This window comes from Paenibacillus sp. USHLN196 (genome assembly GCF_037144955.1).
GTDB lineage: Bacteria > Bacillota > Bacilli > Paenibacillales > Paenibacillaceae > Paenibacillus > Paenibacillus xylanexedens_C.
Genome location: NZ_JBBCYH010000023.1, coordinates 1 through 57,671, shown reverse-complemented (window position 1 = coordinate 57,671; position 57,671 = coordinate 1). Strand labels below are relative to the sequence as shown.

General features: G+C 38.7%; 44 protein-coding genes and 5 pseudogenes (1 of these 49 running past the window's edge). 42 read left to right on the top strand and 7 right to left on the bottom strand.

Annotation, left to right across the window (positions count from 1 at the left end; translation table 11 throughout):
• The 4 genes and pseudogenes from WFI24_RS31790 to WFI24_RS31775 all read left to right on the top strand — a co-directional run.
• On the top strand, nt 1–233 hold the 3' portion of the coding sequence (locus WFI24_RS31790) for a hypothetical protein (protein WP_336765804.1). The gene continues 19 nt to the left of window position 1, outside the view; only the last 233 of its 252 coding nucleotides appear in the window; its start codon lies beyond the left edge, outside the window; the stop codon is at nt 231–233.
• Between the two features lie 309 nt (nt 234–542).
• A pseudogene (locus WFI24_RS31785) lies at nt 543–1,661 on the top strand (IS3 family transposase).
• A gap of 659 nt (nt 1,662–2,320) precedes the next feature.
• Complete coding sequence (locus WFI24_RS31780) at nt 2,321–3,133, top strand: hypothetical protein (RefSeq protein WP_336765803.1); 813 nt, start codon at nt 2,321–2,323, stop codon at nt 3,131–3,133.
• Between the two features lie 224 nt (nt 3,134–3,357).
• Nucleotides 3,358–3,570 (top strand): hypothetical protein, encoded by a 213-nt coding sequence (locus tag WFI24_RS31775; protein WP_336765802.1) that lies wholly within the window; start codon nt 3,358–3,360, stop codon nt 3,568–3,570.
• A gap of 325 nt (nt 3,571–3,895) precedes the next feature.
• Here the strand turns inward: WFI24_RS31775 and WFI24_RS31770 are convergent.
• A pseudogene (locus WFI24_RS31770) lies at nt 3,896–5,037 on the bottom strand (IS3 family transposase).
• A gap of 61 nt (nt 5,038–5,098) precedes the next feature.
• The gene (locus WFI24_RS31765; RefSeq protein WP_336765801.1) at nt 5,099–5,455 is read right to left on the bottom strand and encodes an integrase core domain-containing protein; all 357 of its coding nucleotides are present in this window, start codon (nt 5,453–5,455) and stop codon (nt 5,099–5,101) included.
• A gap of 278 nt (nt 5,456–5,733) precedes the next feature.
• Here WFI24_RS31765 and WFI24_RS31760 point away from each other — a divergent pair, with 278 nt between their 5' ends.
• The 24 genes and pseudogenes from WFI24_RS31760 (at nt 5,734) to WFI24_RS31645 (ending at nt 32,436) form a co-directional block, all read left to right on the top strand.
• Nucleotides 5,734–6,018, top strand: coding sequence for a hypothetical protein (locus WFI24_RS31760; RefSeq protein WP_336765800.1), 285 nt, complete (start codon nt 5,734–5,736; stop codon nt 6,016–6,018).
• Nucleotides 6,019–6,413: 395 nt separating this feature from the next.
• Nucleotides 6,414–7,046 (top strand): annotated as a pseudogene (locus WFI24_RS31755) (IS3 family transposase); the annotation flags it as partial.
• Between the two features lie 396 nt (nt 7,047–7,442).
• Nucleotides 7,443–7,640, top strand: coding sequence for a carbon storage regulator (locus WFI24_RS31750; RefSeq protein WP_336765799.1), 198 nt, complete (start codon nt 7,443–7,445; stop codon nt 7,638–7,640).
• Between the two features lie 24 nt (nt 7,641–7,664).
• Nucleotides 7,665–9,410 (top strand): flagellin N-terminal helical domain-containing protein, encoded by a 1,746-nt coding sequence (locus tag WFI24_RS31745; RefSeq protein ID WP_336765798.1) that lies wholly within the window; start codon nt 7,665–7,667, stop codon nt 9,408–9,410.
• 477 nt (nt 9,411–9,887) lie between these two features.
• A complete protein-coding gene (locus WFI24_RS31740; RefSeq protein ID WP_336765797.1) occupies nt 9,888–10,250 on the top strand; it encodes a hypothetical protein in 363 nt (120 codons plus the stop codon).
• A gap of 63 nt (nt 10,251–10,313) precedes the next feature.
• Nucleotides 10,314–10,733 (top strand): VanZ family protein, encoded by a 420-nt coding sequence (locus WFI24_RS31735; protein ID WP_336765796.1) that lies wholly within the window; start codon nt 10,314–10,316, stop codon nt 10,731–10,733.
• A gap of 115 nt (nt 10,734–10,848) precedes the next feature.
• On the top strand, nt 10,849–11,631 hold the full coding sequence (locus WFI24_RS31730) for a tyrosine-protein phosphatase (RefSeq protein WP_336765794.1): 783 nt from the start codon (nt 10,849–10,851) through the stop codon (nt 11,629–11,631).
• Between the two features lie 74 nt (nt 11,632–11,705).
• A complete protein-coding gene (locus WFI24_RS31725) occupies nt 11,706–13,772 on the top strand; it encodes an S-layer homology domain-containing protein (protein WP_336765792.1) in 2,067 nt (688 codons plus the stop codon).
• 523 nt (nt 13,773–14,295) lie between these two features.
• On the top strand, nt 14,296–15,072 hold the full coding sequence (locus WFI24_RS31720; RefSeq protein WP_336765791.1) for a YveK family protein: 777 nt from the start codon (nt 14,296–14,298) through the stop codon (nt 15,070–15,072).
• A complete protein-coding gene (locus tag WFI24_RS31715; protein WP_175395138.1) occupies nt 15,053–15,748 on the top strand; it encodes a CpsD/CapB family tyrosine-protein kinase in 696 nt (231 codons plus the stop codon). Before WFI24_RS31720 ends, WFI24_RS31715 begins: the two co-directional genes overlap by 20 nt.
• Nucleotides 15,749–15,798: 50 nt before the next feature.
• Complete coding sequence (locus tag WFI24_RS31710) at nt 15,799–17,610, top strand: polysaccharide biosynthesis protein (RefSeq protein WP_336765789.1); 1,812 nt, start codon at nt 15,799–15,801, stop codon at nt 17,608–17,610.
• A 43-nt stretch (nt 17,611–17,653) separates the two neighbouring features.
• On the top strand, nt 17,654–18,640 hold the full coding sequence (locus WFI24_RS31705; protein ID WP_336765787.1) for a copper amine oxidase N-terminal domain-containing protein: 987 nt from the start codon (nt 17,654–17,656) through the stop codon (nt 18,638–18,640).
• A 30-nt stretch (nt 18,641–18,670) separates the two neighbouring features.
• Nucleotides 18,671–19,555, top strand: coding sequence for a UTP--glucose-1-phosphate uridylyltransferase GalU (gene galU / locus WFI24_RS31700; RefSeq protein ID WP_336765786.1), 885 nt, complete (start codon nt 18,671–18,673; stop codon nt 19,553–19,555).
• A gap of 104 nt (nt 19,556–19,659) precedes the next feature.
• The gene (locus tag WFI24_RS31695; protein WP_336765785.1) at nt 19,660–20,814 is read left to right on the top strand and encodes a DegT/DnrJ/EryC1/StrS family aminotransferase; all 1,155 of its coding nucleotides are present in this window, start codon (nt 19,660–19,662) and stop codon (nt 20,812–20,814) included.
• Nucleotides 20,811–21,491 (top strand): sugar transferase, encoded by a 681-nt coding sequence (locus WFI24_RS31690; protein ID WP_336765784.1) that lies wholly within the window; start codon nt 20,811–20,813, stop codon nt 21,489–21,491. Before WFI24_RS31695 ends, WFI24_RS31690 begins: the two co-directional genes overlap by 4 nt.
• Nucleotides 21,492–21,503: 12 nt before the next feature.
• On the top strand, nt 21,504–22,148 hold the full coding sequence (locus WFI24_RS31685) for an acetyltransferase (RefSeq protein WP_336765783.1): 645 nt from the start codon (nt 21,504–21,506) through the stop codon (nt 22,146–22,148).
• On the top strand, nt 22,123–23,214 hold the full coding sequence (locus WFI24_RS31680; RefSeq protein ID WP_336765781.1) for a glycosyltransferase family 4 protein: 1,092 nt from the start codon (nt 22,123–22,125) through the stop codon (nt 23,212–23,214). The genes WFI24_RS31685 and WFI24_RS31680 overlap by 26 nt, the downstream gene beginning before the upstream one ends.
• Before the next feature lie 22 nt (nt 23,215–23,236).
• Complete coding sequence (locus WFI24_RS31675) at nt 23,237–24,352, top strand: glycosyltransferase family 1 protein (protein ID WP_336765780.1); 1,116 nt, start codon at nt 23,237–23,239, stop codon at nt 24,350–24,352.
• Between the two features lie 58 nt (nt 24,353–24,410).
• Nucleotides 24,411–25,520: a glycosyltransferase family 1 protein gene (locus WFI24_RS31670; RefSeq protein WP_336765779.1), complete on the top strand. Its 1,110-nt coding sequence runs from the start codon at nt 24,411–24,413 to the stop codon at nt 25,518–25,520.
• Nucleotides 25,521–25,592: 72 nt separating this feature from the next.
• Nucleotides 25,593–27,020, top strand: coding sequence for a hypothetical protein (locus tag WFI24_RS31665; protein WP_336765777.1), 1,428 nt, complete (start codon nt 25,593–25,595; stop codon nt 27,018–27,020).
• Nucleotides 27,021–27,528: 508 nt separating this feature from the next.
• Nucleotides 27,529–29,058 (top strand): lipopolysaccharide biosynthesis protein, encoded by a 1,530-nt coding sequence (locus tag WFI24_RS31660; RefSeq protein ID WP_336765776.1) that lies wholly within the window; start codon nt 27,529–27,531, stop codon nt 29,056–29,058.
• An 85-nt stretch (nt 29,059–29,143) separates the two neighbouring features.
• Nucleotides 29,144–30,526 (top strand): UDP-glucose dehydrogenase family protein, encoded by a 1,383-nt coding sequence (locus WFI24_RS31655; RefSeq protein ID WP_336765775.1) that lies wholly within the window; start codon nt 29,144–29,146, stop codon nt 30,524–30,526.
• On the top strand, nt 30,501–31,532 hold the full coding sequence (locus WFI24_RS31650; protein WP_336765774.1) for a GDP-mannose 4,6-dehydratase: 1,032 nt from the start codon (nt 30,501–30,503) through the stop codon (nt 31,530–31,532). Before WFI24_RS31655 ends, WFI24_RS31650 begins: the two co-directional genes overlap by 26 nt.
• 202 nt (nt 31,533–31,734) lie before the next feature.
• On the top strand, nt 31,735–32,436 hold the full coding sequence (locus WFI24_RS31645) for a hypothetical protein (RefSeq protein WP_336765772.1): 702 nt from the start codon (nt 31,735–31,737) through the stop codon (nt 32,434–32,436).
• 898 nt (nt 32,437–33,334) lie between these two features.
• Here WFI24_RS31645 and WFI24_RS31640 read toward each other — a convergent pair.
• Nucleotides 33,335–33,529, bottom strand: a pseudogene (locus WFI24_RS31640) (helix-turn-helix domain-containing protein); the annotation flags it as partial.
• A gap of 419 nt (nt 33,530–33,948) precedes the next feature.
• On the opposite strand from WFI24_RS31640, the gene WFI24_RS31635 reads away from it, so the two are divergent.
• From WFI24_RS31635 to WFI24_RS31570, 14 genes are all read left to right on the top strand, one after another.
• Nucleotides 33,949–34,650, top strand: a complete 702-nt coding sequence (locus tag WFI24_RS31635) for a CpsD/CapB family tyrosine-protein kinase (protein ID WP_336765771.1) — start codon at nt 33,949–33,951, stop codon at nt 34,648–34,650.
• 1,851 nt (nt 34,651–36,501) lie between these two features.
• On the top strand, nt 36,502–37,248 hold the full coding sequence (locus WFI24_RS31630; RefSeq protein ID WP_336765770.1) for a YveK family protein: 747 nt from the start codon (nt 36,502–36,504) through the stop codon (nt 37,246–37,248).
• A 113-nt stretch (nt 37,249–37,361) separates the two neighbouring features.
• Nucleotides 37,362–38,267: a UTP--glucose-1-phosphate uridylyltransferase GalU gene (galU, locus tag WFI24_RS31625; RefSeq protein WP_442956287.1), complete on the top strand. Its 906-nt coding sequence runs from the start codon at nt 37,362–37,364 to the stop codon at nt 38,265–38,267.
• A gap of 10 nt (nt 38,268–38,277) precedes the next feature.
• On the top strand, nt 38,278–38,964 hold the full coding sequence (locus WFI24_RS31620) for a sugar transferase (RefSeq protein WP_336765768.1): 687 nt from the start codon (nt 38,278–38,280) through the stop codon (nt 38,962–38,964).
• A gap of 30 nt (nt 38,965–38,994) precedes the next feature.
• The gene (locus WFI24_RS31615) at nt 38,995–39,936 is read left to right on the top strand and encodes a GDP-L-fucose synthase family protein (RefSeq protein ID WP_336765767.1); all 942 of its coding nucleotides are present in this window, start codon (nt 38,995–38,997) and stop codon (nt 39,934–39,936) included.
• Between the two features lie 14 nt (nt 39,937–39,950).
• Entirely contained in the window at nt 39,951–40,949 is a 999-nt protein-coding gene (gene gmd / locus WFI24_RS31610) for a GDP-mannose 4,6-dehydratase (RefSeq protein ID WP_336765765.1), read from the top strand.
• 14 nt (nt 40,950–40,963) lie between these two features.
• Complete coding sequence (locus WFI24_RS31605) at nt 40,964–42,379, top strand: oligosaccharide flippase family protein (protein WP_336765763.1); 1,416 nt, start codon at nt 40,964–40,966, stop codon at nt 42,377–42,379.
• The gene (locus WFI24_RS31600; RefSeq protein WP_336765762.1) at nt 42,372–43,181 is read left to right on the top strand and encodes a glycosyltransferase family 2 protein; all 810 of its coding nucleotides are present in this window, start codon (nt 42,372–42,374) and stop codon (nt 43,179–43,181) included. Before WFI24_RS31605 ends, WFI24_RS31600 begins: the two co-directional genes overlap by 8 nt.
• Entirely contained in the window at nt 43,171–44,064 is an 894-nt protein-coding gene (locus WFI24_RS31595; protein WP_336765761.1) for a glycosyltransferase family 2 protein, read from the top strand. The genes WFI24_RS31600 and WFI24_RS31595 overlap by 11 nt, the downstream gene beginning before the upstream one ends.
• Nucleotides 44,061–45,329, top strand: a complete 1,269-nt coding sequence (locus tag WFI24_RS31590) for a hypothetical protein (protein WP_336765760.1) — start codon at nt 44,061–44,063, stop codon at nt 45,327–45,329. The genes WFI24_RS31595 and WFI24_RS31590 overlap by 4 nt, the downstream gene beginning before the upstream one ends.
• On the top strand, nt 45,326–46,609 hold the full coding sequence (locus WFI24_RS31585; RefSeq protein WP_336765759.1) for an O-antigen ligase family protein: 1,284 nt from the start codon (nt 45,326–45,328) through the stop codon (nt 46,607–46,609). The genes WFI24_RS31590 and WFI24_RS31585 overlap by 4 nt, the downstream gene beginning before the upstream one ends.
• Nucleotides 46,610–46,613: 4 nt before the next feature.
• Nucleotides 46,614–47,870 (top strand): glycosyltransferase family 4 protein, encoded by a 1,257-nt coding sequence (locus tag WFI24_RS31580; RefSeq protein ID WP_336765758.1) that lies wholly within the window; start codon nt 46,614–46,616, stop codon nt 47,868–47,870.
• 13 nt (nt 47,871–47,883) lie between these two features.
• Complete coding sequence (locus tag WFI24_RS31575; protein WP_336765757.1) at nt 47,884–49,254, top strand: sugar phosphate nucleotidyltransferase; 1,371 nt, start codon at nt 47,884–47,886, stop codon at nt 49,252–49,254.
• Nucleotides 49,255–49,266: 12 nt separating this feature from the next.
• Nucleotides 49,267–49,800: a VanZ family protein gene (locus WFI24_RS31570; protein WP_336765756.1), complete on the top strand. Its 534-nt coding sequence runs from the start codon at nt 49,267–49,269 to the stop codon at nt 49,798–49,800.
• Between the two features lie 18 nt (nt 49,801–49,818).
• Here WFI24_RS31570 and WFI24_RS31565 read toward each other — a convergent pair whose 3' ends face one another.
• The 4 genes and pseudogenes from WFI24_RS31565 to WFI24_RS31550 form a co-directional block, all read right to left on the bottom strand.
• Nucleotides 49,819–51,612: a glycosyl hydrolase family 28-related protein gene (locus tag WFI24_RS31565; RefSeq protein WP_336765755.1), complete on the bottom strand. Its 1,794-nt coding sequence runs from the start codon at nt 51,610–51,612 to the stop codon at nt 49,819–49,821.
• A gap of 475 nt (nt 51,613–52,087) precedes the next feature.
• On the bottom strand, nt 52,088–52,450 hold the full coding sequence (locus tag WFI24_RS31560; RefSeq protein ID WP_336765754.1) for a helix-turn-helix domain-containing protein: 363 nt from the start codon (nt 52,448–52,450) through the stop codon (nt 52,088–52,090).
• A 1,106-nt stretch (nt 52,451–53,556) separates the two neighbouring features.
• Nucleotides 53,557–54,670: pseudogene (locus WFI24_RS31555) on the bottom strand (IS3 family transposase).
• A gap of 93 nt (nt 54,671–54,763) precedes the next feature.
• Entirely contained in the window at nt 54,764–55,756 is a 993-nt protein-coding gene (locus WFI24_RS31550; RefSeq protein WP_336765753.1) for an LCP family protein, read from the bottom strand.
• Between the last annotated feature and the right edge of the window lie 1,915 nt (nt 55,757–57,671).

Sequence of the window (57,671 nt, the reverse complement as noted above, 5' to 3'; positions counted from 1 at the left end):
TTAAAGAAGCTAAAGGCAAGGTACTCGTTAGGGCTGATTTTCAAGTCTTTACAGATGTACAGGTATTTTCACATGAGTTCTGGAGCAGCAAGAAAGCTTTTCTAGAGAGCCAGCAAGAGGAAACTTTCGATACCGAACAGCAAACTAGTAATTCCAAAGTAAGGGTAGTTAATGAAATGACAGATGATGAAGCTATACAGAAATTTAATGAATTGCTCGGACTTGACGATTAGATAAAAGAAGGCTTTTGCCAGTATACAGCGGCAGAGCCTCTTCTCACATATAATATCGCACCTTCTGTCTCTGGATAGCGATCAGCAGGGAAGATGAGCTGTAATCGCCACATCCTCTATGTTGCAGCCTAGCCAGCTTCCAACAGTGCTTTGCGTGGAGTTTAAACAGAGGTGCATTTTTGTTAATTCAGACTTAATACAATAACCGTTTCTTCGCAACGGACCACAATGAATCGTCTACACTAAGTTGGACAGAAAAAATAAAGGCTTGTAGAATAAATCTATCATGCTAAGGAGCGGATCCCTACAATGCCAAAACAACAACGACGTACTTTTACAGCAGAATTCAAAAAACAAATGTTCAGCTCTATGAAAACGGAAAACCCAGAACCGCCATTGTCGAGGAATATAACCTCTCAGCCTCCCCGCTTTAGATCGTTGGATCAAGCAGTCCCAGACCTCAGGTTCTTCAAGGAAAAGGACAATCGTTCACCCGAAGAAAATGAGCTGAATGCTTTACGAAAAGAGAATCAGCGTTTGAAAATGGAGAATGACATTTTAAAGCAAGCCGCGCTGATCATGGGACGAAAGTAGCTATCATCCAGAATAACCGTGATAAATACTCGGTATCAGCAATGTGTGACGTCCTGCAGATCGCAAGAAGTACATTCTATTATGAACCAAAAGAACAGCCTAAAGAAGAGAATCTCATGGAAGCCATTTGGATATTTTTCACAAAAACCAAAAAGCCTACGGCACCCGTAAGATCAAAATCAAGCTTCAGGATCAAGGCTTCAGCATTTCTAGACGCAAGATTGGCCGGATCATGAAAGAACAAGGCCTGGTTTCCACGTACACCGTGGCTCAGTATAAACCTCATAAAACGACATGTAACGAAGCGAATACGGCAAATGTCCTACATCGGGAGTTCGGACAAAACGAGCTCAAACGTTTCGTGGTCAGTGATCTGACCTATGTGAAAGTCCAGAACAGGTGGCATTACATTTGTGTACTCATTGACCTGTTCAATTGAGAGATTATTGGTCATAGTACAGGTCCAAATAAGGACGCTGCGCTGGTTTCCCGTGCCTTTTCTACCGTGAAGGGGAATCTGCGTCACATTCAGTGGTTTCATACAGAACGAGGCAGCGAATTTAAAAATGAAAAGATGGATGAGCTTTTGGAGACCTTTGACACGGCCGATCTCTTAGCAAAAAGGGCTGCCCCTACGACAATGCGGTGGCAGAAGCAACCTACAAAGTCATGAAAGCAGAGTTTATTCACCAGGTGAACTTTTAGAGTTTTCGTCATCTGGAGTTGGAGTTGTATGACTATGTAAACTGGTTTAACCATCACCGAATTCACGGAACACTGGGATATCTGACACCAGTTCAGTATCGCCAAGAAGCCCTTAAAAAAGCTGTCTAATTTTCTGTTGACAATCCACAACTCTGTCATAAGAGCATGATAGGGGGTGACTAATTGAAGCCATTCTTAGTGTCTCTAAAAGAACGTGCTAGTATCTGGAGCATTGTATCCGTTATTTTTGCATCTTTCCATAAATGTATTACAGGGGAATATAAGTTAAGTTCCTAATCCCATACCGATCATTAAGAAGGTTATATTTTATTCGCCCGACGACCGTTTCAAAAACTTAAAACCTTCCATACCTCAATTGACCAAATAATTTATTTGAAAAAACCGATATAGTATATTTAGATGACCATCTATCTGTAATGGAACAGTAGGAAATGAATACAAAGGAGAATAAACATAATAGGTTCGGAGGGAAGAACCGTGAATAAGAAAGTTACAGCATTGCTTCTAAAGAATCAGTGGAACTTTCAGAGATGAGGTTAGATAATTAAAAATACGTTTGAAACTGTTTCTCTTGATATTAGGGGAATACGATAGCGAGTGCAACTGAACTCCGAACCGAGTGGAAAATCAATCTGTAATTGGATTGAATGGTTTCCCTATGATATGGTGTGAAACTAAATCGGTCGACAACAATACATTAACTAATCGTTTGACTACATAATATTCTATAAGTGTAGATATGAAATATACAGTAAAGGGAGATATTAATGGTAGTTATACTACAAAGAGTTATGAGAGATTTTACACAAGCAGCAGAAAGATTAAGCCTTACTGGTTTAGTTAGCTTCCAAGGTGGGTTAACTTTAGATACAGCATTACACAAATATAAGCAAACAACAACAGCAGCAACTTCATTCAAAGAAACCAATTACTATAAAGATGCAAGACGAACTTGGGAGAGACTGCTGAAAGAAGTACCTGATGCAGTTTCTATGTACTCTCAAGAAGGGATTGTTTTTGAAGTTCTATCCAGATCAGGATTTGACGAAGACCACCTAAGTGAAAGAGTTATTATTAAATCAGATACTAATCATCTATTTGAATGCGAGATGTTTGTAGACATTAAAACAGGTCGACAATCGATTTGCATTTATAAAGAGTCAGAGAAGTCAAGCTACATACTCAAACTAGCAACGCTAATATGTTCAGCTATTTCAGGAAGAGCTGCAAATAGGCCTAGAGAACTTTATGAATTATTTTTACTAACTCACTTAACCAACTATGACTATAACACTTTACATAATGTGTTACGGGAAAGAGCAAATAAACCAAGAGGTCTAATCTTTCCCTACCCGGAACTAAGCTTTAAAGAATGTCAAAGGTATTACAAAAGCGCAAAGAACTTGACAAGTCAGCCTAACTTCTCAGAATTATACTACGCTATTCATGTCTTCTTGTATCCTTTAATTAAGAACATAAGCGAAAACAATAGAGATCTAATTTGGGACTGTCAAAAGAAAATATGGGTAGGAGGTAATACAAATATTAAAACGAACAATCTCAATCTCTTTGTTGTATAGATTTGGACGAGTAATAGAAATTGAGCTGAAATATCATACTTAAATGATATGGAAACAGAATACAAGAACTTGTATAGGGATCTCGTCGGATCCCTTTCTTTGTATATTGACATCCACAATTACAAAGACAGATTATATCTATTCAAAATTAAATCGTCGAGACTAAGTATATAGTTCAATGTTATTGCTAATTGATTTCCAAATTATAGGGGGGTGAGATCTATATGTTTCAAAATGAATATTTCGCAACCGTTAAAATTCTCCACCAAGAAAACGGCACCTCAGTAGGAGAGGTAAAAGAAGTAGTGCTTAATAAGTATCCAATGAAAGGTCAAATAGTATATCTTAATAATAATTTTTATCAAATCACCAAGAGAGTGGATGGTTTATTTGAACTTAAAGAAGTAGAAGCTATACTAGGGCAAGAGGTAAACTAAATGACAAATTAAATCCTAGTTATTGGTTTTTTTTATCTCTTCGCAATATCAAATTATTATCCTAAGGGTGACCTGGAGGATTAAAGTTGGATTTGAACCAATAACAGGATATTTGCTATATTACGTGGGCAAAGATACGCTTGAGAAGCACAATATTAAAAGATGCGATATCCCTGAGGACAGGGACCACATTTGGTGAAGTCAAACAAGAAAACAAGTTGTACATGACCTAATATGTTCACTCAGAAATCAATGGATTTAAAAAAAGGATGGCGTAGGGGACTGCACCCCTTATGTGAGACAGGGATCAAAACACCTTGCAAGTTTAAGTAGCCAGTCTTCGGAAATTTATCGGAGACTGGTTATTTAGTTTCGCTTGAATTCGAATTAAGTTATAGTAGTTGATGTATTCTCGAACGGTCTGTTCAACGATGGCCGTCGTTGTGCACCTAAGATCTTCGAGGTAGAACGTTTCAGACTTTAGTGTGGAATGAAACGACTCAATGGGAGCATTATCAGCGGGCGTTCCTTTACGGGACATGCTATGGTAATGCCTTTTCCCTTTACTACAGTCTGGTAAACTTGAGAAGTATACACGCTACCTTGGTCGCTGTGGAGCAGCATATTTGTCCGCTCTGGAAGTTGGTCCAGCGTATCCAAAACCAAGGATGTGTCCTGCTTGTCCGCTATACTGTAAGCGACAATCTCTCCATTGTACAGATCCAAAATACTTGAAAGGTATAACATTTTATTACCGAAAGGCAAGTAAGTAATGTCGGTCACCAGTTTTTGCAAAGGAGCTTCTGCATGAAATCTGCGCTTTAGCAGATGTTCCGCAGGTTCTGCTGGTTGCCCTGTGTTTTTTCGTTTTTTATCCTCACTCGGCACTGTAAGTCCTCGTACTGCATAATTCGCTGTATCCGTTTATGATTTATGGGACCTTCAATCCGAAGCAAGGCAGTGATTTTTTGATATCCATACCGGAACTTGTGCTGAGTACAAAGCTGAACTACTTTCTCGACCATCGGATCTGGATGCTTGCTCTCCCAGGTTGTCTTCCAGCGGTAGTAGGTCGCTCGAGCAATTCCAAGCCATGCACAAGCTTCAGTTATGGTCACTTCTTTGTGAATGGACTCGACCCAAGCGATAACGACTTCTGTTTCCACCTCTTTTCCAGTTCCTTGTACTTTTTTAGTAGATCCAGTTGTTGCTTCAAGAATCGGTTTTCTGCCTTAACTTTTTCGAGTTCTGTCGTGTGTTCTGGACCTCTTCCATAGCTATATTGCTTACCAACCTGTTGCTCTAAGCGATGTAATTCTCCTTTTCGATATCATCTCATCCACGTTTCTATCTGTGTCTTATTCCGTATTCCGAGCTGATCCATAACCTCTTTCACGGGTACCTCTGCCAATCTCATTTCTATGGCTTTCATCTTTAATTCCAGGGATAACTCACTCTGGTTGCCATTACCAAAACACCTCCAAGATGATTGGTCAAGACCCCATTTAATAGACATTGAAAAAAGACCCTAGGCTATAAACTGCTTCCGGAACTCTACCGGAGGCAGTTTATTTAGTTTTCGTTGTGGTCGATGTTGGTTGTAAAAATGGATATACGCTTCAATTCGCCTTTGTGCCTCGTCCATATTTCGGATATCATAAGGATAGAGTCCTTCCGTTTTGAGATGCGAGAAGAAGCTCTCCATCGAGGCATTGTCATAACAATTCCCTCGGCGAGACATGCTGATTTGGGCGCCAACCTTTGGCAGCATGTCGTGGTAGACATAAGACGTGTACTGGAATCCCTGATCGCTGTGAACGATCAGTCCCGTCACGTCTTTTGTCTTGTAACTTCTGACCTTTAACTGCTGGCATAAAAAATGCACCCCTTAGAATTTCATCGGATAAACCAGGGGTTTAATCCAATGTCTATTCTAAGGGGTGCACTTCAGATCTCCCTATCTTACGACAAGGTTTCATTCTCTTGAAGGTGTTTTGATTTGTCTCACGTTACGGGGTCAGTCCAGTATTATCCCTCAAGGTAGACAGTGAAAAAAGAGGTCATGTTAAAATGAGCTCAACACTGAAAAAACCGGAGGGGATTTTTTACTATGCTAGCGAAAAAAGTCCAAACCTTTAATCAATATAGTGAAGAAACAAGAAAGTGGCTGTTCGTCTGCGATTGAAGAAGACTGGACGTACAGGTCGGATCATGGAGAAGTTTGGGATTAAGAGTGAAAGCCAGATTATTACTTGGATACGGAAAAGCCAAAAAGGGGAGAGTTTTGAGGATTACCTGGGACGTTGGACGAAAAAGCATTTTAGTAGTGCAGAAGAAGAAAATGCGTATCTAAAAGCGCAGGTAGAATATCTAAAAAAGCTCAATCCGAACTTGCACGGAGAGCGAAGCTGGATTTCGAAGCCCGTTCCAGTCCACTCGAAGAAATAAGCACGTGGGATCCTGTGGTATGGCTGTGTAGAATTGCTGAAATTTCACGTGTAGGTTACTACAAATGGAAGAAAAATGCTAACCTCAGAGAGAAACGAGCAGATTGAGACGCGGATTTGAAAGAACACATTTTAGGCATTCATCGGCTTCGCCCTTATTTTGGCTATATAAATTGAACTAAAGAATATTTACACTGCACACTTCGATGACAGAATAACCTTCCGATCGCTGTTATCCCCAGATTTTTTTTGATTCCTTTTTATGAAGGGTAAATCCGGGGATAGCGTATGCTTCCGATGTAGCTTTCTTACAGAAAGCTTGTAGGCGCACGCTCCGCTTCTTCAGGTCCTTTCTGTCCTCTCCGTTTGTGTAAATGTTTAGTTCAATTTATATAGAAACGTATGCGAACCGCTTTAGGAAAAGAAGGCTTCGTGGTAAATCACAAGAAGTTACGCCGCTTAATGAGAGAACGCCAGATTCGTTCCGTGATTCGCAAGAAACGTCCATTTGCTGGTCGGAAACCGTCCGTTCTGTTCCGTAATGTCTTAAATCGAGAATTATCGACGACCGCTCCAGTACAGAAGCTCGTACGGATATTACGTATGTCCGGATTGGACCTCTCGGTGGTAATGGATCTGTACTACAACGAAACTGTAGCCTGGGAACTCTCCGATCGAAACGACCTAAAACTCGTGATGGACACGGTGAAGAAACTCGGATATGGACCATCCTTACTCCATTCGGACAAAGAATTTCAGTATACAACACAAAGCTATGCCAATTTGCTTGAAGAGAAAAAGCGGACGGGTAGCCATTCCCGGCGCGGGAACTGCTATGACAATGCCTGTATTGAGTCGCTCTTCTTCCATTTAAAGACGGTGAAGTTGTACTTGGAGAAGCCACAGCATCCATCTGGAGCAAGCAAGAAGCCAAATTATGGAGTATGTTTTTTTTACAACAAGGAACGTTTCCAAAACAAACTCGGCGACCTCTCCCCGATTGAATTCCGGGAAAAAGTCGCCACTTAATGATTTCTCTTTTTTTATTGTCTAATTGACGGGGCTATGGCCACCTGTACAATTCAGAAATCATCTTTTTCAGTAGTATAGTCTTGTTGGAACAGTCCTTTACATAGGGGGCAGTTTACCCTTTGGGTGCTTTTCATATTGCTTACGTGGTTCTGAGAGTAGTCTTACACCAGAGTGATCAATAATCAAGGGATTACTGACGGAAGTGCACAACCAAATGTGTATTAACTTTAGTTTTACTGCAAATAATCGATTCTACTTCTTGTATTATTCCGTACCTAGTAGGAGGTAAATTGATCATTTTCAAAAAAAAATAAAGAATTATCTCATCATCTATAAACTTCCTACAGACTACTGACGATATATACATTATCACAACAAGGAGGTTGGTAGTCCATGGGCAAACTATCTTTAACGCGACGACCAGGTGAAGGTATTATTATTGATAAAAAAATCAGAATTACGGTGATGGTAATCAATAACGTACCTAAACTTGTGATCGAAGCACCAAAAGATGTGAACATAGTCAGGGAAGAAGTGCTTACGGTCGAAGAAATTGAAATATGCAGGGAGAACGGACTCTCCCTAGCTTGAAAACCACATGGAGGTAGAATTTAAATGATTATCAACCACAATATTGCGGCGCTGAACACGCACCGCCAGCTGTCTGCTAACACAGCAAACACGAACAAAAACATCGAAAAATTGTCTTCTGGTCTTCGCATTAACCGTGCTGGCGATGACGCCGCTGGTCTGGCGATTTCTGAAAAAATGCGTGGTCAAATCCGCGGTTTGGATCAAGCTTCTCGTAACGCTCAAGATGGTATCTCTTTGATCCAAACAGCTGAGGGTGCTTTGAACGAAACTCACTCCATCCTGCAACGTCAACGCGAGATTGCTAACCAATCCGCTAACGGAACAAACACGGATTCCGATCGTCAAGCTCTGCAAGACGAAATGAACCAATTGACTTCCGAAATTAACCGTATCGGTAACACGACTGAGTTCAATACTCAAAAATTGTTGCAAGGTGATGGAAAAACAAATCTAGATAATACAGGAATTGCTAGTGCAACAGGCTCTATGGGTAGTGGTACTTCGGGGGCAACTAATCATTCGCAAGCTACACAAACGTTAAATGCTGCTGCCGCTCAAACTGGTACAACGTTAAATGGCACCTCAATGGAAGTGACGTTGAATGGCGAAAAACTAACTATTAATTTCAAGGATGATGCCTCACTAACGGGTGGCGATAATATTGCGGTAGATACTGCTGGTGTAACTGGTAATAGTATTACAATTAATGTTAAAGGTGCAATAACTACTGGTGGTACTGATTCAGATAATGCACTAGGAAATGCAATAAGAAGTGCTTTGACGTCAATGATTGGTAAAAATGATGTTTTAGCTGGAAACTTCTCGATTACAGGTAATGATGATGCTATTACTATTTCTGCAACAACAGAAGCATTGGGTGGGAAATTTGACGGATCTAAAGGTAATATAGCTGCATTCTCTGACGTAGCTGCAACAACTGCAACAGGTGCTGCTGCTGTAGGTACTACAACATACACACAAGCAACCCATGTAGTTGATTTCGCCTCAGTAACTAATGCTGCTGCTGCTGATGCTTTAGTTGGCAAAGGCTTCTCTGTTAATGACAATCAATATGAGTTTTATAATGCAGATAAAGGTGCGTACACTGGAAATGGGATTGGGGTAAATATCAGTGGAGTTACTTCTGCCGCTACAATGGCTGCAGCAGTAGCTGCACAAGTTAAAGGTGAAGGTTTTACAGGTGCGGTAACTGGTGATACGGTTGTCTTCACAGCAACAGCTTTAGGGAAAGACGGAAATAATAGTGTCGCTTTTAAAGATGGTGGTGTACAGGAAAGTTTCAAAACATCTTTCCAAATCGGTGCGAATACTGGCCAATCTATGAGTTTAGAAATAAACGATATGCGTGCTAATGCTCTTGGTATCACAGGTAAAGCTGGGGATTCAGGTTTTACAAAAACTAACTCCGTTACAAATGGTACAAATGATGTTAAAGGCGAAGCTGCTCTTAATATCGCCACAAAAGATGGAGCTTCTGCTGCGATTGAAGTCCTTGATAAAGCAATCGCTTCAGTTTCCAGCGAACGTTCCAAACTTGGCGCTGTTCAAAACCGTCTTGAACACACAATTAACAATTTAGGTACATCTTCTGAAAACCTAACTGCAGCTGAATCTCGTATTCGCGATGTGGATATGGCTAAAGAAATGATGTCGCAAACGAAGAACAACATCCTAGCACAAGCTGCACAAGCTATGTTGGCTCAAGCAAACCAACAACCACAAGGTGTTCTGCAATTGCTTCGTTAATCCAAGTTATCACCAAAAGGATCCTAGGAAATCTAGGATCCTTTTTCGTTTTGCAAGTTACCGAAAATGCGATCAAGTAAAATGGCATTACAGAGATTAACTTCTTGTAACTTTCTTTATATGGAAAATAGATTATAATGGGATACAAAATGGAGCATTCTGTAACTATCATCTCTTTTAATTTTATAAAAAAATGAGGAGGTAATACCCATGCCATTAATCTATATGAAAAGGATCTGGACCCCTCTCGAACTTTTTGGATTATCAATATATCGAGGAGAGGGTGGGATTTGGTATTCTAAAAGAAGAAATAAACCCATGAAGAAGCTTTTTGATTCGAAATGAAATGGTTTTTGTTTTCATCTAGCGTAATAATACATCTTTTTTTCCTAGAATCATTAAGTTTTTCGCGCAACTTGCCGATAAATGGTATATAAACAATTTCTATTTTAACGTTACGGAGTGTTTACATTTTAAATGATGACCTCATTAAAAGGCAATGAATCATTAAAAGCCTATATGGACAGAATGGATTACATTATTTTTATGATTGAAAATGACTCTGATCAAGAGAAGATATCTACCTTTATATCTGACTTACGAAATGATTTGCAAAATGTGCTAATCAAAATACAACAAAAAAGATACATTAAGTATCGAACTCGATACTCGGAGCACGTGTATTTGCCAGCAATAAAAGAAGCGCAGCTGAATATTTACGTGCGCTCAGGAGTAAGTAATCAACATGCTAGATGGGTAAGGCAGCTCATACAAGTGAAAATGAAATTAGAATGGTACTTAAAACTGGGCGAAAATACGTATTATGCTGATGTTAATTAATACATACATGTAAAAAGTGAAAAGACCAACTACTTTATCAAGCTAAAGACAGGATGGTATGAAATGAGACGAACAGCAATCTTAGCTTGGTGCATCCTTCTATTTTTAGGGACTTGTGTAAAAGATGTTAGACATATTCTAACGGATTTTCAGTTTGTGATTAATTTGCATCCAGAATGGTCTGAGTTTTTGCATAAAGACAATTACCGATCCACCTCATATATTATTCAAAAGATAGGCCACTTTGGTGGCTTTTTTGTGCTTTCAGCGCTAGCTAGTAATCTTGGGCGGTATAAAAGTGGATTAATGTTCGCAATAGGGTATGGTATATTCACTGAGCTTATTCAGCCCTTTTTTAGTCGAGATGGGCGGATTCTCGATATCTTCATTGATGCTGCTGGTGCAGTACTAGCATTTATTATCGGAAGTAGGATTTTCAGGGATCATCATCTGATAAATGGTAAAAAAAGCACAAGAAATTAGGTGTTTTATATCGAAAATTGTACTTTTGTGTTACAATTTGGATAGGAAGGAAATACTATTATTCGTTCTTATGTTCTAATTGCATAAAGACACCCTTATTTTAGGAGTTTTTAAAATGATTGATATTCATAGTCATATCATCCCTTTTGTTGATGATGGACCAACCGATTGGGATATTGCTATCCAAATGGCAAAGCAAGCCTACGCGGATGGTATTCGGGGGATTGTAGCAACGCCTCACCATAAAAGTGGAAGATACATCAACCCTGGTCACGAAGTAGTGCAGTGGGTTGGATTATTAAATGAAAAAATCCAGGAAATGAACATGGATTTGGTTGTATTCACAGGCCAGGAAGTTCGAGTTCATGCTGATTTGCTTGCCAGCCTAAGAAATGGTGACTTATTAAATTTACATGAGTCCCGCTATATGTTGTTAGAGTTACCATCTTCCAACGTACCTAAATATGCTGAGGACATTGTGTATGAGCTTTCTTTGCTAGGTATCCAGGCAATTATCGCTCATCCAGAGCGCAATGCAGAAATTGCAAACAATCCAATGTTGTTAAGTCGTCTTATCGAAGCTGGGGCATTAAGTCAAATCACGGCTCAATCCATCACTGGACATTTTGGCCGGAAGCTTCAAAAGATTTCCCTGCAGCTATGTAAGTTGAATGCCGTTCACTTTGTAGCGACAGATGCACACGATCCAGTCAAAAGGGTGTTTTGTTTATCTGATTGCTACCAATACATTGAGAGGAAGCTAGGGATTGAGTGGGTTCGCTATTTTAAGGAAAATGCTGAGAGGGTTATCAATGATGAACCAATTCATCAACCAAGGGACCAAATAAAAGAAAAAAGATCACGACTTTACATTAATTTCCTTGGCAAATTCCGTTAATCGGTTTAAGATGCTTTAATGGAATATACTTAGGCCAAACTTTATATTCAAATACATATTCAGAGGTGGAAAACGTGACGATCAAGAAGAAAATTACAGTATCAACACTAGCTGTTAGTATGGCAGCTGCATCGATAGCCAGTTTGCCTTTAAGCAGCAAAGGGCTAGCAAATTACTTTGGTAGTACAGTAGTTTCAGCAGCATCTAGTTCGAACTTGGATAATGTGAAACAGAGATTGGACCGTGTTTACGGGGCACTAAGTGCCAGTGATAAACTGAAGTTGCAGGCATTACGAACAGAGATTAATACCAAGATTACTAAAGAAAAGTTTGAGCAGATCGTGGGTCCTGTACTTCCACAATTAAATGGTTCGGGAGTCTCGACGGATACATTGTTTGATTTCTTTAAAGCCGTTAGCATATTAACGTACGATCCTTCCTATGATAATTTAGTAGCGATTCGTAATAATCCTACATATATTACCGCGATTAAAAACATTGGACAAGCCGGTGGAATTGATAACTTAACCGTTGATGATTTGGTTCAAGTAATCATGGGCGGTAATGGTAATGTAGGTGTTGAAAAGAAATTGGTTGATTTGATAAAAAACAAATCATTGGTAGAACTAAATAACATACTTAACAATAGCCAAGCACGTCATGATTTGCTACGTGAGGCATTCCAAAGTGTTTCGAATACTTCTATTGGAAACACGACCGTCTCTAGTGTGCTTTCTAATCTAGGTATTACTGATGAACAATTAGCGACCAGTATCATAACTACAGAAAGTGCGCTCGATAAGGATATCGTAAAAAGTGCATCACTAGCCTTGGTTCTTGCTTATTTAAAAGCAGAGGGCATTGATCTTTCTTCTCCTGGAGGCGGCAGTGAGAACCCAGGTGGAGGGGGGAATCCTGGCGGTGGAGGAAGTGCCGGCGGCGGAGCCTCAGGAGGAGGTGCAGTTACACCAACACCAGGAGTAGGCGGATCCTTAGAATCTTTGCTAAGCGTAGATGCTTCCGAATTGCTTATTATTCAAGATGGCAAAGCAACGCTGCAATTGAATGATGCAGATATCCTTAAGGTGATCGAAGCGATTAAAGCTGTAGCTGGAGCCCAACAGGATCTCACACTATCCTTGGATCTTGGAAAGGTAGAAGCAAACACAATCTCGGCGCCGATTTCTAAAACGATCTTAAATGCTGCTAAATCTGCTGGAATTAAAAATATCGCTGTAACGGTTAATGGATTGACGATTACACTTCCTTTGGAACAGTTTGAAGGAACGTTGAATCTGTCCATTACAAAACAGGAGGATACAACAGTAACATCATTAACAAAGCTCCAATTGGCATCTGATGTCTATGAGTTTGGAGTTCAAGAAGATGGGAAGCAGATAACATCGTTCCAAAATCCAATTACGATACGAATTCCGCTTCGTGATATGAATGTGGATAAAGAATTACTCTCGGTTGCAAAGATTGTGAACGGCTCTCTAGAGTTCCAAGGTGGAGTTGTTGATGATCAGTTTATTGTTGAACCACGGGATACATTCTCGTCCTATGCAGTACTCGAGAACAAGGTTACTTTTAATGATATCAGCAGCGTTGAAGCTTGGGCTGGACGTCAAATCCAAGTGGTAGCAGCTAAAGGAGCTATCGAAGGTAAAGCAACTGGTGTCTTTGCACCCAAGGACGCGGTGACTAGAGCTGAATTTGCGAAAATGCTGATTCGTGCACTGAATCTCGAGAACAGCTCTGCATCAGAATCATTCAGTGATGTCAATGCATCGGATTGGTTTGCTCCATACGTTGCAGCAGCGGTTGAAAAGGGAATTATTCAAGGCCGTACATCGGAACGCTTTGCACCGCAGGATCAAATCAGCCGTGCAGAAATGGCCACAATGATTTCACGGGCATTGAAAACAACTGGAAACTTGGAGGAAGTCAAGGATGTTACTTCTGTGCTGAGTCAGTTTAGTGATGCGAATCAAATCAGTAATTCACTGAAAACTGATGTTGCACTGGCTGTATCGAATGGTTTAGTTATCGGAGCAAACGGAAAGTTTAACCCTAATATCAGTGCAACACGTGCAGAGGCAGCAGTGATGATCTACCGAACAATGAACTTTACAAAATAATAAACACCATTAATAAAGGATACCTCTTCTCACGTGGATGAGAGGAGGTATCTTTTGAATGGGCTGTAATAAGAAGTATGGGCACTAAGTGGGAATAATTAAAATGGGCTCATGGTCGGATCTGTGTAGAATGAAGTCACTGCAACTACCATTCACAAAAGAGAATCCACCATGAGCTACACACACATCTTTGCAATAATGGGATGCTGAAAGCTAGAGATCATTTATCAACTGGAGGGAAGTTCCAGAGACTAGCATCCTGCAATCTTCAAAGAAAAACTTTAGGCGACATGGTCTCCCGAGCATCATGGAGTGTTTTAAAGGCAAGCGGAAGAAACCTGTGTAGACTAGCGGTACATCTGCCGCAGCTATCCATCTCCCAACATTATAAAGAGGCAGGCACTGGTCGTGGAAATGCAATGGAGTCCTTTTCATAAGAAATGTCACTCTTGATTTGGAAATTCGTCTTGCAATGGCATTGAATAGTAACAGAAATTTATATCACAGCTTGGAGGAAAGGCATGTGTCGCAGGAATTAGATTTAAGGGATTATTTCCAGATTGTGCGTAAGAGGAGCTGGCTCATTGTATTAATTGTAGTCTTGGTATGTTTGTTGGCCGGCGTCTATAGTGCTTTTATTAAAAAGCCCGTTTATGAGGCCTCGACAAAAATCGTTGTCAATCAGAAATCAACTCAATCTGATGCGAACCAACTAGATTTGAACCAGATTAACACAAACATTCAATTGATCAATACGTACAAAGAGATTATTAAAACACCAGCCATCTTGGATCGGGTGGTTACGAATTACCCAGAGCTCAAATTGTCGGCTGAACAGTTGTCGGAAATGGTGAATGTAAGTTCGGTCAATCAAACACAAGTTATGACCGTTCAAGTTCAAGATACTTCATATGTGAGAGCAGCGGAGATCGCAAATGCAATCTCAGACGTGTTCCAAAAGGAAATCCCCACAATATTTAACGTTCAAAATGTATCCATTTTAAATAAGGCATCGATCGAGCCGTTAACCAGACCAGAGCCAGTGGCTCCAAATATTCCATTAAATATGGCTATTGGATTTATCATAGCTTTAATGATTGGTGTTGGGCTTTCAATTTTGCTGGAATACCTGGATGATACGATCAAAACCGAGGAGGATGTTAAACAAATTCTGGATATGCCGACACTTGCAATGATTATCAAGGTAGGTCAGGAAGAGAAAAAGACTGAAACCCCTCGTTCACAAGCAAGTACAATTCCAAAGAGAGGGGAGAAAAATCATGGCACGATCTCAAAATAATAGAAGGCATCTGATTGTTCTAACGGATCCGCGTTCTCCTATATCAGAATCATATCGAACATTACGAACAAATATTGACTTTTCATCCGTAGATCAAGTTACCCAAGTCATCATGGTAACTTCGTCTGGTCCTGAAGAAGGGAAATCTACCGTTGTTGGTAATTTAGCAGTAACATTTGCCCAAGACAACCGAAAGGTCTTATTAATCGATGCGGATATGCGTAAACCGACAGTTCACCGTACCTTCCAATTATCGAATATTGCAGGACTTTCCTCTGTATTATCACGTCAGTTTAGTCCAGATGTCGCAATACAATCAACGGAAGTTCCAAATCTCTATGTCATGACAGCAGGGGCCATTCCTCCAAACCCAGCCGAGATGCTGAATTCAAAGAGTATGGCACAGATGATGGACAAGCTTCGAGAGCAGTTTGACGCCATTCTTATTGATACTCCTCCTGTATTAGCAGTAACCGATGCACAACTGCTTGCTTCGCAAAGCGATGGTGTATTAATGGTTATTAATACAGGGAAAGTGAAAAAGGAAATAGCTTTAAAAGCCAAAGAAACATTACAAAGAGTAAATGCAAGGATGCTAGGTGTCGTATTAAATAATGTGAAACGAAAAGCCAGCGAAGATTATTATTACTATTATTATGCGTCCAATGACAACTAGACCCATGTCTCGCTTGCGTTAGATCATTTTATACTTCGGAGGCGCTGTAAATGAATACTCGCAAAACTCTTGCGATGCTAATAATCATAGACATGGTTGTCGTATGGTTTAGTATTATAACGTCTTATTGGTTTCGATTTGACAAGGGGATTTCATCTGATTATCTGCTTCAGATGCTCCTCTTCGCTGTCATATCGACAATAAGTTTAGGAGCCTGTTTATATTATTTCCGGCTATACCGACGGGCTTGGAAGTATGCCAGCATTGAAGAAATCCTAGCTATTTTTAAAGCTGTTATCTCGGCTAGCGTCATCTCATATCTACTTTCTCTGTTTATCTTCCCCGAGCGTGTACCGTTATCCATTGCGGTGCGTTCCATGCAAACCATTCTCTTACTTGTAGGTGGAATACGGTTTTTATGGAGAGTGACGGGACTGCGGAGTGAGGGGGAGATGGGGAGTAATACCTTAATTGTTGGTGCTGGAGATTGTGGAACCTTAGTTTCAAGAGAACTTCGCAATTCAAGTCTTGGTTTACAATTGGTCGGTTTTATTGATGATGATTTGAATAAATTGAAGTTGCAAATTCTTGGGCACCCCGTTTTGGGTACTCGTGAAAAGATACCTTCCATTGTTAAAGAAAAGCAGATCAAGGAAATCATCATCGCCATCCCTTCCGCAAGCAAAAAAGAAATATCGGATATTGTACAAATATGCAAAAATACAGGCGTTAAATTGAAAATGATACCACGGCTGAATGATCTTATATCCGGGAAGGTGTCATTAAGTAAGATAAGGGATGTAAGTGTAGAAGATTTGCTGGGAAGAGATCCAATTAAGACGGATCTTAATGGAATAATGAATTATGTACAGCATAAACGCGTGCTTGTGACGGGTGCGGGTGGGTCAATTGGCTCTGAATTATGTCGACAATTAGCGAAATTTAGCCCTGAAAAACTACTTTTGCTAGGCCATGGAGAGAATAGCATTTTTAATATTGAGATGGAACTCCGAAAAAAATTCCCTGAAGTGGGACTTGAGACACTTATTGCAGATATTCAAGATCGGGAACGAATGAAAAACGTTTTTGACGATTATCGTCCACAAGTCGTGTTCCATGCCGCAGCCCATAAACACGTTCCACTGATGGAACGGAATCCAACGGAGGCAGTCAAGAATAATGTGTTTGGAACACAAAATGTGGCAGATTGTGCAGACCAGTTCGGAGTAGAGAAATTTGTCTTAATCTCATCAGATAAGGCAGTGAATCCAACAAGTGTGATGGGGGCAACCAAGCGCATTGCAGAAATGTACATACAGACAATGAACGTATCCAGCAGTACGAAATTTGTTGCCGTGCGTTTTGGAAATGTATTAGGCAGCCGTGGCAGTGTGATTCCATTTTTCAAACAACAAATTGCAGACGGTGGGCCGGTAACGGTAACACACCCAGAAATGGTCCGTTATTTTATGACGATTCCTGAGGCCGTGCAACTAGTTCTGCAAGCAGGCTCCTTCGCCGAAGGAGGCGAAATTTTTGTGTTGGATATGGGTAGTCCTGTCAGGATTTTAAACCTGGCTGAGGATCTGATTAAATTGTCTGGTTATGAGCCATATGAAGATATTGATATTAAGTTTAGTGGTATACGTGAAGGTGAAAAACTTTATGAGGAACTTTTAACAGATGAGGAAAATATAACAGCAACTCAGCATAATCGGATCTTTATAGGAAAGCCTTCTGATTTAAATCGTCGTCACTTGGAACTTGAGATTTTACGACTGCAGCGGGTGATGGCAGATGGATCGAGTTCCATTAAGGATATCATTGATCAAATAGTTCCTATGTACGAGGGAGTCTCCTAAAATAAAGTTATACAACAATAAAAATAGATGGAGTGATACAACGATGAAGAAATTAAAAATATTCCCAGTTACAGCAGCTGTCATTGCCTTACTAATGTTCATTTTGCCTATGTCTGCATTTGCAACAGGTAACAACGTAAAAGTGCAACCTATTGGCACGCATTTTATTTTTGACGGGAATCAGGTTAAGCCACCAGCAGGGCAATTTTCATTTAGTTATCAAAACACAACATACGTTCCGCTTCGATTTGTTTCTTATGCACTTCAAAAAAATGTGAATTGGGATGGGAAGCTTAAAAAAGTAACTGTGTCAGATCCGACTCCGAATCAACTGGTGTCATTAAAGGAAAGTATTATGAATTCGCAAGCGATGAAAGATACATCTATTCCATCGAATAAAATTAGTATTGAACAAATGAAGATGAACTTTGTATTTAATGGAGTGAAGAAGGACCTTCCAGCCGGACAGCTCAGCTTCATATATAAAGGAACGTTGTACGTGCCTATTCGTTTTGTGGCCGAATCTACTGGATCTTCTGTCACCTGGGATCAGAAGACCAAGACCGTAATTGGGAAATCCAAAGCCTACTCAGATAATGAAAAAACTACCGGGACAACTACAAACGATAATACCAAACCTGGATCTGACAAACCTTCTACGTCTCCAGAATCTAAACCATCTACAGGGGGAGGAACTAACACTGGGGTAACCCCGGGTAAATCATCTTACGACAATATCACAGATGCAACGCAAGCAAAACTAGAGGCATTACGAGCAGAAAGCAAAGCTGTTTTGTTTGATCTAGCTAAAGATTATTTATCGGCAACAGATGATACAGCTAAGAAGAAACTTCTTGCTGAGGGACAAAATAAGCTGAACGGTTTTACTGCTACATTTGAGAGCATTGTAAAAGATACAGAAGCCCAGTTGAAAGCTAATGGCTACAGTACGGAAATCATCAATGAATATCGAAAAACATTTAACGATGAAATCGAAGCAGGAAAAAAATTAGCAGAAGAGCTTGCATAAAGCTCTTTTTTCTGAAAGGAACTTAATTTCATGAGAGTAAGGAAGGCGATTATTCCAGCAGCGGGTCTGGGCACCCGATTTCTTCCAGCGACAAAGGCAATGCCGAAGGAAATGTTGCCGATAGTAGACAAACCTACAATCCAATATATTGTTGAAGAGGCAATTGAATCAGGTATTGAGGATATTATTATTGTCACTGGTAAAGGAAAAAGAGCAATTGAAGATCACTTTGATAATTCGTTTGAGTTGGAGCAAGTTCTCTTAGAAAAGGGAAAGCTTGAGCTTTTGAATGAAGTTCAAAAATCATCCAAAATGGTTGATATTCATTACATTCGTCAAAAGGAAGCAAAGGGCTTGGGGCATGCGGTTTGGTGTGCTCGAAAATTTATTGGGGAAGAACCATTTGCTGTATTATTAGGTGATGATATTGTAAAAGCTAAAACACCTTGCTTAAGACAGATGATGGAACAATATGAACGATTCAAATCATCTATTATAGGAGTTCAAAATGTAGCAGATGACGAGGTCTCGAGATACGGAATTGTTGATGGTAAAGAAATTCATGATCGTTTTTATAGCGTTAACAATTTAATTGAGAAACCTAAACGTGAAGATGCACCATCCAATCTCGCGATCCTAGGGCGATATATACTAAGCCCTAGAATTTTTGAGATTCTTGATCATCAAAGGGCAGGGTTGGGAGGAGAAATTCAACTAACAGATGCTATAGCAGAGTTGAATCGTCATGAAGCTGTGTATGCATATAATTTTGAGGGTGTTCGGTATGATGTGGGTGAGAAATTGGGTTTTATTCAAACAAACATTGAGTTTGCTCTACAACGCGATGAACTGAGACCACAATTATTGGAATACTTGAATAGGCTTTTAACAGAAGAGGTTACTGGTAAAAAATAAGTACCCCTAAGCCTTGATTTAATTTAGTGATTTGAAATTCGCCGAGTTAAATAGACGTTATATGAGTTAACTTTGGTGAGATGATTTGAAGGGAGCAGCTAATAATGTCAGGTCAGACTATGAATGTGGTCCACAACAAGATTCACCTCGCATCACCTCATATGAGTGATGAAGGGTATGAGATGAAGTACATACGTGAGGCGTTTGATACGAATTGGATTGCTCCTCTTGGAAATAATGTAAATGAGTTTGAAAATGAATTAGCCGCTATGGTCAATAGTAAATCTGCTGCAGCCTTAACATCAGGTACGGCAGCAATACATTTGGCATTAAAAGCAGCAGGAGTTGCTGATGGGGATATAGTTCTCTGTTCCTCTTTAACGTTTTCCGCTTCAGCAAACCCAATCATTTACCAGAATGCAATACCTGTTTTTATCGACAGTGATATTGAGACGTGGAATCTTAGTCCGGTCGCCTTGGATAAGGCAATAAAGAAATACACTCGTATGGGGAAGAAACCTAAAGCTGTGTTAATTGTACATTTGTACGGTTTAACTGCAGACATGGATAAAGTTATAGAAATTTGTCGGAGATATAATATAACACTAATTGAAGATGCTGCGGAATCTTTAGGGGCTCTATATAAAGGAAAACATACTGGAGCACTTGGAGATTATGGGGTTTTCTCATTTAATGGTAACAAAATAATTACTACATCTGGCGGAGGCATGCTTGTTTCAAATAGTGAGGAAAGTATTGAGAAAGCAAGGTTCTGGGCCACCCAGAGCCGTGACCAAGCAATACACTATCAGCATAGTGAGCTCGGTTTTAACTATAGAATGAGTAATATTGTTGCGGGGATCGGTAGAGGGCAATTGAAGGTATTAGATCAAAGAATTAAGAGAAAAAGAGAGATTTTTGAATTTTATCGTAGGGAAATTGGCTGTTTTGATGGAGTTAAAATGATGCCTGTAAATGATTGGAACGATCCAAACTATTGGCTAAGTTGCATTACGCTTAGCGGAAAAGTCAGACCTTTGGATCTTATAATAGCCTTAGAAAAAGAGAACATCGAATGTAGACCAGTTTGGAAGCCGATGCATATGCAACCATTTTTTGCTGGATATGACTACATAGGCGAAGGTGTCGATGAAAAAATATTTGACGATGGTGTTTGTTTGCCAAGTGATACAAAGATGAGCGACAGTGATCTCGAAAGAATAGTGAGAGTTATTAAACGATTGTGGGAGAGAAGATGAAGACTGATTATAGATCTAAAATAACTACTAAGTTACAGTTGAAAATTCGATTTTTTTTATATAAAAAGTTTTTAAAACGTCCAATGGATTTTATCTTATCACTTTTCGCAATTATCATATTATCACCAATTTTTCTTGTTTTGATTATACTTGTTAGATTAAAACTCGGCAGCCCAGTAATTTTTAAGCAAGAAAGGCCAGGACTCAACCAGAAAATTTTCACGCTTTATAAATTTAGAACGATGACAGATAAAAAAGATGAAAGTGGACGGTTATTACCTGACAATATCCGACTCACAAAATTCGGAAAAGTGCTTCGTTCAACATCTTTGGATGAATTGCCGGAACTTTTTAACATTCTTAAAGGTGAAATGAGCTTAGTAGGCCCTAGACCACTCTTGGTTCAGTATTTAACGCTTTACAATGATCATCAGAGTCGTCGACACGCCGTAAGACCTGGTTTATCTGGATTGGCTCAAATTAGTGGCCGCAACGCCCTGAGTTGGGACGATAAGTTTGATCTTGATGTTGAATATGTAGATAATGTTACCTTCCTTTTAGATTGTAAAATTATATTTTTAACCTTTAAAAAGGTGTTTATACGTGAGGGGATTAATAGTGGAAATTCGGCGACGGTTGAAGTGTTTAAGGGATCAAAAACTGAAGAAGCTAGATAAAGTGATAGAGATATGAAAAGTAAACTTCTTATTATCGGTGCAGGTGGTCATGGTAAAGTAGTGGCTGAAATCGCCTTGAAAATGAATAAATGGTCACAAATAGCCTTTCTTGACAATAATGGAAGCGGAAGATCTGCATTGAAATTTGAAGTAATAGGGAAATCTGACGATGCCATTAGGTTCATTTGCGAATATGACCTTTTTGTTGCAATCGGTGACAATAGGATTAGAGAGGAACTACAAGAAAAACTTGAAAAAGCAGGTGCTAATATACCTGTATTAATTCATCCTCAGTCCATTATTGGTGACGATGTTAGTATAGGGATGGGAACCGTACTTATGGCAGGATCTATTATTAACTGCTGCAGTAAGGTTGGCAAGGGTTGCATAGTAAATACAGGAGCGACGATAGACCATGACAATGTAATAGAGGATTATGTACACTTATCTCCTGGTACTCATTTGGCCGGAAACGTAAGGATTGGTAAAGGTACATGGATTGGTATTGGTGGTGTGGTTAGTAATAATGTAAGCATTATTACTCGAAGCATAATTGGTGCAGGTGCTGTAGTGATTAAAGATATTAGTACTACCGGAACATATGTTGGAGTTCCAGCTAGAGAGGTGAATTATGGCAAGGATTTTAATATTAGCTAACAGCGATATCGGTTTATATAAATTCAGAAAAGAGTTAGTGGAAAAACTCGTAATGGAAAATGAAGTATATGTGTCATTACCTTATGGCGATTTTACGACTAAGCTGGAAGAGATAGGTTGTAAACTTATCAATACAGCTATTAGCAGGAGAGGAACTAATCCGATTACGGATTTAAAGTTGTTAACTAATTACATCAAAATTATTAGGAATATTAAACCCGATGTGGTTTTAACTTATACTATTAAACCTAATGTTTACGGTGGGTTGGCTTGTAGAATAAATGATATTCCCTTCTTGGCAAATATTACAGGACTAGGTTCCGCATTGGAAAACAGGGGGCTACTGCAAAAGGTTACTTTATTTTTGTATAGAGCATCATTAAAAAAAGCATCGTGTGTGTTTTTTCAAAACAAAGAAAATAAGGAGTTTTTACTCAAGAACATTTCTATTAGTAATTATAGATTGTTACCCGGATCTGGAGTGAATATTGAGGACTACTCATTATTAGAATATCCTCCTCAAGATAATATAAATTTTCTGTTTATTGCTCGAATAATGAAAGAGAAAGGTATCGATCAGTATTTAGAAGCAGCCGAATATATAAAAGGGAAATACCCAAATACTACTTTCCATATTTTAGGTCCCTGTGAAGACGCATATGAAGGTGAATTGGAAATGATGCAGGAAAAAGGGATCATTCAATATCACGGAATGCAAAGCGATGTTAAAAAATTTCAAAGGTTGTCTCACTGTACCATTCATCCTACCTATTATCCAGAAGGTATGTCTAATGTATTACTAGAAAGTGCTGCTAGTGGAAGACCTATAATAACAACCAATAGGAGTGGTTGCAGGGAGATCGTTGATGATGGAATTAATGGTTACATTGTAAAGCAAAAGAATGGTAAGGATCTTATTGAGAAAGTTGAAAAATTCCTAAATTTAGACTATGAAGCTAAAAGGAAAATGGGTTTGCAAGGTAGGGGGAAAGTAGAGAGAGACTTTAATAGACAAAATGTTGTAGATGCATATTCAAAAGAGATAAAAAAAATAACTAATAAATAAGATAGGATAGGAATCACTTATTATGAAAAAGCCTATTCGTATACTACATGTATTAGGTCGCCTCAATAGAGGTGGTGCTGAAACAATGGTTATGAATTTATATCGAAATATTGATCGGTCAAGAGTGCAATTCGATTTCATTATTCATACAAGCGATAAATGTGATTATGATGATGAAATATTGTCTTTGGGAGGGATCATTCATCATATTCCTCAATTTAATGGGAAAAATTATTTGCAATATAAGAAGGCGTGGCATCGTTTCTTTAAATCACATCCAGAATATAAAATAATACACGGACATGTTAGAAGTACAGCGTCAATCTATCTCTGGATCGCAAAAAAATATGAGTTGATTACAATAGCCCATAGTCACAGTACATCTTCTGGTAGGGGTATCTCAGCGTTTGTCAAAAACACTCTTCAATATCCAATTAGATATATTGCTGATTATCTATTTGCGTGTTCAAAATCTGCAGGACAATGGTTGTTTGGTGAAAATGTAATAAAAAAGAGTAACTTTATAATACTAAAAAATGCAATAGATTCACAAAAATATATTTACAATCAAAATAATAGGATGAAAATAAGAAAGGAACTTGAAATTGAAGATAAATTTGTAATAGGTCACGTTGGAAGATTCAATGTATCCAAAAATCACGAGTTACTCATTAACATTTTTAATGTAGTACATAAAAGAAATAATAATTCAATTTTATTAATGGTTGGTGATGGAGAGTTACGTCCGGATATCGAAAAAAAGGTTAATGATTTGGGTTTAATTGATGCTGTAATATTTTTAGGTGTTCGCTCAGATATTCCTGAATTGTTACAAGCAATGGATCTTTTCTTGTTCCCTTCCTTATTTGAGGGATTGGGCATCGCTGCAATTGAAGCACAGGCTGCTGGACTACAATGTTTAGTGTCAAGCTCAATTCCTGAAGAAGCATTCATTACAGATTTAATACTGTCGCTTCCTCTTACTAGTTCAATAGATGAGTGGGCAGAACGGACCATATCACATTCTAATAAGAGTAGTAGGGGAAGTATGACGGAAGAAGTTAAAAGCTCTGGGTACGATATACACTATACTGTACAATCAGCTCAGAAATTTTATATAGAGAAATGCGGAAAATAATGGTGCATTGTAGTTTATTTAAAATATTAACAATATTGGGTAATGGGGTATGACTGAGATGAAAAAGATACTTTATTTTGGAATGACTGGGAGTTTGGGCGGGACAGAAAGCTTTATTATTAATTTTTGGAAGTCATTTAATAAAGGTAATATTTCAGTTGACTTTATTAAAGTAGGAAACTCACTTTATTTTGAAGAAGAGATTTTGGAGGAGGGGAGTAGCGTTGTTGCTTTACCGGAGAGAAGAAGAAATCCTATTAAATATTTTCTTTCCATTTATAAGCTATTAAAAGGTAAATCAGAATACGAAATTATTCATGTTCATTTAAATTCTTGTAGTAGTATAGAGCCAATAATAGCTGCAAAATTATGTGGAAAAAAAGTTTTCGTTCACAGCCACAATGCAATGAATAGAATGAAAATAATTACAAGAATTCTTCATAATATAAATAAAAAAATTATGAATCGCATGGTTGATAAAAGGCTTGCATGCTCGAATAAAGCTGGTCAATGGATGTTCGGTAAACGCGATTTTATTGTAATAAATAATGCGATTCCTTTAAAAAACTATTTATATAATAAAAATAATCGTCAAGAAGTTAGACATCAGCTCGGATTAGAGAATAAGTTTGTAGTAGGGCATGTAGGTCGCTTTACAAGTCAAAAAAACCACGAATTCCTAATTGACATTTTTAAGAGTATCCGAGAAATAAATAAAGAGGCCATTCTTCTATTAGTTGGAGATGGTGAACTAAGATCTAAGATTGAAAATAAAATACTAGAGCTAGGATTGAAAGACCACGTCATAATAACCGGAGCACGCACGGATGTTTCTATCTTGTTACAAGCAATGGATGTATTTGTTTTTCCGTCAAATTTCGAAGGATTAGGAATCGTCGCTATCGAGGCACAAGCAGCAGGGTTGCCTTGTATAGTATCTGAATCTATTCCAACTGAAGCTTTTATTACAAATTTAATAAAAAGTGTTTCACTGAATGAGAGTTCTAATAAATGGTCAGAAATAACATTAGAGCACAGTAAGAGTTTTAAAAGGAGAAATACTTATGAAGAAATTAAATCAGCTGGTTATGACATTTCTGATGCTGCATTAATATTAGAAAAGTTATATTTGAATGATTTTAACACTAAACAGTTTGATAATAGTTGAAAATTTTATTCCTTGTATCAAAATTGAATAAAATTTTAGTATCCTATATAATATAATTGGGGATTGATAAATGTGAATTTGGTAAATAATAATCTAAATAAAATACCAAATGATATGATTAAAAAATTTATAGTAATGATTTTTATAATTATTATCGCAAGTACTATTTCAACTTTATTATTGGTCTTTGATAAAAAAGTGCCAAGTTATTATAGTTTATTACCTATTTTGCCTTGCTCCTTTGGTTTAATTTCATGCATCTTTGCAAACATATATAGCTTGTTTCTGAAAAGTATTAGTATAACAATAATAACAAGTACATATTTTATACGATTTGTTGTTATACCAATTTTTTTGAGTATTGGGGGTTACTCAACGAAAGTTATAAACATTGATGCTTATAGCTATATAGAGAGTGCAATTTTACTAATGGTGTTTGAACTTTTCATCGTATATGGTTATTTATCATTTAATGTCGGAAAATACTCATATATACGAAATGATTTAGTGGAAAATAATACAAAATCATCATTATCTTTTCGTTTTATTATAATTTCATTGTTTTTGTACGTTGTATTTGTATTGATAAAATACCCTGAAGAACTCTCATATTTAGGTTTATTCACTCAATTCTCTGAGGCAGATCGGATACTAAGTGCTAAGAATCGATTATATGCGGTGCAAATAGTTCCAGGTGTGATTGATACATTTTTCACTATATTTATTTCAATTTTACAAGTGTTTATTCCTATTTTATGTATTAAATTTATCCAAAAGATGTATAGTAAAAAAAACCAAAAGAAAGCTGCAAATTTGTCTATCATTGTTGTTTTATGCACTGCAGTAGTTATGACAACAGAAAAAGCACACTCAGTTACAATTGCAGTTTCTTTATTTTTAATTATTTATAAATTATATCCTTCTGTAATGAAGAAAAGAGCGCCGTATTTTATTATTATTATGATTTTATTCGTGTTCGGAGGTTTAATTTTTAAAGCAGGCGCTAATCAGAGTGAAAACTTTTTAGCTTCTGTCTCTACTATTTTAAATGCTTATTTTAGTGGACCAATCAATACAGCAGTATCATTTATTATGAGAAATGATATTACATTGAATATTGTTTTTTCTGATTTAGGAAATTCTATACCACTATTAAAATATTTATTTCAAGATCTGAATACGAGTCCCAAACTTTTTAATCTAGCTTTATATGGCAACACAGATAACAGTGATCAAATAATTCCCCTTTTAGGGCAAGGGTATTTTTATTTTGGATTTTTTATAGCACCTATTTTATCAATAATTGTTGTTAAGCTGGCATTATTTGTTGAGAGATTAGCCCATTTAGAAAAGAATCTTCTTAATAAATATATTTATATACATGCATTATTGGTTATTTCGCTAGTACCTGTACTATACAATTTAAACATTATGATAAATTTACTTTTCCTTCTAGCGATAAACATTTTCATAGCAAAATGCTCGAAAAAAAATATATAAAAAAATGTGGAATTCATGTCATTCTCTAATGAATTATAATGTTGACAAAATCTGAGGTTATGCTAATGCTTGAACTGAGATTTTGCCAATCAGTTGGCAGAAAGGCATGAAGGAAGTAGAGCCTGTGGAACTCCTTTTAACAAACGCATGACACTCTGAACACCGTGATTAGAGCTGTTCATACGGCGTTGTCTATTGGGGTCATTTGGAGGCAGCGCTTCTCGATACACCTTCGGAACATTTTAAACAGCTATTGCTGATAAAGGCAAAGATTTTACTATAATTAGTTTTAACCTGAGAGCAACCTGTTGTTTACAGGTGTATTTCGCTGAAACTCTGATAGAACTAGAAGAACGTTCTTTACCTTATCAACCATATCCAACAAAAATGTATAGGTTGAAAGAATGTCCTAAAATCCTGTCCAGAAGAACTGTCGCACTCGGCTTGCCAATCTGTTCAATAGAAAAATTATGACGAACTTTACTATAAGGGGCTAATTTGAGTTTAAATGTTAAGAACTAAAAAAGCATTAGTTAATATTATGGTGGCTTTAATTGGACAAGCTCTCGGATTGATTGTTAGTTTCATTGCTCGAATATACTTCGTTAAGTATCTTGGAGCAGAATATCTTGGACTGAATGGCTTGTTTACTAATATCATAAGCATATTATCACTTGTTGAATTGGGAATAGGTCCTGCTATTATATACAGTTTATACAAGCCACTGGCTGAAAATGACTTGCAAAAAGTGAAGTCACTAATGCATTTGTATAAAAAAGCATATACACTAATTGGCTTTATTATTTTTATAATCGGATTGCTTATCATACCTGTTTTGCCTTTTTTTGTAGCCGGAAACGCAAATATTCCCAAATTAAAACTTATTTTTGTATTATTTGTAATAAACGCTGCTATTTCGTATTTTTTCTCATACAAACGAAATCTAATAATAGCAGATCAATATCGTTATGTTGCAACTTTGTATCGATATTCCTTTTTTCTTCTTTTGAATGTCCTTCAAATTTTCATTCTCTTTTTGACAAAAGACTATGTGCTTTTCTTAATAATGATGATTTTATGTACTTTACTTGAAAATATTTTTGTTGCAAGAAAAGCAGATCGAATGTACCCCTTCTTAAAAGACAAAAAAGCTTCAAAGCTTGACAAACGTACCATACAAGAAATAAAAAGAAACACAAGCGCGTTGATTTATCATAAAATTGGCGGCGTGGTCATTAATTCCACTGACAATGTTTTAATCTCAATAAATCTTGGTGTAGTATGGGTTGGATTATACTCCAACTATCTACTAATAATAACAGCACTACATACAATGATCGGCCAAATCTTCACTGCAGTTACTGCTACCATTGGAAATTTAGTCGCTGTGGAAAGTAAGAAGAAATCACTCTTCATGTTTCAAGCAATATATCTTGCTAATTTTTGGATATATGGGTTAAGTGCTATATGTCTATTTCAATTGATCAACCCTTTTATAAATATTTGGTTAGGGAAGAAAATGTTGATATCAATGGATGTAGTGTCCTTTATTTTGATTAATTACTATATACAAGGTATGAGAAAAACAGTACTTACTTTTCGTGAAGCTTCGGGTCTTTATTGGAATGATCGATATAAACCCCTTTTTGAAGTAATAATTAACCTTGTAGTTTCTATTGTCCTAGTTCCTTATTATGGTGTATCAGGGATATTTATAGGTACAATAGTTAGTACCATGACAATATGTTTCTGGTTAGAGCCTTATGTTTTGTATAAACATGGTTTTGATTCTCCTTTAAAACCATATTTCCTAAAATATATATATTTTTTATTTGTAGTATTAGTAGCCGGATTTATAAATTATGAAGTTACATCGTTAATAGCTGGAGATTCAATTATTGCGTTTATATTTAGAGCTTTAATAAGTCTATCCGTACCTAATGTCATTTTTCTAATGTTTTTTTATCGCACGAAGGAGTTTCAATATTGGTGTAATTTATTCAAATCTATTTTGTCTAAAAGAATGCAAAAAAAGTGATTTATTAATCAGTTAGTTTCATAAAAAATAAAGTAGACAAGTTTTTTTGAACCTTTTTTTAATAATAAGTAAAGGAAGATTTGTAATGTATAAAATAGCAGTAGCAGGAACAGGATATGTCGGTTTGGTCGCAGGTGTTTGTTTTGCTGAAGTTGGCCATCATGTTACGTGCGTAGATATTGATCAAAGTAAATTGGAATTAATGAAATCCGGAGTTTCTCCAATCTATGAAGCAGATTTAGAAGAATTGATGCAGAAGAATTATTCTGCCGGAAGACTAAATTTCACAACCGACTATAAATCTGCATATAAAAATGCGCATGCTATCTTTATAGGAGTCGGAACACCTGAACAACCGGACGGATCAGCAAACCTTTCTTATATCGCAACTGTTGCAAGACAAATTGCTGAGTCAGTAGAAAAGAATTGCTTAGTTGTAGTCAAATCAACAGTTCCAGTCGGAACCAATGATAAAGTAGAACAATTTATCCAAGACTTCTTAACCAATGATGTGAGAGTAGAGGTTGCATCAAACCCAGAGTTCTTAGCACAAGGATCTGCAGTGCATGATACATTACATGCAGAAAGAATTATTATTGGAACGGAAAGTGAATGGGCTGAAAAAAATTTGCAGGATATTTATAAGCCATTTAATCTTCCAATTGTCTCAGTGAACAGAAGATCTGCTGAGATGATTAAATATGCTTCAAATGACTTTTTAGCATTAAAAATTTCTTATATGAATGATATTGCAAACCTGTGTGAGCTGGTCGGTGCGGATATCCAGGATGTTGCAAAAGGAATGAGTTTTGACGAGCGTATTGGTAGTAAATTTCTAAATGCAGGTATTGGATTTGGTGGATCATGCTTCCCTAAAGATACAAAAGCATTAGATTACCTTGCAAGGCAAAATGGTTATGAGCTAAAAACAGTACAAGCTGCTATTGATATAAATAAAGAACAAAAAACAATGCTTTATAAAAAAGCAAGTCGCCGACTTATTACATTTAACGGTTTAAAAGTTGCTGTACTAGGTTTAACATTCAAACCAGGAACAGACGATTTACGTGAAGCTGCTTCTCTGGAAAATATTCCTTTATTATTAGAACAAGGCGCAGACATTTATGCATATGACCCAGTTGGCTCCGAGAACTTTGCTAAGATTCATCCTGAAGGAAACAATGGAAATGGAACAATTACGTATGTATCGGACATTGAGCAAGCGTTAGCAGGAGCGAATGTATGCTTTATTTTTACGGAATGGGGCGAAGTGAAAGCTGTCGAACCTGAATCATATAAGAGACTGATGCGCACTCCTCTTGTGTATGATGGAAGGAATATTTACGGTGTGGAAGATATGCAAGTAGCGGGAGTTGAATATCATTCGGTTGGAAGAAGATCTGCTGTTCCAATTAGAGGCGAGTTGAAGGAGTTGAATAGCCTTGAATTACAAGCCGCTAGATTCTAGTAAAAACTATCTTGTCACCGGTGCGGCGGGGTTTATTGGCTATTACCTGTCCAGGAAACTATTGGAACAAGGCTGTGTCGTGATTGGCATCGACAACTTAAATGAATATTATGATGTTAATCTTAAGTACGCTCGCTTGAATCAGCTTAAGTCTTTTGAGAGATTCACGTTTATTGAAGGCGATATTGCTGACAAGATAGTGATCAAGTCGATCTTCGAAAACTATAAGCCGAATATAGTTGTGAATTTGGCTGCACAAGCTGGAGTGAGGTATTCAATCGAGAATCCGGACGTCTACATCCAAAGCAATATCATCGGATTTTACAATATACTCGAAGCTTGCAGGCACTATCCTGTAGAGCATCTCGTGTACGCATCCTCAAGTTCGGTGTACGGATCCAATAAGGAGGTACCCTTCAGAGAGAGCGATGTCGTGGATAGCCCGGTATCGCTGTATGCAGCTACAAAGAAATCCAATGAATTAATGGCCTATACATATAGCCATTTATACCACATTCCTGCTACAGGACTTCGTTTCTTTACGGTTTACGGCCCACTGGGACGGCCGGATATGGCTTATTTCGGCTTCGTAGATAAATATGTGGCGGGCGAGCCGATCAGGATCTTCAATAGTGGCGATTTTGAACATGATCTTTATCGCGATTTTACGTTCGTCGATGATATAGTGACAGGTATTGTACGCCTACTGAGCAATCCATCTATTGGAGAAGATGGTGTCCCCCACAATGTATTTAATATCGGTAATAATAATCCTGAAAAATTAATGATCTTTATTGAAACGCTCGAGAAGTGTTTGAGTAATGCTCTTGGTAAAGAAGTCGTATTCGAGAAGGTATATGAGCCTATAAAGCCAGGCGATGTGCCGGCCACATATGCATCGACTGACTTATTACAGCAAGCAGTAGGGTTCAAGCCAGAGACTCCGATTAAAGAAGGGTTGCAAAAGTTTGTGGATTGGTATGTTGATTTTTATAATGTGAAATAAGACGGTATGGAAACGACTTTAGTTTCAGAGAATTCTCTACAATACAACGATTATCTTCTTATGTCTTGATTGCGTTATGCCCAGCAATTCAGAATTGTAAAGAAAATGCAACTTTTTTAGTTGGTGACCTATATGTCCTTGAATGTTTTAGACTAAATGGAATCATATTTTAATTACTTTTAAAGTCTGCGAGGTAGAAATAATGACTGAAGTTAAAATTAGAAGGAAAAGAAGAAAAAAGAAGCGTAAAGCCCTATGGATTACCTTAATTACACTGCTCACTCTTGCTGGATGCGGCTGGGGTGGATTTCATTATCTTACCCATAAGGATGTTCAGGCTGAAGACGTTGGAGTAGATCAGGACTTCTTTGACTTCTCTGAATTTGAAGTTGGACCTGATAAACCATCAGTCTCCAACAGTGGAAAGGAAGAAGATAAATCTCCATCCAAAGTGGCTTCTGGAAATTCCAGCGATGAACCTGGTATTAATACGAACAATGTAAACGTAGATAATGTAACGAAACCAGCATCGGGGGACACGGAACAAGAGCAAAATAGAGATCCAAAGGATATTGCGCAGAAAATTGAAAATAAATATTCTGCTACTTTTAAGAACTTAGAGACTGTCGCTACGTCGAAACTTAACACATTAGCTGAAAATGCATTGAAAGACTATAAATCTGGTCGGTCACTAACGGATCTCTCCTCAACCTATATGAGTGCATCCAATAAATTACAGGATAAAGTGGATTCAACATTCTATAAGGTATTAGACGAAATGAAAGCAGAACTGAAAGCAAACGAACTCAATAATGACCTAGCAAAACAGGCCGAGTCTACTTACACACAAGCCATTGCAGCTAAGAAGTCAGAAATGCTGGATAAAGTGCTACAGTTTAAATAAAAGTGAGATAACAGGTTTTGTTTACATTTGGATTCTTCGTAACCGCTCCTATTTTTTTGAGAAGCGGTTGTTTGCTTACCTGAGATTACAAACCATTTCAAACCGCCAATTGGTACAATTTCATCTGATTAAAAGATGGAACTAAACGTAACGTTGTTTCAAGGAATGGAATGCAGAGTTAAACAAAGATTGACGAAAAATAAATCATATTAAGGAGGTGGATATATCGGATTAAATATAAATTGCTTGGTGATATATAATCAATTTATGGAATAATTAAATTAGAAAATAGGCAGGTGACTTTTTATGGTTTACTATTTATCTCAGAATAAAAAGAAGTGCTCTGAATGTAATAAGGACTTGATTGAAGGAAGAGATAAAGTAACATGGCTCTCTGAAGAAGGACAAGAGCCACTGGAACTTATCACAGACTTGTTACTGTGCACTACATGTAGACGTTTGCATATCAAAAGCAATCGAAAAAAAGTAAATGGAGAGGTATATTTCGTTCCTACGGTGAAAGTTACCCCCAAAAACAACAAAGGAGATAATCAGGCCAAAAGAAAAAAAAATTTAGGAATATGTGCTTCTACTAGCAACAGTAAAAGGTGTTCCACATGTGAATTTCATTCAAATCATGTATGTGCCATCCATTTGATCAAAACAAATACAAACGATCTATGTAATCAATATAAGAATCATTATAAACGAATAGTTTATGGTGGAAGCTTTTCTTCAAAATAGATAAGAGATTATGCTAGTGTACTTGGGGTTATGGTTTATGTAAGTTTGAGTTCATTATTTGAAATCTCTCCGTTGTTTAGCCAACCATAACACCATACACTCAATACTATTCCTTCTTTAGTAAAACGGATTAGGATAGGATGTATCATTAATCTGTTCTTCCAAGGATAAAATCAATTGAAACATGAAATACATCCGCGAGCTGCGATAGTATGTCAAGGTCTGGCTTCCTGCGATTCTTCTCATAGTGAGACAACGCAGCTCTGCTTATCCCAATTGTCGAAGACAATTCCTCTTGAGTCCATCCTTTCTTTTCCCTTAGTTCCGCAATCCGATTGCCATAATTCATTTATTTCCCCCCTACTGATTTGAACAATATTATACAGAGATTTACAACCCCTGCGTTACAGAATGTATCGTAAATGAGTTGCCACGTCAAGTACCAGGCATGATATTTTAATCTGTTATTCCATAAGTTAAACAGGGAATTGATAATTGAGTCATTGTCACTACCCTCAAGACAATCACTGCCTTATTCTACTTTTTTAATGTGGATTTATTGTTCTATAAGCTACAAGTAAGTATGGGAGAATATCAAGAAATTAATTGATTACTACATCAAAAAGGGGTTGACATGATACAAACTGTATCTTAAAGTAAAGTCGTTAACGATACTAATTGTATCATAATTGCTTAGGTACTTAAAGATGTATCAGGCAAAAATGGATTACTGGTTTTCCATTTGAAAAAATGAGAGGAGAAAAAATTATGGCAAGGACCTCGAACAAAAGTACATTGGTTACTGTAATGAATCCCCTGTCTCCTGCAGCGGAGGGGTATCGCACGCTTCGAACCAACATCCAATTTTCGATATTGGATAAACAAATCCAAGTGATAATGGCCGCGTCTGCTCAAATGAATGAAGGAAAAACAACAACGATTAGCAATTTGGCGGTAACGTATGCACAAGAAGGGAAAAAGGTCATGATTATAGATGGGGATCTCCGCAAACCATCTTTACATCATATATTTATGCAGCCAAACCATAATGGTTTAACAAGCGTCCTAAGCCGGCAGTATGACCTGGATGAAGTCATCAGGCAGACATACGTTGATAACTTGTATCTCATTCCTTCTGGGCCGATTCCACCTAATCCTACCGAGCTTTTAGGCTCGCAACAAATGAATGACCTTATGGAACAATTAAAACGAGATTATGATGTCATTTTATTTGATACCTCACCAATAATGGCCGTAACGGACGCATTAATCATTAGTTCTCTATGTGACGGGGTGGTCTTAGTTATTCATGGAGGCAAAGTTAAAAAGGAAATTGTTCATAAGGCAAAGGCACAACTTGACCATGCTAAAGCAAACATACTAGGCGTTGTACTCAATCAAGTATCTATCCGTGGAAATGATGCTGATTATATCTTTTATAATGATACAAAATCTAAAGACGGGGTTTAGCTCGTGTAACGTACGAAATTGTACCGTAGGCGAGTTCCCGGTAATTTGAGGGATTTGAAAAGGATCTGGTCTTCTTTTGCGATAGAGCCGCATATCTATAGCATGCTGCAGACTATGCTGTGTAGAAGACAATTCCACAATCTCTTCTAAACGAATTAATAGGCAAGGTTAACAGACAATTGCGACAGTTCTAAATATTTTGACTAAAAGTGAGCAGATAATTTTTCTTGATGCATATAATCAATTACATCTCAAAGTCATACCGCTCAACAGACGTATTTTGCAAGAAAAGTATTTTGGTAAGTTATCCCCGCGATGGTTAACAGAAGAACGTTCTGTGCTTTTAGGCATTACACCATTGTAACCAAGGATGCTCTTGGTAAGGAAATGAATAGATACGTTAAAGAAAGATAACTTTCGGATCTTAACTCTTCGGGAAATCGTTGGCGTGGCTGTCTGTCTATACAACATGCAGAGAAAGTGTTGAAATCACACATTTTTGAAGCTTCATATGTAGAGGTATATTGAAATGCCTTGCCGTAGTTGGAGCAATGCCTCCGCACCGCTCAGCCATTTTAGATGAAGAGAAAGACTGGAACTGCAGCAGCAGGCGAGTAGTCCTTCAAAGATCAGTCTGTGGGCCAAGGAAATGGCGTATTGCTTTTATCCATACCGGTGTTTGATGATGTGCACTGCTGCTTTCCTTAATCTTTCTGTTCTATTTAAAATGGTCCCTCCCTACATAACCAAACCCATATTTGATCAAATAGCTGCTCCTACTGAACGGACGTGGAATCTTCTTTGGATGACCGGTGGCTTTACAGTGCACTTATCGGAAACACCTGTTCTGGTGACCCGTGGATACATAAGTATTCATATTAGCGACACGCTTGTTGGTGATATTCGGCGAGATATATTTAATACGCTCATAGAGCAACCGTTACTTTTCTTTATTAAACCCCATATCGCAATTCATCGGAAGAATACATCATGATATACCGAAATGAAATCATTTTGATCGGAGACATTACATAAATTCTGGTTCGGATATTAACCGCTGAATGCAATTTTTGCATGTTATTCTACCTGAACTGGTGGTTATCATTAAAGGTTGTGGTTATGTTGCATATATTTTTTTGTGTGATGTGATTTTGACCAAAGATCCGCGTCCTTTGGCATGTCCATTGGCGATATGCAGTCCATATACAAGTAGGATCGGAGAAGTATTTTAGGGCAATTCGTGCCTTCTAGGCTTTTGGGCAGGAAAAAACATATAGAAGAATCATCTTCTATACAATTTTTGGCGTGCTTATCTGGTTTATAGGCGTGCGGAGTGTAATCTCTGTGAGATGACGATTGAAAACCTAAGCACGTATACGGTTTACTGAATGATTTTTTTGGTCCGATCCGATGGTTCTGCCCATCGATTAGTTGGGTGAGTCGAAGCGAAGCAAAATTATAGGATTACAAAGATTTTATTGGGCTTTTCACTTCGTGGCAAGTGGAGTCAGTGGGTTTGAAACGTCAACACAGATTATGGAGAAATAACTTTCTATACTGGAAAAGAAAAAATCAGATTAATGTCTTACAATGACAGATTGAGAAGGAAGCCGTTTTGAAATCCCCGATATTTTGCTTCTAGATGCTCACAGCGTAAAAGAATGGACAAAATTCAACTAATTCTCGGATAACTCTTCTTATTTATACATGTGTTAGCATGAAACTATTTGTAGCAACAAAGTTAAATAGAGAAAAATATGGCTTGACACGATACCGTATGTATCATATATTGAATTACGATACATATTGTATCGGTAGGAGGGGTCGTTAATACCAAAAGGGGGGGAAAACGTGGAATTAGAATTGAAAGAATACGCACAAATTGTCAGAAAAAAATTATGGCTCATTCTTTTTATCGTGATTTTGATTAGTTCGACAACAGGAATCTACAGCTATCTTTTCGTTCAACCTAAATACGAAGCGAGTAATAAACTAATCATCACCAGTGGCGAGAAAGATCAAAAAACAGGTATTCAAAAGAATGATGTAGATATGGGGATACTGTTGGTCGATACGTACAAAGAGATGCTTTCAACGACTGCTGTTCTTGAGAAAGTGGTTGATCGCTATCCTGATCTGAATCTGACTGTAGATGCCCTTCTGGAGAACATGAAGGTTGAAACGGTGGCAGATACTCCTGTACTGATTGTTTCTGTTAAAGAATACAGTTATTCTTCAGCATCGCAGGTAGCGGATGCCGTGTCTGATGTGTTTAAATCTGAGGTTCCCCGCATTATTCAAGCCGGCAGCTTAACCATTTTAAAAGAAAGGACTAATAATCCATCTCCAGTCACTCCCAGCCCTCTAATGTACACGATCATCGCAGTAGTAGTTTCCCTGATACTTGGCATCGGTCTAGCCTTTTTAATTGAACATCTGGATGATTCCATCAAGAGCGAGGAAGATGTAACAAAGCTTCTTGGGTTAACGACACTAGCTGTTATTCGGAATATGAAGGCATCAGATCTACGGGATAAAAAATCCGTCAGCTCAAAATTACAAAAATCACGGGAGACGGGCACGGTTATTCAGCAATAAGTTTCTCAGTACATTTCCTTCCTGTCGACTCAATCAGTCACACAATCACCTTGAATCTAGCCTATGTTGATTTCTAAATAAACGATTGAAATCAAAAAAATTATACTCGTTTGATGATAGGAGGAAGACTTGTGACAAAAATTAAGAAGGCCATAATTCCCGCAGCGGGTCTGGGCACAAGATTCTTGCCGGCAACGAAAGTGATGCCTAAAGAAATGTTGCCGATCGTTGATAAACCCACGATTCAGTATATCGTGGAAGAAGCTATCGAATCGGGGATTGAAGATATTATTATTGTTACGGGGATTGGAAAAAGAGCGATAGAAGATCACTTTGATCATGCATTTCAATTGGAGCAAAGGTTGTTTGAAGCTCAAAAAATGGATCTATTAAAGGAGGTTCAGCAATCTTCAAAGATGGCGGACATCCATTTCATTCGGCAAAAGGAACCGAAGGGCCTGGGACACGCCGTTTGGTGTGCTCGGAAATTTATCGGAAATGAGCCGTTTGCAGTTTTACTCGGGGATGACATTGTCAGAGCTAACACACCATGTTTACAGCAACTGATGCAACAATATGCCCATACCCAAAGTTCGATCGTTGGCGTGAAAGAAGTTGCGGATAAAGAGGTTAGCCGCTATGGAATAATCGCGCCTGGAGAAGAGCACTCCAATCTATACCATATCAATTATCTGGTAGAAAAGCCTTCACCAGAGCAAGCCCCTTCGAACTTGGCTATCATGGGCCGCTACATACTCACACCTAAGATATTTGACTTCTTAGACAAAATGGAAGTCGGAGTGGGTGGTGAGATCCAGTTAACTGATGCGATCCAGAAGCTGACTCAGGTCGAAAGAGTATACGCCTATCATTACGATGGCATCCGTTATGATGTCGGGGAAAAGTTAGGGTTTATTTTGACCACATTGGATTTTGCTATGATGAGGGAAGAGCTTCGTGGACCGCTGCTGAAAGCGATGGAACAAATACTTGATCAACAACACAATCCGGTAAGTTAGGTATATAGCCATGAATATGAACCTATTAGATAAAGCGTTGGTTGTAGACAAAGTCAATGAAGCGTATAACGTTCCTCTATCGAAGGAACAAGTCCAATATTTAATGTGCAAAAGATCTCTGGATGTGATTCTCTCTTTTTTAGGCCTAATCCTGCTGACCCCTCTATTTCTTCTCTTAGCCATACTGATAAAAGTAGAGGATCCGAAAGGACCAGTATTTTTTTCACAAACCCGAGTTGGTAAAAACGGGAAACTATTTAAAATGTACAAATTTCGTTCAATGGTACGTAATGCTGAGGAAAAATTAAGTGAACTCATTCATCAAAGTGATGTACAAGGTGCAATGTTTAAAATGAAGCATGACCCTCGGATTACGAAAGTTGGGAGAGTGATCCGTAAGTCCAGCTTAGATGAATTGCCGCAACTACTAAATGTATTACGGGGAAACATGAGCCTTGTTGGCCCCAGACCACCCCTGCCTCGAGAAGTTAGTGAATACACTTCCTATGATCTACAGAGGCTTCAAGTTGTCCCTGGGTGTACGGGGCTATGGCAGGTCAGTGGTAGAAATAGTATTGGATTTCAAGAAATGGTGGAATTGGACTTGAAGTATATTCGCGAGCGAACTTTTAAAAAGGATTTATATATTCTACTCAAGACCGTAAAGGTGCTCGTCGGTTCTGATGATGCCTATTAATATGCTAAACCTAAAGGAGAGGTTTTTGGAATGAATCTTGACTCTAAAATTTACATTGCTGGACATTCAGGGCTTGTGGGTTCTGCAATCGTGAGGGCACTCAAGGCACAAGGATATCGGAATTTGATTTTCAGGAGTAGTCAAGAACTGGATTTGCGCGACAAGGAACAGGTGGTTCGTTTCTTTAATGAGACTAATATTGATTTTGTATTTCTCGCTGCTGCTAAAGTAGGTGGGATCGTAGCGAACAACGATTATCCAGCAGACTTTATCCGTGAAAACCTCCAAATTCAAACGAATGTTATTGATACATCTTACCAGTACGGTGTAAAAAAGCTTTTATTTCTTGGCTCTACTTGTATTTATCCAAAGTTTGCTCCTCAACCGCTGCGGGAGGATTACTTGTTGACGGGTGAATTGGAAGAGACAAATGAGGCTTATGCAATTGCAAAAATTGCTGGCATTAAAATGTGTCAGGCCTATAATCGACAATACGGAACGAAGTATATTTCGGTTATGCCTACCAACTTGTATGGTCCGAGGGATAATTTTGATCTGGAAACCTCCCATGTACTACCTGCGCTGTTACGAAAAATACACGAGGCTAAACAGAATCACCTTGGCACGGTCGAAATTTGGGGGTCAGGGAGCCCCCGTAGGGAATTCCTCCACTCCGATGACTTGGCAGATGCTTGTCTATATTTAATGAATCACTATGAAGGAGAGGAAATCGTCAATATCGGCACGGGAGAGGATATTTCCATATATGAATTGGCCAATCACCTCAAATCTATTATTGGATTTGAGGGAGAGTTTGTATTTAACACGACAAGGCCTGACGGAACACCAAGAAAATGGGTAGATGTATCCAAATTAAAGGCGATGGGATGGGCCTCGCAGATCTCCCTTGTTGATGGCTTGAAAGCTACATATGAGTGGTATACCGAACAAGAAAAAATACTTAGTAATTGAGGGGGATCACGCGGATGAAAAGAGCGTTAATTACAGGTGTCACCGGACAAGATGGTTCTTACTTGGCTGAATTTTTGTTAGAAAAGGGTTATAAAGTCTACGGGGTTCGCCGTAGAACAAGCACGCCTAATTATGAGAATGTGCAAAAAATTAAGGATCAAATTGAATGGATATCTGGTGATCTTACGGACATGGCTTCACTGATGGAGGCTGTTCGGATTTCACAGCCTGACGAAGTTTACAATTTGGCAGCTCAGTCCTATGTAGCTGCTTCATGGCCACAACCCCTTGCAACGGCTCATATGACCGCCATTAGTGTGACGAATATGCTAGAAGCTGTTCGTTTAATGAAACCAGATGCGAAATATTATCAGGCATCAAGCAGCGAAATGTTTGGGAAAGTACAGGAAACCCCACAGCGAGAAACTACGCCATTTTATCCTCGCAGTCCATATGGTGTTGCCAAAGTGTATGGACACTGGATTACCGTTAATTATCGTGAAAGTTTTAATATGTTCGCTTGTTCCGGAATTTTGTTTAATCATGAGTCTCCCAGAAGAGGGTTGGAATTCGTAACCCGCAAAGTCACTGACGCTGTCGCACGTATCAAATTGGGGTTACAAACTGACCTTAAAATGGGTAACTTGGACGCTCTTCGTGATTGGGGATTTGCGGGAGATTATGTTAAGGCAATGTGGCTGATGCTGCAGCAGGAGGAGCCTGATGATTATGTCATCGCAACTGGTGAGATGCATTCAGTAAGAGAATTGCTTGAGACTGCTTTCTCCTATGTTGATCTTAATTACCGTGACTATGTGATCATTGATCCTCAGTTTGTTCGTCCTGCAGAAGTGGATCTACTTCTTGGGGAGTGTAACAAAGCCAAGGAACGGCTTGGTTGGGAAATTGAACTTAGTTTTAAACAGCTCATTCACATGATGGTAGACGAAGACTTAAGACGCGTTCAAGCTGAACAAAAATATAATGAGGAATTATCCCGGGTGATGATCTAAGGAGCTCTGTAAAGATGAAAACAAAGCTGAGATTGTTGAACAACCGGGTTATCAATGGTGGCATATGGACATTTATTGGAAGATCCGTGTTTGCTTTCTCAGCACTGGTCACAAATGGACTACTGTCAAGACTGCTAAATACTATGGATTTTGGGACGTATATGCTGGCTTTTAGTATTTCCTTTTTTGGAAATATCGTAGGTATTCTTGGAATTAATCAAAGCATTATTCGATTTACAACGGAGAACCTCCAGCGAAAACGCTATTTCCAAATGAAAAGAGCGGTTCATGCATCATTGTGTATCGCGTTGGCAGGAGCCATAGGAACTGTTATTTTGTACGTTCTGTTTCAGCATTTCGTCCTGAGCCGCTTTATGAATTCATCTCAGCTGGATAACATTGCGCTATTAACTGGACTCTGGATTTTAGCGAATGTAATACAGCAATTTATCGGAGAAACCTTCCGTGGGTTACATGAGATTAAGTATGCTTCCTTATTTGGTGGAGTACTTAGCAACATATTATACATCACATGTCTAATCACAATGATGATTATAGGATCCGGACAATTGGATCTATCTACAGTCATCCTTACGGTGAGCCTATCGCTATTATTAAACTGCATTTTAGGTGGGTGGATTCTTCGTAAGAAACTGAAGTCTTTCCCTAATCATGACCAAGGGACCGTTCTAACTACAGATAAGGTGAAATCTTCAGTTATATTCCGAGTTTCATATCCGATTATGCTTTCAAATGTGGCGATTTTTTTTCTTACTTCCACAGATCTATGGATCTTAGGTGTCTTTCAAAGTGAAGATCAGGTTGCGATCTATGGGGCGGCCGTACGTTTGATTGCGACAATCAATTTTTTTGGAGTTCTCCTCAATCTGGTTTTGTCGACACACATATCTGAGAAGTATGCTAGCGGACAGCTGAATGAACTAGAGAAAACGGGGAAATTAGTAACCTTCATTGTGACTCTTCCAGCCATTTTCCTGGTACTTGTTTTTATGTTTTTGGGCGAAGAGATTCTTGGTGTCTTCTTTGGTTCCTACTATTCCAAAGCAGAGCCAATACTCATTGTACTCAGCATCGGTCAAGTAATTAATTTGCTCGTAGGCCCCTCAGGTTTGATCCTTACGCTTACAGGCAATGAAAGAATGATGCTGAAAATCTCCTTGTTTACAAGCTGCATCACGATAACTGGAGCATGTATTGCAGCGAAATTAGCTGGTCCGGTTGAAGTTGCTATTGTTATGGTAGCTGGATTGGTATTGCAAAACGCAATATTGCTTTATGCGACTAAGAAGAAACTAGGCATCATGATATTTTTCAATCCTTTGCTTATGTGGAAGTATTCTCGTTCTGGTATACGTTTGGTCCGTTTCTGGTTCAAGAAAAAATCAAGGGAGACTATTTTAAATGAATAGAGCGGGAGTACAACCAAGATTAATATCTGGAGGAGTATTCATTTCAATCGTAACGGTTTGTAAAAACAATAAAGAAGGACTTATACGTACTTGGGAAAGCGTTTTGTTACAGGAAACGAATGATTGGGAATGGATTGTTATCGATGGAGTCTCCGTTGATGGAACACTCTCATTTTTGAATGAACTTTCCGATCCAAAGGTCACTTATATTAGTGAACCAGACAAAGGTCTTTATGACGCCATGAACAAAGGCATTGAAAGAAGCTCCGGTCAATATATATTATTTTTGAACTCGGGCGATCAGCTGCAAAATCCCGATGTAATCAATTTAATCAAACATTCAGCAAAGCAAAATAAATGTCCAGATTTCTTATATGGTGATTCGTATGAAATGACTCTACGAAAGGATCTCCTTTATAAACGTGCTAGAACTTATCGGACATTATGGTACGGCATGTTCACAAATCATCAGGCGATGGTGTACAAAAGGTCAAGTATCGGGGACATACGATATCGCCTTGAATATCCGATCGGTGCTGATTATGCATTTACAGCAGAAATACTTCGTACCAGCGCTACTTCCTACTATATTCCGAAATCCATATGTATTTTCGAGCAAGGCGGTCTTTCTTATACACACCAAAAGCGAGGAGAAGAGGATCAATGGTACATCCGCAGGGATATATTGCGATTGTCGTGGCTGCTTAGAGTCCTGATCAAATTACTCCATGTAACTATCTTTCGGTTTAAAAAAAGTTTCCCCAAATACTATGAGAAGGTGCGATTTACATATGGAAAATAAAATCCCGGTTTCTGTCATCATCATGACAAAAAATGAGGAGAAGAACATACGCAAGTGTATAACATCTGTCTCAGATTTTGCTGAAGTATTTGTTGTTGATTCAGGTAGTACGGATAGAACGACCGAGATTGCATCCAATATGGGAGCGAACGTCGTAGATTTCCGTTGGAACGGTCAATACCCTAAAAAGAAACAATGGTGTTTGGATTATCTCCCTTTTCAGCATGAATATGTACTCTATGTGGATGCTGATGAAGAAGTTACTTCTCAGCTTGCGCAGGAAATTAGAACAATTTTCCGAAAGGGCACACTAAATAATGGATACTTTGTAGGTTTTGATCTTGTGTTTATGAACAAAGTGCTCAAGTACGGGCACCGGATGTATAAGCTTGTTTTGTTAAACCGCCACAAAGGTAAATTTCTTGATTATAACGATTTAAATGCCTCAAATATGTGGGAGGTTGAGGGACATTATCAACCGCAAATTGAGGGAGACACAGCCGTTCTGAAAGGAAGCATGGTCCATTACGATCACGACTCGTTGTTTGATTATTTTGCCAAACATAACCGGTACTCGGATTGGGAGGCGGTTGTCCGTTCGAATGGTGCTATGAGCAATTTGAATGAATCCCAAATCTTTATCCGAACTTTCCAAAAACGCATTTTTAATCGAATTCCAATGAAGTGGATGGTGTCATTTCTCCATTCTTATATGATCAAGCTTGGATTCCTCGATGGATCTGCTGGATTCCATTACGCATTTGCTCGTTGTATGTACTACTGGCAAATAGGTATCAAAATGAAAGAAATTGAATTTCATCAGAATCAGCAACGGCGATTGAAACTGGAGTCTGAGCTTAGAAAGGCGCAGGAAGGGATATGAGTTCTAAAACGGCGGTGACGGTGGCAACGCCACGAATTGAGACTGTACTAGTGGGAGGGAAGGCGTGGACTAGTTATGCATTTATTTGCGGACTACTTATTTATGCAGTATACAGTACACCCTTTCCAGCCCAACCAGGTCTTATCGAAGGCATTATTGCCACACTCCTCATCGTTTTCGTTTCCGTTCCAACAGGCATTGTGGTTATGAGTGGTGGGTTTACAATCTACCAAAAATATAACCTTTTCCCGGTTGCGCTTCATATTGGATTCTTTACGATGCTGTGGTTAAGTCTGTTCAACGGAGCGATTGTATATTCTTGGAACGTTGTTGATATCATTCGAGATCTTATCCCATGTGTGTACATATTTGCTCCCTTTTTGCTGCTACCAGCGATGAAGCGATCTAAATTAGATTGGTTCAAGATACTACCTTGGATTTTGTCCATTAACGGAGTGGTATTCGCTATAAGATTTTATTATGAGGCAGGTATCTCTCCGTTAGATGTTGGGAAAATGTATTACTCCGATAATCTTCTATATTTGCCCTATGATCCGAGCGTAAGTTTTGCAAGTATATTTCTTCCCATTATGGCCGTACATACCTGGAAGGGAATTAGCCTATTACGTTGGAGCGGTAGTCTACTTATGCTCGTATCCGGCTTAGTCTCACTCGGTTCCTTGATGGCTGTGGCCCAACGGGCACCACTCGGATTAGCTGTGCTTAGTTATTTTATCTACTTTCTGATCGGGTCTCGGAAATCATTCAAAAAGATAATACTACTCCTTATCACATTGATCTCTGTTTTCATTGTAATGCAGGACCAGTTAGCAAGTACATTCGATTTGCTAATGACCAAACAAGAGGATTACGGAATGAATGGAAAAAATAACGAGATGATCGCTGTACTGCATGAAACTTCTCGGTCTATATACTCTTTGTTTTTCGGAATTGGGTGGGGTGGGCTATTTTATGATCCAACCTATAACGCAGAAGTTTCATTTACTCACTCAGCTATAACCTTCTTTTTGTTAAAAGGAGGAATTATTGGACTATTGGTTTTTCTGTATTATCTGTTATGGATATCTAGAAGAATACTGTTGAATATGACAATTAGCAAACTTCCATATAGTTTGTCGGTTATTGTCCCACTTACCATCGGCTTAATATTTCAGCCAACGTTTAAGACACTTTCATATGGAATGGTGCTTACATTCCTGTGTCTACTGTTTCCCAATTCACATACAAGGAGGCAGGAATCGTGAACCAGAAAACTGTCATGCATGTTAGTCTAACCTCTCTTCATATGCTGGACTTCAGAAAGAATGTTCTTGGCAGTTTAGCCTTTATCATCGCGCTGCTAAGCTATTCCCTTTTTAGTGCTCCTTTTCCAGTGAAGATGGGCATTGCAGAAATATTAATTGGAGGCCTTCTAGTTTTATTTGTGTCCATACCGACAGGACTTATTGTAATGACGGGAGGATTTACGCTTTATCAGAGATATCATACTTTACCAATGTGGCTTCATATGGGGTTTTTCCTTCTCTTATGGTGGGGATTATTTAACGGTGGGATTATCGAAGGATGGAATGTTACAGATATTGTTCGTGATATCATCCCTTGTGTTTATTTGTTCGTTCCCATGCTGCTACTTCCTGCGATGCAGCGATCCGGAGTAAATTGGCTACAATTTCTCCCATGGATCATAGCCATTATGGGGGTCATCTTGTCCTTGCGATTTTACCAGGTCGCTCAAATCTCACCACTGGATGTAGGCAAAATGTATTATTTTGATAACTTCTTATACTTATCATATGATCCCTCTGTAATTTTTGCCGGTATCTATTTACCGCTAATGGCCGTTCATACCTGGAAAAGCAATAAACTTATCCGTTGGTTAGGAAGTCTTATTATGGTATTAGGTGGCTTCTTGGCACTTGGATCATTAATGGCCGTTGCGCAACGGGCTCCACTAGCACTGGCTGCCCTTTGTTTCGGCGTATATTTGCTAGTTGTTACACGTCAGTCTTTTAAAAAGCTGCTGTTCCTGATCTTGTTACTCGTAGGAATAGGTTTTTTTGCCCAGGATCAAATTCAAAATTCATACCAATTGCTTGTTGATAAGCAGGAGAGTTTCGGTGCTAATGGCAAAACGGATGAGCTTGCAGCCGTTTTGAAGGAGACTTCCCAGTCACCTTTCACATTATTGTTTGGTGTGGGATGGGGAGGGGTTTTCCATGACCCTGCTGTAGACAATATGCAGGTTACTTACACGCATTCAGCACTTACCTTCTTTATGCTTAAGGGAGGAATTGTAGGTGTAATTATATTCCTTTCTTATTTGTTATGGATTTGTAGAAATCTTCTTCAGGGCTTTTCCATAAGTAAATTTCCGCTGATACTAGCATGCGTTGTCCCCATTTTCATCGGCCTTTTATTTCAAGTGAGTTATAAGACCCTTTCATACGGCATGATACTCACATTAGTATGTCTTCTCTTCGATGCAAAAAAGTTGAAAATGAAAACAATAAATGAGCAAGGGTGATGATATGTCCAAGAAAAAGATTGTATTTGTGGCGAGCTACTTTTATCCGGACTATGCTTCAACGGGGCAGCTTCTAACAGAGCTGTGTCTAGAATTACAGCATCATTTTGACATTACAGTCATTGCAGTGCAACCCGAAGTAGATGTGGCACCATCCAGAACTAACAAAAAGAAATTATTTGAGGAAGATTATTTAGAACAGATTCGAATTGTTAGATTAAAAGCACCCTCGGTTGATAAAACGAATAAACTTAGCCGAATCAAGTTTATCGTATCTTATTTTATTTTGGCTTTAGTCGCGCTATTGAAACAGCGTGAGGTCGACTTGATTTACACGATTTCATCACCACCTATCATCGGGGGCTTAATCGGAGCTATTGGAAAATTAATGAGGAGAAGTAAGCTCGTATACAATATCCAGGATTTTAATCCTGAACAGGCAGAGGCCATCAGTTATACACGCCAGAAGTGGTTGTTCAAAATAGCCAAAAGTCTGGACAATATTAGCTGCCGTGCCTCCAATCACATCATTACAGTCGGTAAGGATATGCAGGAAACACTGGTTTATCGTTTCCGTGGAAGCCGGGTTCCAGTTAATAGTGTGATAAATAACTGGACGGATGAAGAGGATATTGTTCCTCTGCAGCGAGATCATCCTAAAATCAAACAATTTTTGGCGGAACATCAGCTTGAGAATAAGTTTATCGTTATGTATTCCGGGAATCTTGGTCTTTACTATGACTTGGAAAATATTATACAGATTACGAGTGATTTTAGGGATGATCCCGAGTTTATGTTTGTCTTTATTGGAGAGGGCGGAGTCAAAGGGAAAATGGAACAATACGTTAAGAAGCATGGAATTTCTAATGTATTGTTCCTCCCATTCCAGCCGAAAGACAAAATCAAATATACCCTTAATGCGGCGCATGTACATTTGGTTGTCAATCAGAAAGGGATTAAAGGGGTTTCTGTCCCAAGTAAAATATATGGTGTGATGGCAGCTGGCAAGCCAATCATTGGTGTTCTTGAGAAAGGGAGTGAGGCATCGACATTAATTGAGAACAGCGGTTGTGGCGTCGTAGTTGAGCCTCAATCTTATCGGGAGTTGGCTCGGAGTATAGAAACTATAGCACAAATGAATCGGGATATGTTGGATCAAGTAGGGCTAAAAGGTAGGACGTATTTGGAAAATCATTTGGCCAAAAAGACGGCGATTGAAAAGTATAAGCACTTGCTTCAAATGGTTTCCAACAATGGTTGAGGGGGATAATTCCATGAAAATCATTTTATTATCGGGTGGATCCGGCAAACGTCTGTGGCCGCTTTCTAATGACCTTAGATCCAAGCAGTTCTTGAAGGTTCTCTCTGGAACTCGGGGTGAACCTGAGTCTATGGTGCAAAGGATTTGGAAACAACTCACGGAGTCCAGTTTAGATAAATCAGTCTTTATAACTACTGGAAGGGCTCAAGTCGATATGGTACATAGTCAGCTTTCAAGTCATGTTCCGATCATTGTAGAGCCGGAACGGAGAGATACATTTCCCGCAATTGCTCTTGCATCTGTTTATTTATATTCCATTGCTAACGTTGACTTAAATGAAACAGTCGTTGTATTGCCAGTAGACTCCTATGTTGATAATAGCTTTTTTGAAACAGTTAAAGGATTGGACCGCATTCTGGAAACGTCCGGAGCTGACATAGCGCTTGTTGGTGCAAAGCCCACATACCCATCTGAAAAATACGGATATATTATTCCTCGTGCTGAGAAAAAGACGGGGGAATCGTTCCAGCGAGTGGCTTTTTTCAAAGAAAAACCCCAAGAAGACCAAGCCCAACAGTATATTGAGCAAGGCGCTCTTTGGAATTGTGGTGTTTTTGCTTTTAAGTTGAACTATTTGATTCAAATGCTCATTGAAAAGCGCGTCTCTATTCAATATGAGGAACTATCAAAGCAATATGCGAATTTATCTAAAATCAGCTTTGATTACGAGGTCACGGAGAAAGCAAAACATGTGGTAGTTGCGTCTTACGAAGGAGATTGGAAGGATCTAGGCACATGGAATACGCTGACTGAACATATGGGTAGCGCGATAACTGGTCATGGATTTATCAGTCATGATTCTGTTGGTTCGCACCTGGTTAACGAGCTAGATATCCCGGTAGCTGTTCTTGGACTGTCTCATATTGTCGTTGCAGCTAGTCCAGATGGAATATTAGTAACAGAGAAGTCAGCTAGCCCAAGACTCAAAGAGTTTATTCAACATATCGATCAGAGACCGATGTATGAGGAAAGAAGATGGGGATCGTACCGTGTTTTAGATTATCAGAAATGTAACGATAACCATGAAGTTTTGACAAAACGAATACGTATTCATTCAGGAAAAAATTCAAGTTATCATTATCATTTATATCACGATGAATTTTGGACTTTCCTTTCAGGTAGCGGTGAAGTGATTATTCAAGATCAGTTACAGCATGTAAAAGCAGGGGATGTTTTGAAAATTCCTGCTGGTACCTTGCATAGCATTCGGGCAATCGAACACATCGAGTTAATTGAAGTTCAATCGGGTACGAGTGTCACGGAAGAGGACACCGTGAGGCTAACACTTCATTGGGCTGAGATGGTTCAATCAGTGGTGTACTAGGAGAGTGAAACGTTGTTAAGGAAATTGAAGCCATCCAAAGGGAAAATAATCGTGTATAGTTTTATCGCCATTATCTGGGCTGGGTTTATATTTACAATGTCATCTCAGACTTATGTTCAGCAAGATATCCAGCCCCTGTTACAAAGACACCTGCCGATTTACCGGATCGAGGAATCACTATCAACCCTGGAGTTCAACTATGGAGGTGAATCGATCAGTATGCGCGAATCCGGAGCGGCAGGTTTGACCGAATTTATCATTCGTAAGGCGGCACATTTGTTCGAGTACATTGTGTTTTCTTGGATTTTACTTCAATTGTTTTATCGGGGATTTTGTTTATCTATTCTTTATTCCGCGCTTATCGCGATAGTGGTTTGTTTTGTTTATGCGGGATCTGATGAGTTTCATCAAATATTCGTAGAAGGTAGAAATCCCAAGTTGGCAGATGTCATATTAGATACAACAGGTGCTGTTTTAGGAGTATCCATTGCCAGTTTTCTTGGTTTTTCTAAAATGCGTAAAAGTCAAAGACTTACGATAAATTAAATTCAATAGGCTGACTTTTTAACCGATGGATACCCATTCATAGTTATCTGCAGCATTCTTTTTACAAATATACAGCATATCTGAAACCCCGCTACCGCCTTCAATTCTAATTATTTTTCCTCTATATTCTATGCTGGGATTAGGCAATTTACTCGTTGGAGTAATGGTCAGCTCAGCTGTTTCTGAGACTGTTGCAATGAGTTTGGAAACAGCTGTCGATTCAGCCCCATACGGAATCTGGTTTACAATGTTTGGAAGTACATAAACAGCATAGATGTTAAAATCGACTGGTTCATAAACCACAATGTCGACGATATTAGTTGACTGCTTTCTAAGTGTTTTATTGATTGTGAATCGTTCTGATCCACTTGGAAGAATTAGCGTTAGATCATTCGTATCCCCACCGAGGTCAACAAAAACTGGAGATGACTTATGAGCATTGTTACTTCCAACCAGTACAAAAGTGTAAAAATCATATTTGTCTAGCTGCTCGCTGGTGTACATTCTGAGCTTCTGCTTTCCATTAGATAAACTTTGTTTGATTCTACATCCAGAAGGGGAAAGTTGAGCAAAAGTAAAACCATGATCGGCTTCAACAGGAGATTCTGTTGGGGAGGAGGAAAAAAGACCGGGATTTTTCAGTAGATTAGTCCCTGATTCTCCGATAACAGGAACAGTTCTTCTTTCTGTCAGATAGAATGAGTCTCTAAACGGTGTATTGTCTTCAAAGTTCATAACCACGACGCAGCCAACAGGATCTAAAATGACGGGACCGTGTGTAGTATCAGGATGATTAGATTGCACACGGTAATTACGAGGTCCCACAATGATAGTAGTCGAACTAGTTGATTCAGGGTCAACAGTGACGATGTAGCCTTTGTTAGGATTATAATCCGTTATGGCGTAGTGATCGAGTCTGCAGCCATCTATGATGACTTTCGATGAATGATTGTAAATTCCAACGAAGGTTTCATACGTTGCTTCTGCATGAGATTCTAGGATAGAGATAGAGTGGGAATTATCGAGTTTAATTAAAGGAGCTGTCATCTTACTGTTGGCTGCCTGTGCCTCGATTTTGACCATCTCTTCTGTTCTTCCAGCGGAAGGGTTCGCTGGGGGAACGTATTGCTCTGATCTTTCAAATGCGGTAGATGTTATATGAACGCCATGGCTATTAACTATCTCCAGATGTGGGTAATTACGAACAGATCGTGAAAAGAAACAGTTATTAAATTCCGTACATAATACAATATCCTCTAATTTTACACCTGTACCTAAATAACCAGTCTCTTGCCAAAAACGGCAGTTTCGAAATGATAACATGTATGAACCGTAGCCTTCCATACTTGTCCCCGAACGCATACCCTGAATATAGATACCGTACTTCCCTTCACCGCAGGCACTGGAGAAGAATCTCTCAAACATTTGATGAGCCCCTTGAGGAAGACATATTCCTCCTCCATTGGCATGGTTGATATAGAAGTCTTGAAAAAGAATGGTCTCAGCTAAGTCCTTATCCGAAAATATTGCGTAGTTTGAGCCGGTATAAATAAGGCCGCTGTCATACATTCCATCGCCGATCATTTTAAATCCTGTCCCCTGAGTTGCACTAGTATTTGGCCTCGCTTGTTCGGGCAGTAACAGTGTCTTGGTGATTTTGTATCTTCCCCTAGGAAGATACACTGTGGTATAAGCCCCAGAGGCACATGCATTTATTGCCTTCTGTATTGCAGCTGTATCATCAGTTTTCCCATTTCCCTTTGCACCGTAGTCTTTTACGTTAGCACGGTAATCGGTGAAAAAATTAGCCATACTCCTCACCATCCCTTTTTAAAAAAATAGAAATGCCTTATACCATTTCTGATGTAACAGCATATTCGCTCAAATTATGGTTTGTACTGGTTAAATACATGAATTATTCATGCTATGTGGCTAATATTTTTGCATCCCTTTGGTCATTAGAAATTTTTTGTGAAATTATATCAATAGAGAATAAATAAACATGTCTAAAAGTGTTGCGTAAGGTTAACAGACTTAATGATTTAGTTTATTAATCCTGATTTGAGAATGGTTTTGAATTCTATTGGCACGATTTACATAACGCGGATGGCCATGGTTTTATTTATGATGGCTGGAGCAACATATAATATAGTAAACCATTTAAAGATGAAGGAGTGCTTGATAAGGTGTTGCTTTTTTATGGTATAAAGGGAGAGAAAATTAATTGCATGAAGTCCTTAGTTTGATGAGAGGAGCTTGATCAAAGAATGATAAAATTTTATTTAGTTCAACCTCGTTCAAATCGCATAAAAGCGATAAAACGTTTGGCTTCCTCTTCGGTTAAGGTATTTCCGTCGATCGTTAAGTTAAAATTCTTCAGCAAGTCCTCATCAGATAGTTCAAGCTGATCCAGAAAATCTTCTACTTCCGGATCCATAATAACATTGGGCTGCTTAGTGCGGCCGACGAGATAATCGATTGATACGTTAAACTTTTCAGCGAGCTTTGTGAGAATTTTAAAATCGGGTTTTCGGCGGCTCTTTTCATAGTGGGAGAGAGCAGATCTTGTAATACCTATGGAATGGGCCAATTCCTCCTGGGTCCAGTTTCGTTGGTCCCGCAATTCTGCGATGCGATTACCTTGATTCATAAATTAATCTCCTCCGATCACCTGGAAAAATCCAATTAATTAGAAACGAACACCGCAAGTTTGCAACAAGGGTGTTAACATTTATACCAATTGTAGGGGTTTCACGATTATTATAATGACATAAGATTTATATAATGCGTTTATCATTTTATCAAGACGGGAACGAAACGTCTATGTTTCGGTTAACTCGTCCTAAAATTCCTACGTTACTTGTCTAATTGTCATTTCTTATACCCCCTTGCGAGTTGTCTGAAGCCTCGGAAAGGTACAAACTTTTAGTTATAGACAAGACTTTATTATTGTATTCCCTCATCGCAAAGGAAGACACCGGCAATCACACACAGTCCTGCAGAAGATACGGCCTTCATATAAACACATATAAAATTGCGACCTAGTAACGGATATCGACATACATTTTTAATATCAAGAATAATTGATAGTTTTCTAAATGGGAATAGTCGTATTTTATTATATTTACACAAGAGTCATGATTCTTGGTTTAGAAAGTGAGCAAACTGTGCCGGCTCGGAGAAGGGTTTTAATCAGAAAAACAAGCATCAGAAGCCTGTGCAATTTGCGATAGGCAAGCACATCCCCCAGCGCTCTAAAAGAGGTACATTCTAGGGAAATGTTTGGGCATGAGGAGATGGATACGGTGGTCTACGGTGTGGAAAAGTAGGGGCTTCGTGGCTACATTCATCGAACAGATAACACAGCAATTCACATACGGATCGCACAGCCTTGGTTTATGGAGACCGCTTTTGGGGTGCCTACTTCACAAGACTCTTCTGAGGTATTCCTGATAGATACAGCTGACCATGCAATGAGTTTGCCTGTTATATGAACCTGGAGGACACTCATGGTCCACAGGTGTATTCCGATGATCCCGTATTCATGACCAATCATTTCGTGGTCTGTGATTAATTAAATCCAGTAAATGGCGAGTTTTTCATCTCCAAATTGAGTGGTTCAATATCTTAAATAAAAAAAAGAGTCTGTGCATATCGTGCACAGGCTCCTTACCTTTAGGGGGAAACTCTCGCAGCAAGCTGTCTTAGTTCACTTGACCCGCGTTGCCAAGACTTGGCTGGATTGTCAACAGAAAATTAGACAGCTTTTTTAATGGCTTCTTGGCGATACTGAACTGGTGTCATATATCCCAGTGTTCCGTGAATTCGGTGATGGTTAAACCAGTTTACATAGTCATATAACTCCAACTCCAGATGACGAAGACTCTGAAAATTCACCTGATGAATAAACTCTGTTTTCATGACTTTGTAGGTCGCTTCTGCCACCGCATTGTCGTAGGGGCAGCCCTTTTTGCTAAGAGATCGGCCGATGTCAAAGGTCTCCAGAAGCTCATCCATCTTTTCATTTTTAAATTCACTGCCTCGGTCTGTATGAAACCACTGAATGTGACGCAGATTTCCCTTCACGGTAGAAAAGGAACGGGAAACCAGCGCAGCGTCCTTATTTGACCTGCACTATGACCAATAATCTCTCAATTGAACAGGTCAATGAGTACACAAATGTAATGCCACCTGTTCTGGACTTTCACATAGGTCAGATCACTGACCACGAAACGTTTGAGCTCGTTTTGTCCGAACTCCCGATGTAGGACATTTGCCGTATTCGCTTCGTTACATGTCGTTTTATGAGGTTTATACTGAGCCACGGTGTACGTGGAAACCAGGCCTTGTTCTTTCATGATCCGGCCAATCTTGCGTCTAGAAATGCTGAAGCCTTGATCCTGAAGCTTGATTTTGATCTTACGGGTGCTGTAGGCTTTTGGTTTTTGTGAAAAATATCCACAATGGCTTCCATGAGATTCTCTTCTTTAGGCTGTTCTTTTGGTTCATAATAGAATGTACTTCTTGCGATCTGCAGGACGGCACACATTGCTGATACCGAGTATTTATCACGGTTATTCTGGATGATAGCTACTTTCGTCCCATGATCAGCGCGGCTTGCTTTAAAATGTCATTCTCCATTTTCAAACGCTGATTCTCTTTTCGTAAAGCATTCAGCTCATTTTCTTCGGTGAACGATTTGAAGGAACCTGAGGTCTGGGACTGCTTGATCCAGCGATCTAAAGCGGGGAGGCTGAGAGGTTATACTCCTCGACAATGGCGGTTCTGGGTTTTCCGTTTTCATAGAGCTGAACATTTGTTTTTTGAATTCTGCTGTAAAAGTACGTCGTTGTTGTTGTTGTTTTGGCATTGTAGGGATCCGCTCCTTAGCATGATAGATTTATTCTACAAGCCCTTATTTTTTCTGTCCAACTTAGTGTAGACGATTCACTAGACAAATCCGTCAATTTATATTTTTAGGATGCAAAAGTTCCTCATCATTGGAGTTACTTAACCAGCTTGATATAAGATCTTGTACGTACTCTAAATCTTTAGGATCAATATCATAATACCAAGTATTTCCTCTCATTTTTCCGTTTCCTTGAATCATGTAATTTTCAAATGTAGGAGGAGAGTCCTTTAAATAGACGTTCTCTGCTAAGTTCAAAATAAATTCAGAATCCATATTAGTAGCAAAGTTAGAACCAGCCAGATCTATTAATTCAGGTATTTTAGAAATGTTTTTAAACTCCAAAACTTTATCCATCAAAGAACTGATAAAAATACGTTGACGCTCGGTACGTTTATAATCAGAATCTCCACGATAACGGACATAGCTTAACGCATCTGGACCATAATACATTGGCTTATTAGCCTCTACTCTTAAGCCTTCATTGTTTAGAAATGCTTCTGTTATGGGAAGTTTAACTCCGCCTATTGCGTCAACAATATCCTTCAGCCCGTTAAAATTAACTACAGCATAGTAATTCACTTTGTTTTTCAGAAGATTCTCAACGGTATCTATACTCATTTTCGCCCCACCATGAGCATATGCAGAGTTTATCTTTGATGTTACATCTCTTCCTATTATATTGGTATAAGAATCTCTAGGGATAGAGAGTAGTAGTATTTTACCATCTTTAGGTCGTATTACAGAATAAATAATTGAATCTGATCGACTAGGTTCCTCTTTACGTTGGTCGATACCAAGCAGTAGTAAAGAAAAAGGTTCACTCACTTCTAATATAGGGATCTTGTTTTCCTTCCCGACTGGTTTGTAAGATTTATCCAGAGTAGTTTTGACTTCTTTTTTTAACACTGCATTGAAACCGACCACAGATAGCTCCTTTCTATACCAATAGCTAATGCCAGCCAGAAGAATAAGGGTTATCAGAGAAATTATCGCCCACTTTTTGTTGAATTTTCTACGTTTATTATTTTGCTTTTTTGATACCATGAATTATTCCACTCCTTCTAAATAATCAATACGAATGGAAAGCGGGTTCTAAGAGGAAGAATTCATTCCTTAATGAAGACGAGTTGTCAAACCAAGTGCAACAGATCCTCTAAAAGATTCCTCAGAGGTTCTCCAACCTAAGCGTTTCGTGGTCTGATGAGATGAAGGGTTCTTTCTTTGTCTGCATCGGTAATGCGAGCGAAATCCGTCCCATAGGGAAAGAACTCTCTCAGCAAGCCATTGGCGTTCTCATTTAGAGCTAAGCTGCAAGGAAGAGTTACGAATCAGCATAGTAGACTTGAACGTCATAGGAAGGTTCTAGGCTCAATAATAGGCAAACTCCTTGCTCGGTCAGCTGTGGTGGTTCTTGAAGACGCCGACAGGGTACCGTAAGGCTACACCATAGGCTATCTTCATGGATAGCGCCGTGCGATCTGGCATCTGAATCATAGATACAGACGTATCTTGCACTCGACAAAGGTAGGTATACACGACGGTATCCATTTCCCGGTGCCAAACATTTCATGAAAACAGCAAATTTTTGGACCTTTTGAAACGGGCGTACCTACCCGGAAACGTGCCGCGGGTTTCTGACGAGTGACTTGTGCCCTAAGTATAGTAAGCGTACCTTTACTCAGCAAACTTGTTTACAGACAACAATAAATGGCTTTGAAACATACTATACGTTGTCCTTCTTGACACAACTGTTCTGCGATAATTAACCTTGAATCGCGAGATTCTGAGTTACAATTAATGAAAGTTCAAGCTCTTGTTGAGCTGAGGCGAACGAATGGAACACTGATCCACTTCAACCATTCCATTGAGCTGAATCGTTTAAGTTTTGGGAACTAAAGGATATTGATTAAGCAATTTCTGTTTATGTACGTACGCGTTTTGAGGCCGATTCTCAAAACGTTATGCATAAAAACGCGAGATAAAGCGCACATATTGGGTTGAGGTTAGCCAAGAGGTAAACCAGGAAAAAATATGGATATTCCCATAAATTTGTTTGATAAGATATCGAAGTCGACATGAGAAAAAACGAGAGGAATGAAGCAACGCCTTTCGATTACTACATTGATCTCGATTTGGTCCATATTTTTACTTTCGTCAATCATTTAATGCGTAATCAGCCTTTTTAGGTTTTGTGGAAGCATAACATAGGAAAGCGATTACAAACAGAGTGTGGATAAGACACCTAATTATTTCTATGAAGGAGCACACTACACTATTGCTTTCCTTTTTCATAAGGCGGTTTGTTTTCAGACTAAGAGGGCTACAGCTATCAGGATCCGGATGTGGGTAAGCAATTGGTCCAGCAAAAAAGACAAATTTCTGTTGAATATATTATCGCACATAAACGAGACGCAGAAAAGAAAAGAATCAGAAGCTTTGTTTCCTACTAGTTGTGGTGAAACTGACCAAAGTACAATAGAGGGAAACCTAACAATGATCGAAAGTTCGATACAAATAGATACTTAGTTAAGTCGTATGAGGAGGTGTTCGATTTCCAGACAGCTTTAAATGAAGACATCATTGGAATTATGCAGAGCTATATGTGTGAAATTAGTTTGATAATCTGCTTTTGTAATAAACATTTATATGTAATACATCTCCAAAAAACACCTAGAAGACAAGAATAGCTTTTTGATGTTTCATTCTTAATTAATTTTTGTGCTGAGCGATCATTCCTCTCACATATTCTATGCATTACCCGAAACCTTAGTTATATCCACACTTTTAGAATTAGCTTCATGCACATACTATCATTGTAACAAAACATAAATCCGAAAAGATTACAGCCACAGTAGTAGCCGGAAGCAAAGCTGGAGAGTATATCGTGACGTATCATAACGGAGGACAAGAAACAGTGAAAACACTTACTGTAGCCTTCGTAGTCCAAGCTTCGCCTGTG

Coding starts and splice junctions, on each gene's coding strand:
- WFI24_RS31580 (WP_336765758.1), top strand. CDS start 46,614: ATGTCCAAGAAAAAGATTGTATTTGTGGCGAGCTACTTTTATCCGGAC.
- WFI24_RS31690 (WP_336765784.1), top strand. CDS start 20,811: ATGAAGACTGATTATAGATCTAAAATAACTACTAAGTTACAGTTGAAA.
- WFI24_RS31635 (WP_336765771.1), top strand. CDS start 33,949: ATGGCAAGGACCTCGAACAAAAGTACATTGGTTACTGTAATGAATCCC.
- WFI24_RS31685 (WP_336765783.1), top strand. CDS start 21,504: ATGAAAAGTAAACTTCTTATTATCGGTGCAGGTGGTCATGGTAAAGTA.
- WFI24_RS31655 (WP_336765775.1), top strand. CDS start 29,144: ATGTATAAAATAGCAGTAGCAGGAACAGGATATGTCGGTTTGGTCGCA.
- WFI24_RS31645 (WP_336765772.1), top strand. CDS start 31,735: ATGACTGAAGTTAAAATTAGAAGGAAAAGAAGAAAAAAGAAGCGTAAA.
- WFI24_RS31560 (WP_336765754.1), bottom strand. CDS start 52,450: ATGAATCAAGGTAATCGCATCGCAGAATTGCGGGACCAACGAAACTGG.
- WFI24_RS31605 (WP_336765763.1), top strand. CDS start 40,964: ATGAAAACAAAGCTGAGATTGTTGAACAACCGGGTTATCAATGGTGGC.
- WFI24_RS31600 (WP_336765762.1), top strand. CDS start 42,372: ATGAATAGAGCGGGAGTACAACCAAGATTAATATCTGGAGGAGTATTC.
- gmd (WP_336765765.1), top strand. CDS start 39,951: ATGAAAAGAGCGTTAATTACAGGTGTCACCGGACAAGATGGTTCTTAC.
- galU (WP_336765786.1), top strand. CDS start 18,671: ATGAGAGTAAGGAAGGCGATTATTCCAGCAGCGGGTCTGGGCACCCGA.
- WFI24_RS31695 (WP_336765785.1), top strand. CDS start 19,660: ATGTCAGGTCAGACTATGAATGTGGTCCACAACAAGATTCACCTCGCA.
- WFI24_RS31575 (WP_336765757.1), top strand. CDS start 47,884: ATGAAAATCATTTTATTATCGGGTGGATCCGGCAAACGTCTGTGGCCG.
- WFI24_RS31740 (WP_336765797.1), top strand. CDS start 9,888: ATGATGACCTCATTAAAAGGCAATGAATCATTAAAAGCCTATATGGAC.
- WFI24_RS31670 (WP_336765779.1), top strand. CDS start 24,411: ATGAAAAAGATACTTTATTTTGGAATGACTGGGAGTTTGGGCGGGACA.
- WFI24_RS31745 (WP_336765798.1), top strand. CDS start 7,665: ATGATTATCAACCACAATATTGCGGCGCTGAACACGCACCGCCAGCTG.
- WFI24_RS31550 (WP_336765753.1), bottom strand. CDS start 55,756: ATGGTATCAAAAAAGCAAAATAATAAACGTAGAAAATTCAACAAAAAG.
- WFI24_RS31730 (WP_336765794.1), top strand. CDS start 10,849: ATGATTGATATTCATAGTCATATCATCCCTTTTGTTGATGATGGACCA.
- WFI24_RS31620 (WP_336765768.1), top strand. CDS start 38,278: ATGAATATGAACCTATTAGATAAAGCGTTGGTTGTAGACAAAGTCAAT.
- WFI24_RS31660 (WP_336765776.1), top strand. CDS start 27,529: ATGTTAAGAACTAAAAAAGCATTAGTTAATATTATGGTGGCTTTAATT.
- WFI24_RS31615 (WP_336765767.1), top strand. CDS start 38,995: ATGAATCTTGACTCTAAAATTTACATTGCTGGACATTCAGGGCTTGTG.
- WFI24_RS31680 (WP_336765781.1), top strand. CDS start 22,123: ATGGCAAGGATTTTAATATTAGCTAACAGCGATATCGGTTTATATAAA.
- WFI24_RS31750 (WP_336765799.1), top strand. CDS start 7,443: ATGGGCAAACTATCTTTAACGCGACGACCAGGTGAAGGTATTATTATT.
- galU (WP_442956287.1), top strand. CDS start 37,362: ATGATAGGAGGAAGACTTGTGACAAAAATTAAGAAGGCCATAATTCCC.
- WFI24_RS31780 (WP_336765803.1), top strand. CDS start 2,321: ATGGTAGTTATACTACAAAGAGTTATGAGAGATTTTACACAAGCAGCA.
- WFI24_RS31675 (WP_336765780.1), top strand. CDS start 23,237: ATGAAAAAGCCTATTCGTATACTACATGTATTAGGTCGCCTCAATAGA.
- WFI24_RS31590 (WP_336765760.1), top strand. CDS start 44,061: ATGAGTTCTAAAACGGCGGTGACGGTGGCAACGCCACGAATTGAGACT.
- WFI24_RS31715 (WP_175395138.1), top strand. CDS start 15,053: ATGGCACGATCTCAAAATAATAGAAGGCATCTGATTGTTCTAACGGAT.
- WFI24_RS31565 (WP_336765755.1), bottom strand. CDS start 51,612: ATGGCTAATTTTTTCACCGATTACCGTGCTAACGTAAAAGACTACGGT.
- WFI24_RS31710 (WP_336765789.1), top strand. CDS start 15,799: ATGAATACTCGCAAAACTCTTGCGATGCTAATAATCATAGACATGGTT.
- WFI24_RS31705 (WP_336765787.1), top strand. CDS start 17,654: ATGAAGAAATTAAAAATATTCCCAGTTACAGCAGCTGTCATTGCCTTA.
- WFI24_RS31775 (WP_336765802.1), top strand. CDS start 3,358: ATGTTTCAAAATGAATATTTCGCAACCGTTAAAATTCTCCACCAAGAA.
- WFI24_RS31595 (WP_336765761.1), top strand. CDS start 43,171: ATGGAAAATAAAATCCCGGTTTCTGTCATCATCATGACAAAAAATGAG.
- WFI24_RS31735 (WP_336765796.1), top strand. CDS start 10,314: ATGAGACGAACAGCAATCTTAGCTTGGTGCATCCTTCTATTTTTAGGG.